50 protein-coding genes, 1 rRNA gene and 2 pseudogenes (1 of these 53 cut by a window edge) are annotated in these 54,362 nt (G+C 53.1%); 35 read left to right on the top strand and 18 right to left on the bottom strand.

Annotated features, from left to right (window positions below; all coding sequences use genetic code 11):
• Positions 1–79: ribosomal RNA gene (rrf, locus tag NBA72_RS14690) — 5S ribosomal RNA — on the top strand; the annotation flags it as partial.
• A 294-nt stretch (positions 80–373) separates the two neighbouring features.
• Here the strand turns inward: rrf and NBA72_RS14685 are convergent.
• Positions 374–811, bottom strand: a complete 438-nt coding sequence (locus NBA72_RS14685) for an acetyltransferase (RefSeq protein WP_000973248.1) — start codon at positions 809–811, stop codon at positions 374–376.
• Positions 812–967: 156 nt separating this feature from the next.
• On the opposite strand from NBA72_RS14685, the gene metA reads away from it, so the two are divergent.
• The 4 genes from metA (at position 968) to aceK (ending at position 6,956) form a co-directional block, all read left to right on the top strand.
• A complete protein-coding gene (gene metA, locus NBA72_RS14680) occupies positions 968–1,897 on the top strand; it encodes a homoserine O-acetyltransferase MetA (protein WP_001122767.1) in 930 nt (309 codons plus the stop codon).
• Between the two features lie 268 nt (positions 1,898–2,165).
• Positions 2,166–3,767 (top strand): malate synthase A, encoded by a 1,602-nt coding sequence (gene aceB, locus NBA72_RS14675; protein WP_042949397.1) that lies wholly within the window; start codon positions 2,166–2,168, stop codon positions 3,765–3,767.
• A gap of 31 nt (positions 3,768–3,798) precedes the next feature.
• Entirely contained in the window at positions 3,799–5,103 is a 1,305-nt protein-coding gene (gene aceA, locus NBA72_RS14670) for an isocitrate lyase (RefSeq protein ID WP_000857882.1), read from the top strand.
• A 101-nt stretch (positions 5,104–5,204) separates the two neighbouring features.
• The gene (aceK, locus tag NBA72_RS14665) at positions 5,205–6,956 is read left to right on the top strand and encodes a bifunctional isocitrate dehydrogenase kinase/phosphatase (RefSeq protein WP_001137266.1); all 1,752 of its coding nucleotides are present in this window, start codon (positions 5,205–5,207) and stop codon (positions 6,954–6,956) included.
• Here aceK and NBA72_RS14660 read toward each other — a convergent pair.
• Together NBA72_RS14660 and iclR are read right to left on the bottom strand one after the other, a co-directional pair.
• Positions 6,920–7,327, bottom strand: coding sequence for an ASCH domain-containing protein (locus NBA72_RS14660; RefSeq protein WP_010989091.1), 408 nt, complete (start codon positions 7,325–7,327; stop codon positions 6,920–6,922). The two genes, aceK and NBA72_RS14660, sit on opposite strands and share 37 nt — an antisense overlap.
• Before the next feature lie 10 nt (positions 7,328–7,337).
• Entirely contained in the window at positions 7,338–8,162 is an 825-nt protein-coding gene (gene iclR, locus NBA72_RS14655; RefSeq protein ID WP_000226434.1) for a glyoxylate bypass operon transcriptional repressor IclR, read from the bottom strand.
• A gap of 303 nt (positions 8,163–8,465) precedes the next feature.
• Between iclR and metH the strand changes: the two genes are divergently transcribed.
• Both metH and NBA72_RS14645 read left to right on the top strand, forming a co-directional pair.
• A complete protein-coding gene (gene metH, locus NBA72_RS14650) occupies positions 8,466–12,149 on the top strand; it encodes a methionine synthase (protein ID WP_079821446.1) in 3,684 nt (1,227 codons plus the stop codon).
• Positions 12,150–12,415: 266 nt separating this feature from the next.
• Positions 12,416–14,047, top strand: a complete 1,632-nt coding sequence (locus NBA72_RS14645; protein WP_000956811.1) for a Na/Pi cotransporter family protein — start codon at positions 12,416–12,418, stop codon at positions 14,045–14,047.
• Positions 14,048–14,122: 75 nt separating this feature from the next.
• Here NBA72_RS14645 and pepE read toward each other — a convergent pair whose 3' ends face one another.
• Positions 14,123–14,812: a dipeptidase PepE gene (pepE, locus tag NBA72_RS14640; RefSeq protein WP_000421776.1), complete on the bottom strand. Its 690-nt coding sequence runs from the start codon at positions 14,810–14,812 to the stop codon at positions 14,123–14,125.
• 71 nt (positions 14,813–14,883) lie between these two features.
• Here pepE and NBA72_RS14635 point away from each other — a divergent pair, with 71 nt between their 5' ends.
• The 3 genes from NBA72_RS14635 to rluF are packed head-to-tail and all read left to right on the top strand — an operon-like array spanning position 14,884 to position 16,475.
• Complete coding sequence (locus tag NBA72_RS14635) at positions 14,884–14,985, top strand: hypothetical protein (RefSeq protein WP_001541281.1); 102 nt, start codon at positions 14,884–14,886, stop codon at positions 14,983–14,985.
• 34 nt (positions 14,986–15,019) lie between these two features.
• Positions 15,020–15,559: a DUF2058 domain-containing protein gene (locus NBA72_RS14630; RefSeq protein WP_001096724.1), complete on the top strand. Its 540-nt coding sequence runs from the start codon at positions 15,020–15,022 to the stop codon at positions 15,557–15,559.
• A gap of 46 nt (positions 15,560–15,605) precedes the next feature.
• Positions 15,606–16,475, top strand: coding sequence for a 23S rRNA pseudouridine(2604) synthase RluF (gene rluF / locus NBA72_RS14625; protein WP_000954610.1), 870 nt, complete (start codon positions 15,606–15,608; stop codon positions 16,473–16,475).
• Here the strand turns inward: rluF and NBA72_RS14620 are convergent.
• The 5 genes from NBA72_RS14620 to NBA72_RS14600 form a co-directional block, all read right to left on the bottom strand.
• On the bottom strand, positions 16,472–16,744 hold the full coding sequence (locus NBA72_RS14620) for a DUF3811 domain-containing protein (RefSeq protein ID WP_001207628.1): 273 nt from the start codon (positions 16,742–16,744) through the stop codon (positions 16,472–16,474). The two genes, rluF and NBA72_RS14620, sit on opposite strands and share 4 nt — an antisense overlap.
• A 62-nt stretch (positions 16,745–16,806) precedes the next feature.
• On the bottom strand, positions 16,807–17,565 hold the full coding sequence (locus tag NBA72_RS14615) for a DeoR/GlpR family DNA-binding transcription regulator (RefSeq protein ID WP_042949386.1): 759 nt from the start codon (positions 17,563–17,565) through the stop codon (positions 16,807–16,809).
• On the bottom strand, positions 17,552–18,415 hold the full coding sequence (locus NBA72_RS14610; RefSeq protein WP_000924653.1) for a Cof-type HAD-IIB family hydrolase: 864 nt from the start codon (positions 18,413–18,415) through the stop codon (positions 17,552–17,554). The genes NBA72_RS14615 and NBA72_RS14610 overlap by 14 nt, the downstream gene beginning before the upstream one ends.
• A gap of 16 nt (positions 18,416–18,431) precedes the next feature.
• On the bottom strand, positions 18,432–19,271 hold the full coding sequence (locus NBA72_RS14605; RefSeq protein WP_000472332.1) for a hypothetical protein: 840 nt from the start codon (positions 19,269–19,271) through the stop codon (positions 18,432–18,434).
• Positions 19,272–19,294: 23 nt separating this feature from the next.
• Complete coding sequence (locus NBA72_RS14600; protein WP_000716849.1) at positions 19,295–20,884, bottom strand: PTS sugar transporter; 1,590 nt, start codon at positions 20,882–20,884, stop codon at positions 19,295–19,297.
• Between the two features lie 229 nt (positions 20,885–21,113).
• On the opposite strand from NBA72_RS14600, the gene NBA72_RS14595 reads away from it, so the two are divergent.
• A complete protein-coding gene (locus tag NBA72_RS14595; RefSeq protein ID WP_170318145.1) occupies positions 21,114–21,257 on the top strand; it encodes a hypothetical protein in 144 nt (47 codons plus the stop codon).
• A gap of 136 nt (positions 21,258–21,393) precedes the next feature.
• Here NBA72_RS14595 and NBA72_RS14590 read toward each other — a convergent pair whose 3' ends face one another.
• Complete coding sequence (locus NBA72_RS14590; RefSeq protein ID WP_001675416.1) at positions 21,394–21,681, bottom strand: DapH/DapD/GlmU-related protein; 288 nt, start codon at positions 21,679–21,681, stop codon at positions 21,394–21,396.
• A gap of 30 nt (positions 21,682–21,711) precedes the next feature.
• Positions 21,712–21,938: pseudogene (locus NBA72_RS14585) on the bottom strand (hypothetical protein); the annotation flags it as partial.
• 322 nt (positions 21,939–22,260) lie between these two features.
• Between NBA72_RS14585 and NBA72_RS14580 the strand changes: the two are divergent.
• Positions 22,261–22,608 (top strand): Mor transcription activator family protein, encoded by a 348-nt coding sequence (locus NBA72_RS14580; protein ID WP_001651225.1) that lies wholly within the window; start codon positions 22,261–22,263, stop codon positions 22,606–22,608.
• 130 nt (positions 22,609–22,738) lie between these two features.
• Here the strand turns inward: NBA72_RS14580 and lysC are convergent, their stop codons facing one another.
• Positions 22,739–24,088: a lysine-sensitive aspartokinase 3 gene (gene lysC / locus NBA72_RS14575; RefSeq protein ID WP_000136394.1), complete on the bottom strand. Its 1,350-nt coding sequence runs from the start codon at positions 24,086–24,088 to the stop codon at positions 22,739–22,741.
• 387 nt (positions 24,089–24,475) lie between these two features.
• Between lysC and pgi the strand changes: the two genes are divergently transcribed.
• From pgi to psiE, 6 genes are all read left to right on the top strand, one after another.
• Positions 24,476–26,125, top strand: a complete 1,650-nt coding sequence (pgi, locus tag NBA72_RS14570; RefSeq protein ID WP_000790028.1) for a glucose-6-phosphate isomerase — start codon at positions 24,476–24,478, stop codon at positions 26,123–26,125.
• A 442-nt stretch (positions 26,126–26,567) separates the two neighbouring features.
• Positions 26,568–26,810: an exopolysaccharide production protein YjbE gene (gene yjbE / locus NBA72_RS14565; protein ID WP_001541297.1), complete on the top strand. Its 243-nt coding sequence runs from the start codon at positions 26,568–26,570 to the stop codon at positions 26,808–26,810.
• A 63-nt stretch (positions 26,811–26,873) separates the two neighbouring features.
• Positions 26,874–27,512, top strand: coding sequence for a YjbF family lipoprotein (locus NBA72_RS14560; RefSeq protein ID WP_042949381.1), 639 nt, complete (start codon positions 26,874–26,876; stop codon positions 27,510–27,512).
• Complete coding sequence (locus tag NBA72_RS14555; RefSeq protein WP_042949379.1) at positions 27,509–28,246, top strand: capsule biosynthesis GfcC family protein; 738 nt, start codon at positions 27,509–27,511, stop codon at positions 28,244–28,246. The genes NBA72_RS14560 and NBA72_RS14555 overlap by 4 nt, the downstream gene beginning before the upstream one ends.
• Positions 28,246–30,342, top strand: coding sequence for a YjbH domain-containing protein (locus NBA72_RS14550; protein ID WP_000750805.1), 2,097 nt, complete (start codon positions 28,246–28,248; stop codon positions 30,340–30,342). Before NBA72_RS14555 ends, NBA72_RS14550 begins: the two co-directional genes overlap by 1 nt.
• 142 nt (positions 30,343–30,484) lie before the next feature.
• Complete coding sequence (psiE, locus tag NBA72_RS14545) at positions 30,485–30,895, top strand: phosphate-starvation-inducible protein PsiE (protein ID WP_000982752.1); 411 nt, start codon at positions 30,485–30,487, stop codon at positions 30,893–30,895.
• Between the two features lie 165 nt (positions 30,896–31,060).
• On the opposite strand, the gene malG is transcribed toward psiE, so the two are convergent.
• Positions 31,061–31,951 carry a maltose ABC transporter permease MalG gene (gene malG / locus NBA72_RS14540; protein ID WP_001252081.1) on the bottom strand — a complete coding sequence of 297 codons (891 nt, stop codon included), beginning with the start codon at positions 31,949–31,951 and terminating at the stop codon, positions 31,061–31,063.
• Positions 31,952–31,965: 14 nt separating this feature from the next.
• Complete coding sequence (gene malF / locus NBA72_RS14535) at positions 31,966–33,510, bottom strand: maltose ABC transporter permease MalF (RefSeq protein WP_000382573.1); 1,545 nt, start codon at positions 33,508–33,510, stop codon at positions 31,966–31,968.
• Positions 33,511–33,552: 42 nt separating this feature from the next.
• Here malF and NBA72_RS14530 point away from each other — a divergent pair.
• A pseudogene (locus NBA72_RS14530) lies at positions 33,553–33,693 on the top strand (hypothetical protein); the annotation flags it as partial.
• On the opposite strand, the gene malE reads toward NBA72_RS14530, so the two are convergent.
• Positions 33,642–34,832 carry a maltose/maltodextrin ABC transporter substrate-binding protein MalE gene (malE, locus tag NBA72_RS14525; RefSeq protein ID WP_000695415.1) on the bottom strand — a complete coding sequence of 397 codons (1,191 nt, stop codon included), beginning with the start codon at positions 34,830–34,832 and terminating at the stop codon, positions 33,642–33,644. The pseudogene NBA72_RS14530 and the gene malE sit on opposite strands and share 52 nt — an antisense overlap.
• Before the next feature lie 361 nt (positions 34,833–35,193).
• Between malE and malK the strand changes: the two genes are divergently transcribed.
• From malK to ubiA, 5 genes are all read left to right on the top strand, one after another.
• Positions 35,194–36,303, top strand: coding sequence for a maltose/maltodextrin ABC transporter ATP-binding protein MalK (gene malK / locus NBA72_RS14520; protein WP_000179176.1), 1,110 nt, complete (start codon positions 35,194–35,196; stop codon positions 36,301–36,303).
• Positions 36,304–36,391: 88 nt separating this feature from the next.
• Complete coding sequence (locus NBA72_RS14515; protein WP_000973642.1) at positions 36,392–37,750, top strand: maltoporin; 1,359 nt, start codon at positions 36,392–36,394, stop codon at positions 37,748–37,750.
• Between the two features lie 163 nt (positions 37,751–37,913).
• Positions 37,914–38,831, top strand: coding sequence for a maltose operon protein MalM (gene malM, locus NBA72_RS14510; protein ID WP_001749156.1), 918 nt, complete (start codon positions 37,914–37,916; stop codon positions 38,829–38,831).
• A gap of 180 nt (positions 38,832–39,011) precedes the next feature.
• Complete coding sequence (ubiC, locus tag NBA72_RS14505; protein ID WP_000019230.1) at positions 39,012–39,509, top strand: chorismate lyase; 498 nt, start codon at positions 39,012–39,014, stop codon at positions 39,507–39,509.
• A 13-nt stretch (positions 39,510–39,522) separates the two neighbouring features.
• Entirely contained in the window at positions 39,523–40,395 is an 873-nt protein-coding gene (gene ubiA / locus NBA72_RS14500; RefSeq protein WP_000455249.1) for a 4-hydroxybenzoate octaprenyltransferase, read from the top strand.
• A gap of 98 nt (positions 40,396–40,493) precedes the next feature.
• Here ubiA and plsB read toward each other — a convergent pair whose 3' ends face one another.
• Positions 40,494–42,914, bottom strand: a complete 2,421-nt coding sequence (gene plsB, locus NBA72_RS14495) for a glycerol-3-phosphate 1-O-acyltransferase PlsB (protein WP_000017360.1) — start codon at positions 42,912–42,914, stop codon at positions 40,494–40,496.
• Between the two features lie 170 nt (positions 42,915–43,084).
• On the opposite strand from plsB, the gene NBA72_RS14490 reads away from it, so the two are divergent.
• The 5 genes from NBA72_RS14490 (at position 43,085) to NBA72_RS14470 (ending at position 46,015) form a co-directional block, all read left to right on the top strand.
• Positions 43,085–43,453 carry a diacylglycerol kinase gene (locus NBA72_RS14490; protein WP_000002900.1) on the top strand — a complete coding sequence of 123 codons (369 nt, stop codon included), beginning with the start codon at positions 43,085–43,087 and terminating at the stop codon, positions 43,451–43,453.
• A 108-nt stretch (positions 43,454–43,561) separates the two neighbouring features.
• On the top strand, positions 43,562–44,170 hold the full coding sequence (gene lexA / locus NBA72_RS14485; RefSeq protein ID WP_000646079.1) for a transcriptional repressor LexA: 609 nt from the start codon (positions 43,562–43,564) through the stop codon (positions 44,168–44,170).
• A 178-nt stretch (positions 44,171–44,348) separates the two neighbouring features.
• Positions 44,349–45,674, top strand: a complete 1,326-nt coding sequence (gene dinF, locus NBA72_RS14480; RefSeq protein ID WP_001128113.1) for an MATE family efflux transporter DinF — start codon at positions 44,349–44,351, stop codon at positions 45,672–45,674.
• Entirely contained in the window at positions 45,671–45,784 is a 114-nt protein-coding gene (locus tag NBA72_RS14475; protein ID WP_001575282.1) for a hypothetical protein, read from the top strand. The genes dinF and NBA72_RS14475 overlap by 4 nt, the downstream gene beginning before the upstream one ends.
• 21 nt (positions 45,785–45,805) lie before the next feature.
• Positions 45,806–46,015: a CsbD family protein gene (locus tag NBA72_RS14470; protein ID WP_001030592.1), complete on the top strand. Its 210-nt coding sequence runs from the start codon at positions 45,806–45,808 to the stop codon at positions 46,013–46,015.
• Positions 46,016–46,114: 99 nt separating this feature from the next.
• Here NBA72_RS14470 and zur read toward each other — a convergent pair whose 3' ends face one another.
• A complete protein-coding gene (zur, locus tag NBA72_RS14465; protein ID WP_000416271.1) occupies positions 46,115–46,630 on the bottom strand; it encodes a zinc uptake transcriptional repressor Zur in 516 nt (171 codons plus the stop codon).
• Between the two features lie 246 nt (positions 46,631–46,876).
• On the opposite strand from zur, the gene NBA72_RS14460 reads away from it, so the two are divergent.
• From NBA72_RS14460 to pspG, 3 genes are all read left to right on the top strand, one after another.
• Positions 46,877–48,187, top strand: a complete 1,311-nt coding sequence (locus NBA72_RS14460) for a conjugal transfer protein TraF (RefSeq protein ID WP_042949363.1) — start codon at positions 46,877–46,879, stop codon at positions 48,185–48,187.
• A gap of 87 nt (positions 48,188–48,274) precedes the next feature.
• A complete protein-coding gene (gene dusA / locus NBA72_RS14455; RefSeq protein ID WP_001182234.1) occupies positions 48,275–49,273 on the top strand; it encodes a tRNA dihydrouridine(20/20a) synthase DusA in 999 nt (332 codons plus the stop codon).
• Between the two features lie 167 nt (positions 49,274–49,440).
• The gene (gene pspG / locus NBA72_RS14450) at positions 49,441–49,683 is read left to right on the top strand and encodes an envelope stress response protein PspG (RefSeq protein ID WP_042949359.1); all 243 of its coding nucleotides are present in this window, start codon (positions 49,441–49,443) and stop codon (positions 49,681–49,683) included.
• 174 nt (positions 49,684–49,857) lie between these two features.
• On the opposite strand, the gene NBA72_RS14445 is transcribed toward pspG, so the two are convergent.
• Positions 49,858–50,841: a quinone oxidoreductase gene (locus NBA72_RS14445; RefSeq protein ID WP_000235550.1), complete on the bottom strand. Its 984-nt coding sequence runs from the start codon at positions 50,839–50,841 to the stop codon at positions 49,858–49,860.
• Positions 50,842–50,905: 64 nt separating this feature from the next.
• Here NBA72_RS14445 and dnaB point away from each other — a divergent pair, with 64 nt between their 5' ends.
• The 3 genes from dnaB to tyrB form a co-directional block, all read left to right on the top strand.
• Positions 50,906–52,321, top strand: a complete 1,416-nt coding sequence (gene dnaB, locus NBA72_RS14440; RefSeq protein ID WP_042949357.1) for a replicative DNA helicase — start codon at positions 50,906–50,908, stop codon at positions 52,319–52,321.
• Between the two features lie 31 nt (positions 52,322–52,352).
• On the top strand, positions 52,353–53,432 hold the full coding sequence (gene alr / locus NBA72_RS14435; RefSeq protein WP_001147297.1) for an alanine racemase: 1,080 nt from the start codon (positions 52,353–52,355) through the stop codon (positions 53,430–53,432).
• Positions 53,433–53,617: 185 nt separating this feature from the next.
• Positions 53,618–54,362 carry the 5' portion of an aromatic amino acid transaminase gene (tyrB, locus tag NBA72_RS14430; RefSeq protein WP_000486909.1) on the top strand. The gene runs 449 nt beyond the window's last position, so only the first 745 of its 1,194 coding nucleotides appear in the window; it begins with the start codon at positions 53,618–53,620; its stop codon lies beyond the right edge, outside the window.

Genomic DNA, 54,362 nt, shown 5'->3' with positions numbered 1-54,362 from the left:
TGCCGAACTCAGAAGTGAAACGCCGTAGCGCCGATGGTAGTGTGGGGTCTCCCCATGCGAGAGTAGGGAACTGCCAGGCATCAAATAAAACGAAGGGCCCTGTCGGAAGACAGGGCCTTTTGTTTTATCTGTGGTCTGTCGGTGAGCACTCGTTGCGCAGCAACGGCCCGTAGGGCGGCGGGCAGGACGCCCGCCATAAACTGCCAGGCATCAGACAAGTGAAGAAGCCCGTCCGTCTGGACGGGCTTCTTTGCGTGTGTGGTAACTGTAAAAATGTAGGCCTGATAAGCGCAGCGCCATCAGGCAACCGGCACCGCCGGATGGCAGTTTCGCCTTATCCGGCCTGTATGCACTTATCAGGCAGCACCGCTACTCACGGATAAATTAAATTCAACAATGGATACGGTTTCCCAAGATCGTCAACCTCCGAACGTCCCGTCACCTTAAATCCCATTTTCTTATAAAATCCAACAGCTTGTGTATTTTGCTCGTTAACATTGGTTGTCAACCCCGGCGCCAGTGTTAACGCATGTTCAACTAATCTCTTACCGATACCCTGACCACGCACGTCCGGATCGACAAACAGCGCATCCATATGTTCGCCGGTAAGCAGCATAAATCCTACCGGCTCATCCTGATCGGTCACGGCAACCCATAGTGGCGCTTCTGGCAGAAAATCGCTCACCAGCTCTTCCAGTTCGGCCCGATAAGCGTTTGACAGAAAATCGTGCGTGGCATCGACTGAGCGACGCCAGATCGCAATCAGTTTTTCCCCTTCCTCATGCCTTGAACGGCGAATGTTAATCATCATCTTCACTCCTTTTTTGCTTACTTCTATTCTAATGCAAATGCTGTCGTGAAACTTTCTCACCTTGAACTTGCAGACTCGACATTCGCCTGATTTCTGAGTATCTTCAGCTATCTGGATGTCTAAACGTTTAAACGTATGTCGTGAGGTTATCAGGTTATGCCGATTCGCGTGCTGGACGAGCTACCCGCCGTCAATTTTTTACGTGAGGAGAATGTCTTCGTCATGACGACTTCTCGCGCATCAGGTCAGGAAATTCGCCCGCTAAAGGTACTTATCCTTAACCTGATGCCGAAGAAGATTGAAACGGAAAATCAGTTTCTGCGCTTGCTATCGAACTCGCCATTGCAGGTCGATATTCAACTGCTGCGGATAGATGCCCGCGAGTCGAGGAACACGCCAGCCGAGCATCTGAACAACTTTTACTGTAACTTCGACGATATCTGCGATCAGAACTTTGATGGGCTTATCGTGACCGGAGCGCCGCTGGGTCTGGTGGAGTTTAATGACGTGGCTTACTGGCCGCAGATTAGGCAGGTGCTGGAATGGGCGAAAGATCACGTTACTTCGACGCTATTTGTCTGTTGGGCCGTTCAGGCCGCACTCAATATTCTTTATGGTATCCCTAAGCAGACCCGTACAGATAAACTTTCCGGCGTCTATGAACATCACATCCTTCATCCACATGCTCTGTTGACGCGTGGTTTTGATGATTCGTTTCTTGCGCCGCACTCACGCTATGCCGATTTCCCGGCGGCGCTAATACGGGATTATACGGATCTTGAAATTCTGGCGGAAACAGAAGAGGGGGATGCGTACCTGTTTGCCAGCAAAGATAAACGTATTGCGTTTGTCACCGGTCATCCTGAATATGACGCTCATACGTTAGCGGGTGAATATTTTCGTGACGTTGAGGCCGGGTTAAATCCGGAGGTTCCGTACAACTATTTCCCAAAAAACGATCCGCAAAACATACCGCGCGCAACCTGGCGCAGCCACGGTAATTTACTGTTTACTAACTGGCTCAACTATTATGTCTACCAGATTACGCCATATGATCTGCGTCACATGAATCCAACCCTGGATTAATCTTCTGCTTCTGACGATCCTAAAGCGTTTCAGCATGTTGAATCAGGCACCTTCGGGTGCCTTTTTTATTTCCGAAACGCACCTCATCATGTAATTAAATTTAATTTATATTGTTATCAATAGGTTAATACATAATTAAATTAAAAATGGAAATTGTTTTTGATTTTGAAATTTAATTGAGTAGTCTTAGTTGTGTTGAACGAAAAGCGCACAGTGATCCTTCGTTCGCATTGGGGATGTATCTGGATCAACAACGAGGAGCTGCATGATGAATCCACAGGCAACCACAACTGATGAATTAACCTTTACCAGGCCGCAAGGCGAGCTGGAAAAGCAAGTCCTGACCGCTGAAGCAGTCGAGTTTTTGACGGAGTTAGTCACCCGTTTTACGCCAAAACGCAATAAACTCCTGGCTGCACGTATCCAGCAACAGCAGGATATTGATAACGGTAAGTTGCCTGATTTTATTTCGGAAACCACTTCCATTAGAGAAAGTAATTGGCAGATTCGTGGTATTCCGGCGGATTTACAGGATCGCCGAGTAGAAATTACCGGGCCGGTTGAACGTAAAATGGTGATTAATGCCCTGAACGCAAATGTGAAAGTGTTTATGGCGGATTTTGAAGACTCGCTGGCGCCGGACTGGAATAAAGTTATTGATGGTCAAATCAACCTGCGTGATGCGGTGAACGGCACCATTAGCTATACCAACGAAGCCGGAAAAATCTATCAGCTCAAGCCCGATCCGGCCGTATTGATTTGTCGTGTACGTGGTCTACATCTGCCAGAAAAACATGTTACCTGGCGGGGGGAAGCCATTCCCGGCAGCCTGTTTGATTTTGCTCTGTACTTTTTCCACAACTATAAAGCGCTGCTCGCTAAAGGTAGCGGCCCGTATTTTTACCTGCCGAAAACGCAAGCCTGGCAGGAGGCAGCCTGGTGGAGCGAAGTCTTCAGCTACGCCGAAGACCGCTTCAATCTGCCGCGCGGTACGATCAAAGCGACCCTGTTGATTGAAACGCTGCCTGCTGTTTTCCAGATGGATGAGATTCTTCATGCGTTGCGTGATCATATCGTCGGTCTCAACTGTGGTCGCTGGGATTATATTTTCAGCTATATCAAAACGTTGAAAAATCACCCGGATCGCGTCCTGCCGGACAGGCAGGTGGTAACGATGGACAAACCGTTTCTGAGCGCCTACTCGCGCCTGCTGATCAAAACCTGTCACAAGCGCGGCGCGTTCGCGATGGGCGGTATGGCGGCGTTTATCCCGAGCAAAGACGTTGAACGCAACAATCAGGTCCTTGCCAAAGTGAAAGCGGATAAAGCGCTGGAAGCGAACAACGGCCACGACGGCACGTGGATTGCGCATCCTGGGTTGGCGGATACCGCAATGGCCGTCTTTAACGAGGTACTGGGCGAGCACAAAAATCAGCTGTTCATTACCCGTGATGAAGATGCGCCGATTACCGCTGAACAGTTACTGGAGCCATGTGAAGGCGAACGCACAGAAGCGGGAATGCGCGCCAATATTCGCGTGGCAGTGCAGTACATTGAAGCGTGGATCTCCGGCAATGGCTGTGTACCGATTTACGGTCTGATGGAGGATGCCGCGACGGCGGAAATCTCACGAACCTCTATCTGGCAGTGGATTCACCATGAGAAAACACTGAACAATGGAAAACCCGTAACGAAAGCGCTTTTCCGCGAAATGTTGGCGGAAGAGATGCGGGTAATCCAGGACGAACTGGGCGAGCACCGCTACAGCAGCGGGCGCTTCGACGATGCCGCACGTCTGATGGAGCAAATCACCACCTCAGATGACTTAATCGACTTCCTCACCCTGCCGGGCTATCGCTTACTGGCTTAATTCACCACATAACAATATGGAGCATCTGCACATGAAAACCCGTACTCAACAAATCGAAGAATTACAGAAAGAGTGGACACAACCGCGCTGGGAAGGCATCACCCGCCCGTACAGCGCGGAGGAGGTGGTGAAATTACGCGGCTCGGTTAACCCGGAGTGCACGCTGGCGCAGCTCGGCGCCGCGAAAATGTGGCGGCTGTTGCACGGTGAAGCGAAAAAAGGCTATATCAACAGCCTTGGCGCGCTGACTGGCGGTCAGGCGTTGCAGCAGGCGAAAGCCGGTATTGAGGCGATTTATCTTTCAGGCTGGCAGGTGGCGGCAGATGCCAACCTGGCATCCAGCATGTATCCGGATCAATCGTTGTACCCGGCAAACTCTGTTCCGGCGGTAGTGGATCGGATCAACAACACTTTTCGTCGTGCAGATCAGATCCAGTGGGCATCCGGTATTGAACCCAACGATCCGCGCTATGTGGATTACTTCCTGCCGATCGTTGCTGATGCGGAAGCCGGTTTTGGCGGCGTTCTGAATGCCTTCGAACTGATGAAATCGATGATTGAAGCCGGTGCAGCGGCCGTTCACTTCGAAGATCAGCTGGCGTCGGTGAAGAAATGCGGCCATATGGGCGGTAAGGTGCTGGTCCCCACGCAGGAGGCGATTCAGAAACTGGTTGCTGCGCGTCTGGCCGCTGATGTGATGGGCGTCCCGACGCTGGTGATTGCGCGTACCGATGCGGATGCGGCAGATCTGATCACCTCCGACTGCGATCCCTATGACAGCGGTTTTATTACCGGCGAACGCACCAGCGAAGGTTTTTACCGCACCCATGCGGGCATTGAGCAGGCGATCAGCCGCGGTCTGGCGTATGCCCCGTATGCCGATCTGGTATGGTGCGAAACTTCTACGCCGGATCTCGAACTGGCGCGTCGTTTTGCCGATGCTATCCACGCGAAGTATCCGGGCAAACTGCTGGCCTATAACTGTTCACCATCCTTCAACTGGCAGAAGAATCTGGACGACAAGACCATTGCCAGCTTCCAGCAGCAGTTGTCGGACATGGGTTACAAATACCAGTTTATTACCCTGGCGGGCATCCACAGCATGTGGTTCAACATGTTCGACCTGGCGCATGCATACGCGCAGGGCGAGGGCATGAAACACTATGTTGAGAAGGTTCAACAACCCGAGTTCGCTGCGGCGAAAGATGGCTACACCTTTGTTTCCCACCAGCAGGAAGTGGGTACTGGTTACTTCGACAAAGTCACCACCATTATTCAGGGCGGCGCGTCATCCGTTACCGCGTTAACGGGTTCCACCGAAGAATCGCAGTTTTGATTGATGCCCGGTGGCGCTGCGCTTACCGGGCCTACAGATAGCGTAGGCCGGATAAGCGAACGCGCCATCCGGCATGACGTGGTGCCGGATGAGGGAAAAAAATGCCGCGTGGCCTGGAATTACTGATTGCTCAAACCATCCTGCAAGGCTTTGACGCGCAGTATGGTCGATTTCTGGAAGTGACTTCCGGCGCGCAGCAGCGTTTTGAACAGGCCGACTGGCACGCCGTCCAGCAGGCGATGAAAAGCCGTATCCACCTCTATGATCATCATGTGGGTCTGGTGGTGGAGCAACTGCGCTGTATTACCGATGGCAAAAGTACCGACGCGGATTTCCTTTTACGCGTTAAAGAGCATTACACCCGTTTGTTGCCGGATTACCCTCGCTTCGAGATTGCGGAGAGCTTTTTTAATTCCGTCTATTGCCGGTTATTTGACCACCGCTCGTTAACACCCGAGCGGTTGTTTATTTTCAGTTCGCAACCGGAGCGTCGCTTCCGTACTATCCCGCGCCCGCTGGCCAAAGACTTCTTTCCCGATCACGGTTGGGAGCCGCTGTTGATGCGCATACTCAGTGATTTACCGCTGCGTCTGCCCTGGCAGAATAAAAGCCGGGATATCCGCTATATTATCGCGCACCTGACTGAAACACTGGGCGAGGACGCGCTACCTCGCTGCCATGTCCAGGTGGCGAATGAGTTGTTTTACCGTAATAAAGCGGCCTGGCTGGTAGGTAAATTAACCACACCTGACGGTACGCTGCCGTTTTTATTGCCGATTCATCGTACTGATGAGGGGGAACTGTTTGTCGATACCTGCCTGACCACCACGGCAGAAGCGAGCATTGTGTTTGGTTTTGCCCGCTCTTATTTTATGGTGTATGCGCCGCTGCCTGCCGCGCTGGTTGAGTGGTTGCGTGAAATCCTGCCGGGTAAAACCACTGCCGAACTGTATATGGCGATTGGCTGCCAGAAACATGCGAAAACCGAAAGCTACCGCGAATATTTGTGTTATCTGGCTGAAAGCGATGAGAAATTCATTGAGGCGCCTGGCATCCGCGGCATGGTGATGCTGGTGTTTACCCTGCCAGGTTTCGACCGGGTATTTAAAATCATTAAAGACAAATTCGCCCCGCAGAAAGAGATGTCTGCCGCCCATGTGCGTGCCTGTTATCAACTGGTAAAAGAGCATGATCGCGTCGGTCGTATGGCGGATACCCAGGAGTTTGAGAATTTCGTACTGGATAAACGGCAAATCGATCCGGCGCTGATGGCGCTGTTACGGCAAGAAGCGCCAGAGAAGATTACCGATCTTGGGGAACATATCGTCATTCGCCATCTCTATATTGAACGTCGCATGGTGCCGCTCAATATCTGGCTGGAACAGGTAGAAGGCCAGCAGTTGCGCGATGCGATAGAAGAATATGGTAATGCGATTCGCCAGCTTGCCGCCGCTAATATTTTCCCCGGCGATATGTTGTTTAAAAACTTTGGCGTTACCCGTCATGGTCGCGTGGTGTTCTATGACTACGATGAAATTTGCTACATGACGGAAGTGAATTTCCGCGATATTCCGCCAGCGCGTTATCCGGAAGACGAACTGGCCAGCGAACCCTGGTATAGCGTCTCGCCAGGTGATGTTTTCCCGGAGGAGTTTCGCCACTGGCTGTGTGCCGATCCGCGTATCGGGCCATTGTTTGAAGAGATGCATGCCGACCTGTTTCGCGCCGATTACTGGCGCGCGCTACAGACGCGTATTAAAGAAGGGCATGTAGAAGATGTATATGCCTATCGACGTAGACAGCGCTTTAGCGTGCGTTACGGCGCGATCTCAAGTACGGCGAACTCTTCGTAAACAAGTTCCATCTCCGGCGACCAATTACCCTCGCGCTCAAAAAAGGCCCGGTGTGCCGCTTGCCAGTACGCCAGGCTAAGATCGCCTTCGCCTTCCAGTGCGGCGAGATCGGCGCTCATCTCGTTAAAACGGATCAGCCTGAGCGCCAGCGTGCGTATGACGCACACGGCGTCGCCTGTGCCGTTGAGCACAATGTGATATGACCCGGGCGTGACAGGGGGCTGCTCTTTCTGATAGCTAACCAGCGAGCTACAGGTGCCACGCTTTTTACCGGCGACCACTAGCGCCGCCAGCTCGTCGGCCAGCGCCGGCGAATCACCGAAAGACCAACAGAAGGCCTGTGGGTACTTCTCCTGCCAGTATAATTTCAGGCTGCTCATTTCAGCGAGTTCCACCATAGGCCAGCGTCACCTCTTTCGCCGCTTTAATCACCATGGCGCCAAGTTCGGTGACGCGATCGTCGGTAATGCGTGAGCAGGGGCCGGAAATAGAGAGGGCCGCAAACGGTTCGCGGTGTTCGTCATAAATACACGAGGCCACGCAGCGCAGACCGAGCGCATGTTCTTCGTCGTCAAAGGAATAGCCGCGCTTGCGTGTTTGGGCGAGGTCATCTTTCAGATGCAGCGGCGACACCAGCGTCGCATGGGTATAAGCGTGCAACCCCTTGCGGTGCAGCAGACTGGTAACCTGTTCCTCACTGAGCTGTGATAAAAACGCCTTGCCCGCGCCAGAGGCGTGCATGGGCAGCTTGCCGCCAATAGGGGCGGACATGCGCATCAATTGTGTGCACTGCACCTGGTCGATAATAATGGCCTGATGGTCGCTCTGGTCGAGTACGGCAAGGTTTACCGTTTCGCCGGAGTCCTCCATCAGCTTGCGCAAAATCGGATGGACAATCGCCAGCAGATTACGGCTCTGTAAGAAGCTGCTACCGACGATAAACGCGTGTGCGCCTACGGCCCAGTGGCCCAGCTCACCAACCTGGCGGACAAAACCCTGCTGCTGCATGGTGGTGAGTAGACGGTGAGTCGTGGAATTAGGCAAACCCGCCTGTTGCGCCAGTTCGGTCAGCGCGACGCTGCCGTTAGACTCGGCAATCCACTCCAGCAGCTTCAGACCGCGAGTTAAAGACTGAACCTGCCCGGTTACGGGTGCAGTGGTAGCGGCAGGTTTTCTCCCGCGTTTCGCGGGAACAGGGGCAACCATGGCAGACTCCTTTTTCTGTATCGTGGAAATCATTTTCGTTTTATTCAATTATAATGCAAGAGTTCCTGAACTGATCGGATGAGTGACATCACAGGATGCCCGATGGCGCTGCGCTTATCAGGCCTACGCTTTGGGAGCCGCCAAAGTAATTTGTAGGCTGATAAGGCGCTTGCGCCGCCATCCGGCAAAGCGACAGAAGTGGGTGGCAAGCTGAACATGTCTCATGTTGCCCGTTGTTCTCTTTTCCGCCAGCACGCTTTGTGCCAGTATGGCTCGTTACGTGGAGCGTTGTCGGGAGCGAGTGTGAGCAGCAAAGTTGAACAACTGCGTGCGCAGTTAAATGAACGTATTCTGGTGCTGGACGGCGGTATGGGCACCATGATCCAGAGCTATCGTCTACATGAAGAAGATTTCCGCGGGGAGCGCTTTGCCGACTGGCCCTGCGACCTGAAAGGCAACAATGACCTGCTGGTACTCAGCAAGCCGGAGGTGATCGCCGCTATCCACAACGCCTACTTTGAGGCTGGCGCGGATATCATCGAAACCAACACCTTTAACTCGACAACCATTGCGATGGCGGATTACCGGATGGAATCCCTGTCGGCGGAAATTAACTATGCGGCGGCCAAACTGGCGCGCGCCTGCGCCGATGAATGGACGGCGCGAACACCAGAAAAACCACGCTTTGTTGCGGGCGTGCTTGGTCCAACTAACCGCACGGCCTCCATTTCGCCGGACGTCAACGACCCGGCGTTTCGTAATATCACCTTCGATCAGCTGGTGGCGGCCTACCGTGAATCCACCAAAGCGCTGGTGGAAGGCGGGGCGGACCTGATCCTGATTGAAACCGTCTTCGACACCCTCAACGCCAAAGCGGCGGTGTTTGCGGTGAAAGAAGAGTTTGAAGCGCTGGGCGTTGATCTGCCGATCATGATTTCCGGCACCATCACCGACGCCTCTGGCCGTACGCTTTCCGGCCAGACGACCGAAGCCTTTTATAACTCGCTGCGCCACGCCGAGGCGCTCACTTTTGGCCTTAACTGCGCGCTGGGGCCAGATGAACTGCGCCAGTACGTCCAGGAACTGTCGCGGATTGCCGAATGCTACGTCACCGCGCACCCGAACGCCGGCCTGCCGAACGCTTTCGGCGAGTACGACCTCGACGCCGACACCATGGCGAAACAGATTCGCGAATGGGCGGAAGCGGGCTTCCTGAATATCGTTGGCGGCTGCTGTGGCACTACGCCGGAGCATATCGCCGCCATGAGCCGCGCCGTTGCCGGTTTGCCGCCGCGCCAGCTGCCGGATATCCCGGTCGCCTGCCGCCTTTCCGGCCTGGAGCCGCTGAACATTGGCGACGACAGCCTGTTTGTGAACGTCGGCGAACGTACTAACGTCACCGGCTCGGCCAAATTTAAGCGCCTGATCAAAGAAGAGAAATACAGCGAAGCGCTGGATGTCGCCCGTCAGCAGGTAGAAAGCGGTGCGCAGATTATTGATATCAATATGGATGAGGGGATGCTCGACGCCGAAGCGGCGATGGTGCGTTTCCTCAGCCTGATTGCCGGTGAGCCGGATATTGCCCGTGTACCAATCATGATCGACTCCTCCAAATGGGAGGTTATCGAAAAAGGGCTGAAGTGCATTCAGGGTAAAGGCATCGTCAACTCTATTTCGATGAAAGAGGGCGTGGAAGCTTTTATTCATCATGCGAAGTTGCTACGTCGCTATGGCGCCGCAGTGGTGGTGATGGCTTTTGATGAGCAGGGGCAGGCCGATACCCGTGAGCGTAAAATCGAAATTTGCCGCCGAGCCTACAAAATTCTCACCGAAGAGGTGGGTTTCCCGCCGGAAGACATCATCTTCGACCCGAATATCTTCGCCGTGGCGACCGGTATTGAAGAGCACAACAACTACGCGCAGGACTTTATCGGCGCTTGTGAAGACATCAAACGCGAGCTGCCGCACGCGCTGATCTCCGGCGGCGTGTCTAACGTGTCCTTCTCGTTCCGCGGCAACGACCCGGTACGTGAAGCTATCCACGCGGTATTCCTCTACTACGCCATCCGCAACGGCATGGACATGGGCATCGTCAACGCTGGACAGCTGGCTATCTACGACGACCTGCCCGCCGAGCTGCGCGATGCGGTTGAAGATGTCATTCTTAACCGTCGCGATGACGGCACCGAGCGTTTGCTGGATTTGGCGGAGAAATACCGCGGCAGCAAAACCGACGAAGCTGCCAACGCCCAGCAGGCGGAATGGCGTAGCTGGGACGTGAAAAAGCGTCTCGAATACTCGCTGGTGAAAGGCATTACCGAATTTATCGAACAGGATACCGAAGAAGCCCGCCAGCAGGCCGCCCGTCCGATTGAGGTGATTGAAGGGCCGCTGATGGACGGCATGAACGTGGTCGGCGACCTGTTCGGCGAAGGGAAAATGTTCCTGCCGCAGGTGGTGAAATCCGCCCGCGTGATGAAACAAGCGGTGGCCTACCTGGAGCCGTTTATTGAAGCCAGCAAAGAAAAAGGCTCCAGCAACGGCAAGATGGTGATTGCCACCGTGAAGGGCGATGTGCACGACATTGGCAAGAACATTGTTGGCGTGGTGCTGCAATGCAACAACTACGAAATCGTCGATCTTGGCGTGATGGTGCCAGCGGAGAAAATCCTCAGAACGGCGCGTGAAGTGAATGCCGATCTGATCGGTCTTTCCGGGCTGATTACCCCGTCGCTGGACGAAATGGTCAACGTGGCGAAAGAGATGGAGCGTCAGGGCTTTACTATCCCGCTACTGATCGGCGGCGCAACCACTTCGAAAGCGCACACCGCGGTGAAAATCGAGCAGAACTACAGCGGTCCGACGGTCTACGTGCAGAATGCTTCGCGTACCGTGGGCGTGGTGGCGGCGCTACTCTCCGACACCCAGCGCGATGACTTTGTCGCCCGTACCCGCAAAGAGTACGAAACCGTGCGTATTCAGCACGCCCGCAAAAAACCGCGCACGCCGCCGGTCACGCTGGAAGCGGCGCGCGATAATGATCTGGCGTTCGATTGGGAACGCTACACCCCGCCGGTAGCCCACCGTCTGGGCGTGCAGGAGGTGGAAGCCAGCATCGAAACTCTGCGCAACTACATCGACTGGACGCCGTTCTTTATGACCTGGTCGCTGGCCGGCAAATACCCGCGCATTCTGGAAGATGAGGTGGTGGGCGTTGAGGCGCAGCGTCTGTTTAAAGACGCCAATGATATGCTGGATAAACTGAGCGCCGAGAAACTGTTGAATCCGCGTGGCGTGGTGGGCCTGTTCCCGGCGAACCGCATCGGCGATGACATCGAAATCTATCGCGATGAAACCCGTACTCATGTTCTGACGGTCAGCCACCACCTGCGCCAGCAGACCGAGAAAGTCGGTTTTGCCAACTACTGTCTGGCGGATTTTGTCGCGCCGAAACTGAGCGGCAAAGCGGATTACATCGGTGCTTTCGCGGTGACCGGCGGTCTGGAGGAGGATGCGCTGGCGGACGCCTTCGAAGCGCAACACGACGACTATAACAAGATCATGGTGAAAGCGATTGCCGACCGTCTGGCGGAAGCGTTTGCCGAGTATCTGCATGAGCGTGTACGTAAGGTTTACTGGGGATATGCGCCGAACGAGAGCCTGAGTAACGACGAATTAATCCGCGAAAACTACCAGGGGATTCGCCCGGCGCCGGGTTATCCTGCCTGCCCGGAACATACCGAAAAAGGCACTATCTGGCAGCTACTGGATGTCGAAAAACACACCGGGATGAAGCTCACCGAATCTTTCGCCATGTGGCCTGGCGCGTCGGTCTCCGGCTGGTACTTCAGCCATCCTGAGAGCAAATACTTCGCGGTAGCGCAGATCCAACGCGATCAGGTGACAGATTATGCTTTCCGTAAAGGAATGAGCGTTGAGGACGTTGAGCGGTGGCTGGCGCCGAACCTGGGTTACGATGCGGACTGATTCATAAAATCGTCACTTTTCCTTACAACATACAAGGCACTCATTGGGTGCCTTGTCTCTTTCTTACAATTAAACCCTTATACTGAAGGAAGGCTCTACGCTGAATTTGCCGGATGGCGGCGTAAACGCCTTATCCAGCATACCGTATTACGTATGGTAAGCCCGGTGGCGTGCAACGCCAGCAGGCCTTAACGCTGTGCGCCATCAGGCAATTTATCGCAAGTGAGCTTCAGGAAAACGTATAACGATAAGGAGAACCTGACGCCGTGTTAACTTTGCTCCATCTACTTTCTGCCGTTGCGCTGTTGGTATGGGGAACACATATCGTTCGTACTGGCGTAATGCGCGTGTTTGGCGCGCGTCTACGCACTGTCCTCAGCCGCAGCGTGGAAAAGAAACCGCTCGCCTTTTGTGCGGGTATCGGTGTTACCGCGCTGGTACAAAGCAGTAACGCCACCACTTTATTGGTAACGTCGTTTGTCGCCCAGGATCTTGTCGCCCTGACGCCAGCTCTGGTGATTGTGCTGGGCGCTGATGTGGGTACTGCGCTAATGGCGCGTATTCTCACCTTTGATTTGTCGTGGCTGTCGCCGCTGCTGATTTTTATCGGCGTGATTTTCTTTTTAGGACGTAAGCAGTCCCGTGCCGGGCAGCTTGGTCGCGTCGGTATCGGGCTTGGCCTGATTCTACTGGCGCTGGAGCTGATTGTGCAGGCAGTGACGCCGATCACTCAGGCTAATGGCGTGCAGGTCATTTTCGCGTCGCTGACGGGCGACATTATGCTGGATGCGCTGATTGGCGCGATGTTCGCTATTATCAGTTATTCCAGCCTGGCGGCGGTGTTGCTGACGGCGACCCTGACGGCGGCGGGGATTATATCGTTCCCGGTGGCGTTGTGCCTGGTCATCGGCGCCAATCTGGGATCGGGCTTGTTGGCGATGCTCAACAACAGCGCCGCCAATGCTGCCGCGCGTCGCGTAGCGCTCGGCAGCCTATTGTTCAAATTGATCGGCAGCCTGGTCATCCTGCCGTTTGTCCATCCGCTGGCGAATCTGATGGATGAGCTATCGCTACCGAAGTCAGAGCTGGTGATCTATTTCCACGTTTTCTATAACCTGGTGCGCTGCCTGGCGATGGTGCCATTTGCCGAGCTGATGGCGCGTTTTTGTAAACGGATTATTCGTGATGAGCCTGAACTGGATACCCATCTGAAGCCGAAACATCTGGATGTCAGCGCGCTGGATACGCCAACGCTGGCGCTGGCTAATGCTGCCCGTGAGGTGCTGCGCATTGGCGATGCGATGGAACAGATGATGGAAGGGCTAAAAAAGGTCATGCACGGCGAGCCGCGTGAAGAGAAAGCGCTGCGCAAGCTGGCGGATGACGTTAACGTGCTCTATACCGCGATTAAGCTTTATCTGGCGCGAATGCCGAAAGACGAGCTGGCGGCGGAGGAGTCCCGCCGGTGGGCGGAGATTATTGAGATGGCCCTGAACCTCGAACAGGCGTCGGATATTATCGAGCGAATGGGCAGTGAGATTGCCGACAAGTCGCTGGCGGCGCGTCGGGCATTTTCAGAAGAAGGATTGAAAGAGCTGGATGCGCTTTACGATCAACTGCTCAGTAATCTGCAACTGGCGATGTCGGTCTTTTTCTCCGGCGATGTCACCAGCGCCCGTCGGTTGCGCCGCAGTAAACATCGCTTCCGTATACTTAATCGCCGATACTCACATGCGCATGTCGACCGCCTGCACCAGCAGAACGTGCAAAGCATTGAAACCAGCTCGCTTCATTTAGGGCTGCTGGGCGATATGAAGCGTCTTAACTCACTGTTCTGTTCGGTCGCCTATAGCGTACTGGAACAGCCGGATCAGGACGAGGAACGCGGCGAGTATTAAGTGAAATGCCGGATGGCGGGGCCTACGGAGAACATGCGTGTAGGCCCGCCATTCGGCATTCAATGTGGCCAGGGATTAAAAGCGATGACCCGCTTCCAGCGCCACGGCCTCTTCGCCCGCTTTAAACACCCAGGTGGTATTCGGGCCGCCGAGAACCGCCTGGCCGTTGCTCACCTGAATCCAGTTACCTTCCGGCAAACCAATCACTGTCAGTTCCGGCGCGACCACCAGCAGTTCGCGAATACGCTGCTCGCGGGTCTCGCCCTTATGACCTTCCGGCAAGGCGTTAGTGAAGTGAGGATTAATTTGCAGCGGGAACAGATCCAGCGCGTCGAAACCGTTTGGATCGACGATCGGCATATCGTTGGTCGTGCGGATAGTCGGGCAGGCAAGGTTGGCGCCTGCGCTCCAGCCGATATACAGCGCGCCGCGTTTTACCCTGTCCGCCATCGGCGCCAACAGCCCGCGTTCACGCGATTCTTTCAGTAGCTGGAAGGTATTTCCGCCACCGACAATAATGATTTCCGCTTTCTCAATCGCCGCAAGCGGATCGGCGACACGATGAATCCCTGTGACGTTTATCCCTAATGGCGCAAGCACCTCTGCGGTTTTATCCGTGTACTCGTCCCATGTTTGCGTGACGCCGGCAAACGGAATAAACACGGCTGAACGTCGACCGTTCAACTGATTCGCTATCAGCGGCAGAGCGTGTTCCAGCCAGGCTTTACCCGGCAGCGTCGAGTTACTTAATAAAAGCAGTTCCATTACTTCTCCACCTCATCAGGAAATGTCAAAACGTAATAATGCTACCATTATCCATTTAATGTCTTACTGATATGGCTCATGATGTTACGCGTGTCACAGGCAAAGCGCGGTCGCTAAAAGTGACGACAGGCCAGATCTGCCATCTGGTATCGCCTGAAAAATTACAGGTATAATCCGCAAAATTATTTAACACGTTTAGAGACGAAAATGGCAAAACTGACCTTACAAGAGCAACTGCTACAAGCGGGATTAGTGACCAGCAAAAAAATGGCCAAAGTCCAACGCACGGCTAAAAAATCACGCGTTCAGGCTCGTGAGGCCAGAGAGGCGGTGGAAGAAAATAAAAAGGCGCAACTTGAGCGTGATAAACAACTCAGTGAACAGCAAAAACAAGCGGTTTTAGCGAAAGAGTTTAAAGCTCAGGTTAAGCAACTTATTGAAATGAATAGAATCAATGTATCTAAAGGCGATATTGGTTTTAACTTCACCGATAATAACGTCATCAAAAAAATAGACGTGGATAAACTCACTCAGACGCAACTGATTAATGGGCGTCTCGCGATTGCGCGTTTGGTTATCAATAACAGCGGTGAATGTGAATATGCGATTATTCCCGCGAGCGTCGCCGATAAAATCGCACAACGAGATGCGGACAGTATTGTCGTAAACAGTGCGCTGAGTCAGGAAGAGCAGGACGAAGATGATCCGTATGCCGATTTTAAAGTTCCCGACGATTTGATGTGGTAAGTCACATTCCCGACGTTTATGTAGAAAAATTTCTCAGAGAGTAAATATGCTGACCGACACATCTACCCGGCTTAATAAATATATCAGTGAAAGCGGCATCTGTTCGCGTCGCGAGGCGGACCGTTTTATCGAACAGGGCAATGTCTTTATCAACGGCAAACGCGCCGCCATTGGCGATCAGGTAGTCGCAGGGGATATTGTTAAAGTAAATGGTCGGTTGATTGAGCCGCGAGAAGCGGATGATTTAGTGCTGATTGCGCTGAATAAACCGGTTGGCATTGTCAGTACCACTGAAGACGGCGAACGCGACAATATTGTCGATTTTGTGAACCACAGCAAACGTATCTTCCCGATTGGTCGTCTGGATAAAGACTCGCAGGGGCTGATATTTCTGACTAACCACGGCGATCTGGTCAATAAGATTCTGCGTGCCGGTAACGATCACGAAAAAGAGTATCTGGTGACGGTGGATAAACCGATTACCGACGAGTTTATACGCGGTATGGGCGCTGGCGTGCCGATTCTGGGTACCGTCACCAAAAAATGTAAGGTGAAAAAAGAGGCGCCGTTTGTCTTTCGCATTACCCTGGTGCAGGGATTAAACCGTCAGATCCGTCGTATGTGTGAATACTTTGGTTATGAAGTGACGAAACTGGAGCGTACGCGCATTATGAACGTCAGCCTGAGCGGGATTCCGCTGGGCGAGTGGCGCGATCTGACGGACGATGAGCTGATCGATCTGTTTAAGTTGATTGAGCGTTCCTCTTCCGAAGCCAAACCAAAGGCCAAAGCGAAGCCGAAGACCACGGGTATTAAGCGACCGGTCGTTGCGATCGAAAAAAGCAATGAGAAAGCGCGCCCGGCATCAAGCGGTAAGCGCTTTACCTCGCCGGGACGAAAGAAGAAAGGACGTTAACGTCTGCCGCGCGTCGGCGTATTCGCCGACCAGGAGAATGACGCTTCCGTATCGGGTTTATACGCCTGCTTTTTCTTCAACTGGCGGGCTTTTTTTGCTTCAGCCTCACGCAGCGCCATCAGCTTATCGATGTACTCCTTTTTTACGCTGTTGGTCTCAGAATTGGTCAGCGGACGACCGTGTGCAATACGGGCGCGGTCCAGCAACGTTTTCAGTTCGCGCTGTTCGCGCTCGGTCATCTCTTTTTGGGTAATGCGGGGGAGTGCCATACGGGTGCCCTCAGTTAGCCGGTGCATTTAGTCTACGGCAATACGCAACGGGCGGATAGCGCTCAGTCAGCAATCCGCAGCTTTCCGGCGAAATCCTGTGGCGTATAACCCGTTGACGTAAATCCTTTATCCGTGATGATGTTATCGATTTCTTTTACGCTTGCGATGCACATCACACCGTCCTGACCAAATTTGGTATGGTCGGCGAGAATCACTGATTTTTTGCTCATCGCAATCATGGCTTTGGCAACGTAGGCTTCTTCAAAGCTCTTCACCAACACGCCATGCTGGGGAGAAATGCCGCCAGCGCCAATAAAACAGATATCCGCGTGAATTGCGTTAATCTGCTGACACACCGAGACACCGAGGTTGGCGCGAAAATGGTAATCATATTCGCCGCCTAATACATACACGCGGGCCTGCAGGTTATGCTCTTTAATTTTATCGGCAATCAGGGATGAATTGGTAATCACGGAAAAAGCGAGAGGCGGTAATTGCTCGGCCAGAATAAGGTTAGTTGTACAGGAGTCAATAAACAATGTATCCCGTTCACTGACCATTTCGGCGGCAAGTTTGCCAATCGCTATTTTCTCTTCGCGATGCGCCTCTATTCTTGCGCTAAACGCATCCTCCTGGACAACTTGCTTTTTGACTGCGCCCCCATGAATCTTAGTGATTTTGCCTTCTGATTCCAGTAAGGAGAGATCGCGACGAATGGTTTCCGAGGTGACGTTGAGCATTTCCGATAATTTAATAACGGTGACTTCACCGAATTTGTTTAATTCATCAAGAATATGTTTTCGTCTTTTAATTGGATTCATTATCTTTCGCCGCCGTCAACCTTTGGCGCATGGTAACTGGATGCGTAAGGCAACGCAACCACTCCAACGCATGGACGATACCCTCCTCATCATTTGTGGCAGTCACATAGCCGGCCTGCCGCTTTACTGCATCCGGCGCGTTGCCCATTGCGATGCTGATTCCGGCGGCGGCAAACATGCTGACATCATTCTGCTGATCGCCAATCGCGACCACCTTGTCAGAAGATATATTTAAATAATGAATTAATTGTTCTATTATGCACCCTTTATTTACATCGGATCTTTGAATATCAATATAATTTTCTCCCGTGACAACCGCATAATATCCACAAGGCAGGTGATTATTCACTTCTGTACACAGAGTATCTATCTCCGAAGATGCGGCAACAAGTGTAATTTTATATATATTGCGACGATTAAAGATATTTTCTGCAGTTTCAGTTATAAGCTGTAACCCAAATAAGCGGGCTTCATATGTTGTCCAGGGCGCAATTAGTCTATCGTCACGATGGTAAATTGCTTCGGCACTAAAAAAATGGTGGTGATAGCGGGAAAGAGAAATATGCTGGTCAATATTCCACAGGTCTGTGGCGGTCAGCGGGGCAGCATGAATAATGCGCTGCTCCGCCATCTCCAGAAGGTGTCCGCAGTTAAAACCGGCGCACCAGCTAAACAACCTATCAACCTGTTGTTGGCGTAGCAGGCGTACCATTGAGGAGACCGGTCTGGCGGAACATGCCGCCAGTAGACCACCGTTCTGGCGGAACGCAATCAGCGCCTGGCGCGTGCGCGGGCTGATTGTTTTCTGCGAGGTGAGTAATGTTCCATCCAGATCGGTGATCAACAACATCTCTCGTTCCCTGATATCAATGAACAATAAAAGGCGTAACGGCTTCTTTGGCGGCGTTGCACACCATGTTGTCGATAGCCGTACCGACCACCAAAATATTGACTCCGGTATCTTTAAACGCTTTCGCGTTGGCGAGGTTAATCCCGCCTTCCGCCAGCGTCGGAACATCCACCGCGCCGACCAACGCCCGCAGGCGATCTTTAATCATCTGCGGGATATCGCCTGCCGCTACGCCTTCATAGCTCATGCCGGTCATCAGACCAATCATATCCACGCCGATATCCTGCATCCGCTTCGCCACGCTGGCGACCTCTTCCGGCGTGCGTGCAGGAATACCGAAAGTATGCAGATCGTCAGGATGGCCAATATAGGCATCGACGGTCAGACCATATTGATGGGCGAGATTAACGATGTCCTGCAGATCGTCCCAGTCGGATTTATGCGTATGTAAACCGTCGGCTCCAGCGCGGGCAATCTCCAGAATTTCCGTTTCGCTGAGCGGCACCGGTAAGGTTTCGGTAAAACCGCCGGCGATACCAACGGTGATAAAAATATCGTCCGGGACCACATTACGCACACCGTGTACGGCCTCAGCCATCTGGCTATTGGTGATTTCGTGACGAATCTGCTCCGCCGCGTGCATGTTGCTCACGCCTTTGTGTCCACGCGCCAGCGCCAACGCAGGGTGGTTCGGCTCCAGAAGCTTAACGCCAGCCTCACACACGGCTTTCGCCAGGCGCGCATCGTCGCCAGTTATTCCTGTGCTGAGGATAGTTTGCCCACCGTGAAGCGTGATGGCTTCTTTCACTTTCTGTAACGCTTTGGCACGTTTTTTATTCATATCGCCTTTAAACATGGTGTACCTCTGGTGTTGGTGCATTAATTAACGGCTGTCGTTGTTGATTCGCTCTGTACGACAGGTTTGAAACGGTTAGCAATAATGGTGGTAAGGCAGGTCATCGCCATTGTGGCAATCATTACGATGGCCATCTGGAGCGCATTGCTGGATAAGAACGGTGAGGCGAAAGCCGGAACATAGGCCACGCCTTTGACGTTAAAAAAGCCCAGCATCATGCCGCCCATTCCGGCCCAAAAAATGGCGGAGCCAAAAACAATTTTGTTGGCGAACATGAAGGGATAGGCGGATTCAACAAAGGTGCCAAAACCCAGGTTAATGAGCAGGCCCGGCGTAGCAACGGCAGCTTCGCTTTTTTCACGCGGGGCGATCACATTGGCAAGGTTAATACCTGCGGCCACCATCACCAGACCGACCATATCGACCGCGCCGAGGAAGCTGACGCCGGATTTTTCCATCTCCAGCAGCACCAACGGCAGGATTACCGCGTGATAGACGCCGCCGAGAATGGCAGGCCAGATAACCAGACCAGCCAGCAGCCCGGCAAGAATTGGGCTGAATGCCAGCGTGCTTTCGATAGCCAGTTTGATGTAATTACCCGCAGATAGCGCCAGCGGACTCAGCAGATAGTGCATGATTAACCCAGCGGCAAGGCCCGATATCCCACCGGCGACGATGTTGACGGTAGTCATTGGGAAGCGCCAGTTCAGGCACAGCTCGAACAGCCAACGGACGAAAATCCCCGCCATTACACCACCGATAATGCCGCCGATCAGTCCGCCCTCTACGGAAAGCACGCCAGCGACGACCCCGGCCACAATTGAAACTTCATCCAGTTCGGAAATCTGTTTTGCCGCCAGTACCGCGACTAACACTGGCAGACCTTTTAATAAGATTTCAAAGATATCGTTAAGTTTTTCCAGTCCTGGTATGTGGCTCAGGGCGAGTACAATCGCCATGGCGATAAAGCCTGGTAGAGCAGGGATCATGATGCTACGAATGTTAAAACGTTTGAGCAGGCTTTTTCCGGAACCGCTCTGTGAGGGCGAAGCGCTACCCAACTGTGGTTTGTACTTGATACCCCAATGTTTACACAGCGACGCCACGAAGGAGACGGCGCGGGTACGGCTGGTGGTGCCGGTTGTTCCCGAGGTCGCGACCACATTTGCCCCCTTTGCCGCCACCAGCGCCATGGAGGTTCCCCCGGTGCCGACAATCGGTGTTTTCATCTCAACGGCGGCGGCAAAAACGGCCTGGTTCGCCTTTACCGGATCGGCGCTCATTACCACGATCCCATCGATCTCACCGCGGCGGATCATCTCAGCGATTTGGCGATCGCTTTCTACTACCGAGGTGTTTACCTCCGAAAGTTTGCCCTGAAATATGCGCTGTGGTTTTTGTTGGTTTTCTGTGGTTAATGCATAAACCGATGCCGGGGTATCCGGTTTGGCGACGTCCATCGAGGCTTCTGCCGCGATAAACTGTACGGCGGCCACATTCACGCCCGCAGCCTCACACTGCTGATAAATCTCCTGGAGTAACTTCTCTGGCTCGGCGCCACCCAGGTTGTAGAGGTTGCCTCCACTGCTTCCAATAATCGCAATTTTTTTCATAGCGGCCTCAAATAGGGTAAGGGGGTTATCTGTGTTGTAGTGTAATCATAATTCCAACTAAAACAAAATAAAGCAACAATGAAAAAGTGGTTTTATACCAAACGATCTCAATTTTTAAAGGTAACTTATTAAAGTATAACGATTAATTTATGTTTTTGCTTTATGTTGTTTTGTGTGGTTTTGTGACGAAGTTCAAAATGAGGAGGGCATAAATAGGGGAAAGCTGCCCATGTTGATGGGACGAGTAGGGTGTTGCGGATTCCTGAGCAGTATTCCACCGGCAGTGCCTGGCGCGGAACCGCTGGATGACGCGCCTGCGTCGCCATCCGGCAACGTATCGCCCGATGGCGCTTACGCTACCGGGCCTTACTAAACGCTCTATCAGAATAGTGATGTGGACATCAGGTCAGAGAATGAACTTAACAATCATTCACAAAAGAAATGTTTTATTTTTAGTCTATTAACCAGACGAGAAAAGCCTATAAAATATTGCAATCTTAAGATTTAGATTAATCCCATTTTTTGTGATTTATTACTGGGATTACTTCTGATGTTTTTTTTGTAATATATATGCTATTTGCTGGAATGCTCTTATTTACAAATGACATTGCTCCAATAGTAACATTATCACCGATAGTAATAGAGCCTATAATGCAGGTGTTGGCTCCTATATCTACATTATTGCCAATAATAATGAAATCATCTTCTTTTAAACCTTGCTTGTTCCCTACTGTTGTATTTTGCTTAAGCGATAAATTACAACCGATACGAGCCTTTTTCGTGATGACGATCCCCATGTGATGCGGAATATCCAAACCATAGCCGATTACTGCTCCCAGCTCTATATCAATTCCAAATTTGGAATTTAGTTTGCGATTAATCCATAATCCAGTTTTTTTCTGTTTTTTTGAACCATAGATATACATCTCATTTGCCAGACGCCACCAAAATAAAAAATTACGACGGCGATTGTTATTGGCCTGCATAAGTAATCGACATAATGAAAATTCATTCCTGCGAATAATCTCATGCCGCCAGTATTCCCGTAATCCACTTCCTTTTTTAGATATGGAAAATAATAAGCAATGTAAGAGTTTGATTTTTTCTTCCTCCAATGAAGAAAGCTAGCTTGTTAAATAAATGTTATTATCGCAGGAGGTTCACGTATCAATTGGTAAAAATACTATAAGATGGTTTTTTATAATACTTCATTTGCTATGTAAACTGAACATTCTTTTAATTTATAATTAAATGTCGTTGATAGTAAATATTTATATATATTTTGAATATATTGATAGGTAGTTATTGCACCGTTTTTTACGCTTCCCTTTTTGGTGCCGTCACGGGGAGCATGGTGCTGGATATGGAGATAAAATATGATTCAGAAATCAAAAGAAATGGTTCGGCTTCCGGAGATTATTAACGATCTGGCGTTTCATGCGTCGCAGGTACTTATTGAAAGCATGAATATTGATAGCGCGTCAGCCGAAAATGCCGGTCAGGAAATTGCTGACAGAATGATGCGCAACTGGGGCGGGCAAAGCATTTATTTCCCCAAAGGTATCTCTGGTCGGGCTTCGGAACGGGATTATCAGATTTACAGCGAGTGCGATGGGCGTAATTATGCGGAGCTGGCCAAAAAGTACAATTTGACACTGCAGTGGATCTATAAAATCGTTAAGCGGGTCCACACGGAAAAACAGCACCAGCGGCGTATGCTGTAAGCGATATCGGGTATGGCGTATAGCGACAAGCGCTATACGCCGGGAGCTGCGACAGGCCGGATAAGGCGCTTGCGTCGCCATCGGGCAGCGTATTGCCTGATAGCGCTCACCCGCTGTCGTGTCAGGGCGATTATTCAAATAAGTTCTGATGTAGCTTTTGCACCACTTTCTCGGCATCGTCTCCCGGCACGAGGAAGCACAGATTGTGGCTGGAGGCGCCGTAACAAATCATGCGAATGTTGAACGGTTCCAGGACGCCAAACACTTCTTTACCAACACCGCAGGCTTTTGACAGGTTGTTGCCAATCAGCGCGACCAGCGCCAGTCCTTCTTCGACTTCGACCCGACACAGCGCGGAAAGCTCCATCAATAAGGATTGGGTCAGTAACGTATCGCCCGTGGAGGTGGAGCCGGTAGTATCCAGCGTCAGCGCGACGCTCACCTCCGAAGTGGTAATCAGATCTACCGAAATATTATGCCGCGCCAGAATGCCGAACACCTCTGCCAGGAAACCTCGCGAGTGCAGCATATTCAGGCTGTGCAGCGTCAATAGCGTTTGATTGCGGCGCAGCGCCAGCGCGCGGAACAGCGGCGGGTTTTGGGTTTTATTGCACACCAGCGTACCGCCCGCTTGCGGATCTTTACTGGAGCCAACGAAGACCGGGATATCGCTGCGCACGGCCGGGAGTAAGGTGGCTGGATGCAGTACTTTTGCGCCGAAGGTTGCCATCTCCGCCGCTTCTTCAAAGTCGATTTCATCAATTCGCTGCGCGACGGGCACCACGCGCGGGTCGGTGGTGTAAATACCGGGCACATCTGTCCAGATATCAACCCGCGCGGCATGGAGCGCTTCAGCCAGCAACGCTGCCGTATAGTCGCTGCCGCCGCGGCCTAATGTCGTGGTGCGGCCTTTGCTTTCACTGCCGATAAAACCCTGAGTAATGACCAACGTTTCGCTCAGGCGCGGGAGCAACTGCTGCGCGGCCAGTTCCGCAAGCGCTGCGACGTCCGGTTCCGCACGACCAAAGCGATCGCTGGTACGCATCACTTTGCGCACGTCGAACCAGTGGGCCTGTACGTCGCGTTCACGCAGGATCTCAACAAATAGCAGGGTAGACATCAGCTCGCCGTGGCTGACCAGTTCATCGGTCAGGGCTGCCGATGTCGCCAGCGATGCCGCCTCCGCCAGAATAGTGATGTTTTCCAGCAGGCGTTCAATCTCTTCGCGAATGACATTCGGATGACGCAGACGATCAAGGATATCGAACTGGATTTTACGGATGGCGTCGAGCGTAGCGAAACGTTCGCCAGGCTCCATCCCTTCGGCCAGCGCCACCAGCAGATTAGTGATGCCGGCAGACGCGGAAAGCACGACTAAACGAACATTGGCATCGGAAAGTACGATATCCGCGCTACGGTTCATGGCGTCAAAATCAGCGACGCTGGTACCGCCAAATTTGGAAACAACGATCTCTGTCATATCAACCTCGTGTCAGGAAATGAAAAACGCGACCATGGCACAAAGGCAGAACAGAAACCGGTGCAGGCGCAAATGCAAGTAACGTATTTATAAATAAAAGTTGTGGCCTGGACTGTCAACGTTGGGATTATGCGGATTTTTTATGCTGAGTTTAGGCTCAGTAACAGCGCTTATAACCCCGATACCCGTTTGTAGTATGTTGGCTTATCTATGCGCCCGGCGACTCACCCACTTGCCGCCTTTCTGCACCTCGAATTATTTAGGGTATATACTTTTTATCCTCATTCGACAGTGCCTGGGGCAACGGCACTAAAACAATCACACTTTTCTGTGACTGGCGTTACAATCGATCCCAGTCACAATTCTCAAATCAGAAGAGTATTGCTAATGAAAAACATCAATCCAACGCAGACTTCTGCCTGGCAGGCGCTCCAGAAACACTACGATGAAATGAAAGACGTTACGATCGCTGAGCTTTTCGCGAACGATAGCGACCGTTTCGCTAAATTTTCCGCGACGTTTGACGATCTGATGCTGGTGGATTTCTCCAAAAACCGCATCACCGAAGAGACGCTGGCAAAATTACAGGATCTGGCGAAAGAGACCGATTTGGCCGGCGCGATTAAATCCATGTTCTCCGGCGAGAAGATCAACCGCACCGAAGACCGCGCCGTGCTGCACGTGGCGCTGCGTAACCGTAGCAATACGCCGATCATTGTGGACGGCAAAGATGTGATGCCGGAAGTGAACGCCGTGCTTGAGAAAATGAAAACTTTCTCGCAAGCGATTATCTCCGGTCAGTGGAAAGGCTACACCGGTAAGGCCATCACCGACGTGGTGAACATCGGTATCGGCGGTTCCGACCTCGGCCCGTTCATGGTGACCGAAGCGCTGCGTCCGTATAAAAACCATCTGAACATGCACTTCGTCTCTAACGTCGATGGCACGCACATCGCTGAAGTGCTGAAGAAAGTGAACCCTGAAACCACGCTGTTCCTGGTCGCGTCGAAAACTTTCACCACCCAGGAAACCATGACCAACGCCCACAGCGCGCGCGACTGGTTCCTGAAAACTGCAGGCGATGAAAAACACGTGGCGAAACACTTTGCTGCGCTCTCCACCAACGCCAAAGCGGTCGGCGAATTTGGTATCGACACGGCCAATATGTTCGAGTTCTGGGACTGGGTCGGCGGTCGTTACTCGCTGTGGTCTGCCATCGGGCTGTCCATTATTCTGTCCGTCGGTTTCGACAACTTTGTCGAGCTGCTTTCCGGCGCGCACGCGATGGACAAGCATTTCTCCACCACTCCGGCGGAGAAAAACCTACCCATTCTGCTGGCGTTGATTGGCATCTGGTACAACAATTTCTTCGGCGCGGAAACCGAAGCCATTCTGCCGTACGACCAGTATATGCACCGTTTCGCCGCCTACTTCCAGCAGGGCAACATGGAATCCAACGGTAAATACGTTGACCGTAACGGCAACGCCGTGGATTACCAGACAGGCCCAATTATCTGGGGCGAACCAGGCACCAACGGTCAGCACGCGTTTTATCAATTGATTCACCAGGGTACTAAAATGGTGCCGTGTGACTTTATTGCCCCGGCTATCACCCATAACCCGCTATCCGATCATCATCAGAAGCTGCTGTCTAACTTCTTCGCGCAGACCGAAGCGCTGGCGTTTGGTAAATCCCGCGAGGTGGTTGAGCAGGAATATCGCGATCAGGGTAAAGATCCGGCGCAGCTTGAACACGTTGTGCCATTCAAAGTGTTTGAAGGCAACCGCCCGACCAACTCTATCCTTCTGCGCGAAATTACGCCGTTCAGCCTGGGTGCGCTGATTGCGTTGTATGAGCATAAAATCTTTACGCAGGGCGTCATCCTGAACATCTTTACTTTCGACCAGTGGGGCGTTGAGTTGGGTAAACAGTTGGCTAACCGTATTCTGCCGGAGCTGGGCGATGATAAAGCTATTTCGTCCCATGATAGCTCTACCAACGGTCTGATTAACCGTTATAAAGCCTGGCGCGCCTGATGGCGCTGCGCTTATCCGGTCTACGTAATGCATAGCGTCTGTGGGCCGGATAAGGCGTTTCACCGCCATCCGGCAAAAAGAGAATAAGATAATAAAAAGGCCGATATTCATATCGGCTTTTTTATAAGATAATTCCGCTTGTCCGTCTTTATCCCCACAATTTTATATTGAGCTTAATCCTAAAATAAGCAATAACCAGAAAATCACTCTGCGTTATTTTCAGATTATACGGATGCCGATGTCTTTTAGTTTAATTTTAACTTATTGATTTTATTTGTTTGTTAATTAAATAATGTAGGCGTTACTTCTTTAAAGTTTAATTATCCTAAAACTTCGCTGTTATTTCTCCCGGACATAATCCGCCTGCTTTGGTTGTGTATACTCGGTAGCGCCCGAAATTCTTTTGGGTAAATCTCCATTCATTCAATGAAGGGAAATTATGATGAAAAAAGTACTGTATGGCATTTTTGCCATAACCGCGCTTGCGGCGACATCTGTCTCGGCAGCCCCCGTTCAGGTGGGTGAAGCGGCAGGGTCGGCAGCGACGTCGGTATCGGCGGGAAGCTCCTCCGCTACCAGCGTTAGCACCGTAAGTTCGGCGGTGGGCGTCGCGTTAGCGGCAACCGGCGGCGGCGATGGTTCCAATACCGGAACCACGACCACCACGACCACCAGTACCCAGTAGTATCGGTACGTTTAACCATAACCACACTCCGGTGTGGTTATTTTGCCCCTCTGGAGAAGCGTCGTGAAGCGACTCGCACTTATCCTGATTTGCCTGCTATTACAGGCGTGTTCGGCCACCACTAAAGGCCTGGGCGATTCACTGTGGGACAGTTTGTTCGGTACGCCAGGCGTACAGCTAACGGATGACGATATTCAAAACATACCTTATGCCAGCCAGTACATGCAGCTTAACGGCGGTCCTCAACTGTTTGTGGTGCTCGCTTTCTCGGAAAACGGGCAGCAGAAATGGGTGACGCAGGATGGCGCGACGATCGTGACGCAGCATGGCCGTCTGGTCAAAACTCTGCTCAGCGGCGACAACCTGATCGATGTGAATAATCTGGCGACCGACCCGCTGGCGAAACCAGGACAGATTATCGATGGTGCGACCTGGACTCGCACCCTGGGCTGGACCGAACATCGCCAGGTGCGTTACGCCACCGCCCGTTCCGTTTTTACATGGCGAGGGACCGATAGCGTTAGCGTCGGCAGTGAAGAGACCGCCGTGCGGGTGCTGGATGAAGAAGTGACGACCGATCAAACGCGCTGGCGTAATCGCTACTGGATTGATAGCGAAGGCCAAATTCGCCAGACGGAACAGTATCTGGGCGCGAATTACTTTCCGGTGAAAACCACGCTGATTAAGGCGGCAAAATCATGATGAAAAGGACGATAAGCGCGCTGGCGCTGGCCTTTATCGCGTCATCCGCCTTTGCCAGCGGCACTGTTACCGTTTTTACCCAGGGTAATAGCGAGCCTAAAACGCTGACAGACGCTGAACATCTGCTCGATTTAGTCGGACAGCCGCGCCTGGCAACGAGCTGGTGGCCTGCGGCGGTGATAGGCGAAGAACAGGCGACCGTGACGGCGCGTCAACAGCAGCAGGAACTTCTCGGGCGACTGGCGGCGCTCAGCGCTGAGGAAGATGGCGATGCGGCGGCGGCGATAAACACACTGCGCCGACAGATTCAGGCGGTGAAGGTGACGGGCAGACAATTCGTGAATCTTGATCCTGACGTAGTTCGGGTGAGCGAACGTGGTAACCCGCCGCTGCAAGGTCACTACACGCTCTGGGTCGGGCCGCAACCCACGCAGGTGACGCTCTTTGGCTTGATTAGCCAGCCGGGCAGCCAGCCGTTCGTCCCTGGGCGGGACGTCGCCAGTTATCTCGAGGGTCAGCGCTTACTCAGCGGCGCGGATCGTAGCTATGCCTGGGTGGTTTACCCTGATGGACGCAGCCAAAAAGCGCCGGTGGCTTACTGGAATAAACGTCATATCGAGCCAATGCCCGGCAGCATCATTTTTGTCGGTTTTGCCGATTCCCTTTGGCGCGGCACGCCGGAGGCGATAAATGCCGACATTCTTCATACCCTGACGCAGCGGATACCGGAATAATGAAAAAAACACATCTGCTCAGCGTGCTGGCGCTGGGTATTAGCGCGGCCTGCCATGCCGAAACATATCCAGCCCCTGTTGGGCCTTCACAATCTGACTTTGGCGGCGTGGGCCTGCTGCAAACGCCGACAGCGCGTATGGCGCGTGAAGGGGAGATGAGTCTGAACTATCGCGATAACGATCAGTACCGCTACTACTCGGCTTCGGTTCAGCTTTTCCCGTGGCTGGAAACCACGTTGCGCTATACCGATGTCCGTACGAAAAAGTACAGCAGCGTGGAATCATTCTCCGGCGACCAGACTTACAAAGATAAAGCGTTTGATGTGAAACTGCGGTTGTGGGAAGAGAGTTACTGGATGCCGCAGGTGGCGGTTGGCGCGCGCGATATCGGCGGGACGGGGCTGTTTGATGCGGAATATATTGTAGCGAGTAAGGCCTGGGGGCCATTTGATTTTTCATTAGGTCTCGGCTGGGGCTATCTTGGCACCAGCGGCAATGTGTCTAATCCTTTCTGTTCGTATAGTGATAAATTCTGTTCGCGTGATAACAGCTATAAAGAGGCCGGTTCCGTCGACGGTAGCGATATGTTTCACGGCCCGGCTTCGCTGTTTGGCGGCGTGGAATACCAGACCCCGTGGCAACCGCTACGCCTGAAGCTGGAGTATGAAGGCAATAACTATCAGCAGGATTTTGCGGGGAAACTGGAACAGAAGAGCAAGTTTAACGTCGGCGCCATTTACCGCGTCACCGATTGGGCCGACGTTAACCTCAGCTACGAGCGCGGCAACACCTTTATGTTTGGCGTTACGCTGCGCACCAATTTCAACGATTTACGTCCCGCGTATCATGACAATTCACGCCCGCAATACCGACCACAGCCGCAGGATGCCATCCTGCAACATTCGGTAGTGGCTAATCAATTAACGTTATTGAAATATAATGCCGGTCTGGCGGACCCGAAAATCCAGGTCAAAGGCGATACGCTATACGTTACCGGTGAACAGGTGAAGTACCGCGACTCCCGTGAAGGGATCGTGCGCGCTAACCGGATCGTCATGAACGATCTGCCGGAGGGGATCCGCACGATCCGCGTGACGGAAAACCGCCTTAATCTGCCGCAGGTCACCACTGAAACCGATGTCGCCAGCCTGAAACGCCATCTGGAAGGCGAACCGCTGGGACATGAAACCCCGCTGGCGCAAAAACGCGTGGAGCCGATCGTGCCAGAGAGTACTGAACAGGGCTGGTATATCGACAAGTCGCGCGTTGATTTTCATCTTGATCCCGTGCTGAATCAGTCGGTAGGCGGCCCGGAAAACTTCTATATGTATCAGTTGGGCGTAATGGGAACTGCGGATCTGTGGGTCACGGATCATTTGCTCACCACGGGCAGCGTGTTTGCCAATATCGCCAACAACTACGACAAATTTAACTACACCAATCCGCCGAAGGACTCGCATCTGCCGCGGGTGCGCACGCATGTCCGTGAGTATGTGCAGAATGATGTTTATGTGAATAACCTACAGGCCAACTACTTCCAGTATTTTGGCAATGGTTTCTATGGGCAGGTCTATGGCGGTTATCTGGAGACCATGTTTGGCGGTGCCGGGGCGGAAGTCCTGTATCGCCCGGTAGACAGCAATTGGGCGTTTGGTCTGGATGCCAACTACGTGAAACAGCGTGACTGGCGTAGCGCGCAGGATATGATGAAGTTTACCGATTACAGCGTGAAGACCGGACATTTGACCGCATACTGGACGCCGTCGTTCGCCCAGGATGTGCTGGTGAAAGCCAGCGTTGGTCAGTATCTGGCGGGCGATAAAGGCGGTACGCTGGAGATCGCCAAACGCTTCGATAGCGGCGTCGTTGTCGGCGGTTACGCGACGATTACCGATGCGTCGCCGGATGAATATGGGGAAGGGGATTTTACCAAAGGCGTATATGTTTCCGTGCCGCTGGATCTCTTCTCGTCCGGCCCAACCCGAAGTCGTGCGGCAATTGGCTGGACGCCGCTGACGCGTGACGGTGGTCAACAGCTTGGCCGTAAGTTTGGCCTGTATGATATGACCAGTGACAGGAGCGTAAATTTCCGTTAATACTCAGGCCGGATAAGGCGTTTACGGCGCTATCCGGCAAATTATCTTATTGAACAAAATATAAACATAAATAAAAAATATAGATGCTCGTCACATTTGTGCGTTATACAGAAACCTCGCCGCAGAGAAAGAGGGGGCTGTTATGATGCCATTATCGCGCTCACGTCTTGAGTTTATCGCCACGATTTTACAAAACGTACTAAATTTGGGGCTGCTTACCCTCGGTCTGATCCTGGTCGTTTTTCTCGGTAAAGAAACGGTGCATCTGGCGGATGCATTATTCGTGCCTGAGCAAGCCAGCAAATATGAACTGGTGGAAGGGCTGGTGATCTACTTTCTTTATTTCGAATTTATTGCGCTGATTGTGAAGTACTTTAAGTCTGGCCTTCACTTTCCGCTGCGCTATTTCGTGTACATTGGGATCACGGCGATTGTGCGTCTGATCATTGTCGATCATAAAACGCCAATGGATGTATTACTCTATTCGGCGGCGATCCTCCTGTTGGTTATCACGTTGTGGTTATGTAATTCGAACCGACTACGGCGAGAATAGGCGTCGCCACACCGTAACGGACGTACGGCGTGGCAATAAATCAGCCGCTGTCTATAACGCATAAAAAAAGCGCTCCGAAGAGCGCCAAAATACGACCATAAGTGGGGATAACATAAGTTGAGGGCAGTGGCATTGCCCGTTGCCGGGCAGGTACTTCGATAAAACTTAACCTTTCACCCCCCCAGCCGTCAGGCCGTTGACCAGCCAACGTTGCGCCAACAGGAACACCAGAGTGATAGGAATAGCGGAAAGGACGGCGGCGGCGGCAAAGTCGCCCCACAGGTAGTTTTGCGGGTTGAGATATTGCTGCATACCCACGGCCAGCGTATAGCTGTCCACATCGCGCAGTAACAGCGAGGCGACCGGAACTTCGGTAATCGCCGCGATGAACGACAGAATAAACACCACCGCCAGAATCGGTACGGAAAGCGGCAGCAGCACCAGGCGAAACGCCTGCCACGGGGTTGCGCCATCCAGCGCGGCGGCCTCTTCCAGCGAGCTGTCGATAGTTTCGAAGTAGCCTTTAATCGTCCAGACATGCAGCGCGATGCCGCCAAGATAGGCGAAGATCACGCCGCCATGCGTATTCAGACCGATAAATGGAATGTATTGTCCCAGGCGGTCAAATAACGCATACAGCGCCACCAGAGACAAAACCGCCGGAAACATCTGGAAAATCAGCATCCCTTTGAGCAGTGTTGCTTTACCTGGAAAACGCATTCGTGCGAAAGCGTAGGCGCAGGTGGTGGAGAGCGCCACGATGCCGATGGCGGTAATACCGGCGATTTTCACCGAGTTCCACAGCCACAGCAGGACCGGGAAGGGCGGCGGCGTTACCCGACCATCCGCGTGTTCCACGCTGAAACCCAGCGCCAGCCGCCAGTGTTCCCAGGAGATTTTGTCCGGGATCAGGCTTCCGGTGGCGAAGTTCCCTTCACGTAGCGAGATAGCGATGACCATCAGCAGCGGGAACATAATCGCCGCGATGAAAATCAGCAGCCCCAGGTGCGTGATGAAGAGACGCAGTTTCTGAGATTTGGGTTGGACCATAGCCATTGTTATTATCTCCCTTAATCAAACTTCATACGCGTGGCTTTCAGGTTCACTATTGCCAGCGCGCCTACCAGCAGGAAGATCAGCGTGGCAATGGCCGCCGCCAGACCGAAGTCCTGACCGCCGCCGCCTTCAAAGGCGATACGGTAGGTGTAGCTGACGAGCAGATCGGTATAACCGGCAGGCGTGGTGGTGCCGAGACGGTCTGGCCCGCCGTTGGTCAACAGTTGAATCAGGACAAAGTTATTAAAGTTAAAGGCGAAGCTGGCGATCATCAGCGGCGTTAGCGGCTTAATCAGCAGCGGTAAGGTGATCTTAAAGAAATTCTGAAATGGACCGGCGCCGTCCATTGCGGAGGCTTCGTACAGGTCATCCGGAATCGCTTTCAGCAGCCCCATACACAGGATCATCATGTAGGGATAGCCCAGCCAGGTATTCACGATAATCACCATTGCCCGCGCGGTGTTGGGGTCGCTGAACCAGGCAGGTTTAATGCCGAACAGCGCGCTCAGCATCATATTGATTTCGCCAAAGCTTTGGTTGAATAACCCTTTGAAAATCAAAATTGAAATAAACGACGGTACGGCGTAGGGCAGAATCAGCAGGACGCGGTAGATAGCTTTACCTTTCAGCGCTTCCCACTGTACGAGGCAGGCCAATACCATCCCAACCGCCACGGTTAACACCACAGTGAGGACCGAAAAGACCACGGTCCAGACGAAGATAGCGAAAAAAGGCTTCTGGATCCCTTCGTCGGTAAAGACGCGCGTAAAGTTTTTCGCGCCGATAGTAACGGTATAACCAGGACTGAGTTTTTCATCACCCCAGCTTCCGTCGGCGTTGATCGACTGATAATAACCGCTATCGTTATTTGGCCGGTATTTTACGCCGCTCTGGTTATTGGTAAGCAGGCCGTCATCAGCCAGTGTGTACAGCGGACGGGTACCGGAAAACTGACGCAGCGAGCTCATAATCACTTTACTTTCATCCGGCAGGACGGCGGTTATCTGGTTCAACGCCAGACGGTTCTGGGTGATTATCCGCAGATTGGCGCGTTCGCCGCCCGGCAGGGCATCGGTCTCTTTCAGCTGTAATTTTTGTTCGCCGCCGAAGGAAAATGCGTCAGACAGGTAATGTTTGCCCGTTTCTCCGTCGGTGAGGGCCAGTTGCCACTCGTCGCCGGTCGGGTAAAGACCGAAGTTATAGGTTTTTCCTGCCTGATAAGAACGGTCCATCAGCACTTGCTGGGCGCGTTCAAAGGTGAGCTGGTTGGTGCTGCTATAGTTAGTAAAGGCGATGGCGATGGTGCACACCAGCGGGAATAGCACAAACAGCCCCATGCCGGCGAGGCCAGGGTAAACGTAGCGCCAGGCATAGGTTTTACGATTTGCGAAAATATACAGGCCAGCAGAGCTTAAAATCAGCGTCATGATGGCGAACAGATACTCCCCTTGTACGTACATTAAAACTACAAGGTAACCCACCAGCAGGCCCAGCAGACCAATTACTGACCATTTAAGCTGGTCGCTTTGCCACCAGTGTTTCTTTTTAATGACATCCATGGGGGTTTTCCTCTACAGCGTTGAAACTTCCTGGCCGGAGATGTGCCTGATGGCGCTGCGCTTATCAGGCCTACGGTGTGTTGTAGGCCGGATAAGGCATTTATGCCGCCATCCGGCACAGGCTCGCGGCATTACTTAGTGATACGGCTTTGTGCATCTTTCAGCGCGGCATCCACGGTTTGACGGCCGCTGGCGGCGTTGATCACAGCCGTACGTACCGCATACCAGAAGGCGGACATCTGCGGAATATTCGGCATAATCTCGCCTTTCTGGGCGTTATCCATGGTGGCGGCGATACGGGGGTCTTTCGCTAACTGCTCCTGGAAAGATTTCAGCGCCACGGCGCCCAGCGGTTTATCTTTGTTCACCGCTTCCAGACCCTGATCGGTCAGCAGGTAGTTTTCGAGGAACTCTTTCGCCAGCTCCTTGTTCGGGCTGGCAGCGTTAATCCCCGCGCTCAGCACGCCGACGAACGGTTTCGAGGGTTTACCTTTGAAGGTCGGCAGCAGGGTGACACCGTAGTTGACTTTGCTCTTGTCGATGTTCGACCATGCCCACGGACCGTTGATGGTCATTGCCGTTTCGCCTTTATTGAAGGCTGCTTCGGCGATGGAGTAATCGGTATCGGCGCTCATATTTTTGTTCTTGATCATATCGATCAGGAAAGTCAGGCCCGCTTTCGCGCCGGCGTTGTCGACGCCAACGTCTTTCACGTCATACTTGCCGTTTTCAAATTTGAACGCGTAACCGCCGTCAGCGGCGATCAAAGGCCAGGTGAAATACGGCTCTTGCAGGTTGAACATTATCGCCGACTTCCCTTTCGCTTTTAGCTCTTTATCCAGCGCCGGGATCTCTTCCCAGGTTTTCGGCGGGTTCGGGACGAGGTCTTTGTTATAAATCAGGGAGAGGGCTTCAACGGCGATGGGGTAGGCGATCAGCTTGCCGTTATAACGTACCGCATCCCAGGTGAACGGATAGAGTTTGTCCTGAAACGCTTTATCCGGAGTGACCTCCGCCAGCAGACCAGACTGCGCGTAGCCGCCAAAACGGTCGTGCGCCCAGAAGATAATGTCAGGACCGTCGCCGGTGGCTGCCACCTGCGGGAATTTCTCTTCCAGCTTATCCGGGTGCTCAACGGTCACTTTAATGCCGGTGTCTTGCTCAAATTTTTTACCGACCTCGGCCAGACCGTTATAGCCCTTGTCGCCGTTGATCCAGATAACCAGTTTACCTTCTTCAATTTTGGCGAGAGCCGGGGCGGAAATCATCATCGTCGTAAGTGCGGATAATGCGAGGATGCCTACGCCAGTTTTAATCTTCATATCTCCCATCCTTTTTGGTGATGTACACAGAGGTGGTTTAACGGTCTCTAGTTTCTTTATACGACAACCTCTTTCCATCCTCCCCGCCCCTACGCCCCACCCCGGCTTTATGTGATCTGTGTTACATAAATGTGAGTAATGCGTGCTGGCGCACATAAAAACACGCCGATTTTTGCGGGCGGCATCACGAAATTCCTTTTCTGTCCGCGCCCGTGGTCTCAGGCGCTGTGTCCTCATCCTCCCGCCTCCTCCCCCATAAAAAAGCCGGGGGGTGGAGGATTTACCCCAGTCAGGGATCGCGCATAGTCAGGCCATCATGAATGTTGCTGTCAATGACAGGTTGTAACGAAGGGAGAAGGGCATGGCGAGCGTACAGCTACGAAATGTAACGAAAGCCTGGGGTGACGTGGTGGTATCGAAAGATATTAACCTCGATATCCATGACGGGGAGTTCGTGGTGTTTGTCGGACCGTCAGGCTGTGGTAAATCGACCTTGCTGCGTATGATCGCCGGGCTTGAAACCATCACCAGTGGCGACCTGTTTATCGGGGAAACCCGTATGAATGATATTCCGCCTGCCGAGCGCGGCGTGGGCATGGTATTCCAGTCTTATGCGCTCTATCCCCATCTCTCCGTTGCAGAAAACATGTCTTTCGGCCTCAAGCTGGCGGGCGCCAAAAAAGAGGTAATGAATCAACGCGTCAATCAGGTGGCGGAAGTGCTGCAACTGGCGCATCTGCTGGAACGTAAGCCAAAAGCGCTTTCCGGCGGTCAGCGTCAGCGCGTAGCGATTGGCCGCACGCTGGTAGCGGAGCCGCGTGTGTTTTTGCTGGACGAACCGCTCTCTAACCTGGACGCCGCGCTGCGCGTGCAGATGCGTATTGAAATTTCTCGCCTGCATAAACGTCTGGGCCGCACGATGATTTACGTCACCCACGATCAGGTCGAGGCGATGACCCTGGCCGACAAAATCGTGGTGCTGGACGCCGGTCGCGTCGCTCAGGTCGGTAAGCCGCTGGAGCTGTACCACTATCCGGCGGACCGCTTTGTCGCGGGCTTCATCGGCTCGCCGAAGATGAACTTCCTGCCGGTGAAAGTGACCGCCACCGCGATTGAACAAGTCCAGGTCGAACTGCCGAATCGCCAGCAAATCTGGCTGCCGGTCGAAAGTCGCGGCGTGCAGGTCGGCGCCAATATGTCTTTAGGCATTCGGCCGGAACACCTGCTGCCGAGCGATATCGCCGATGTCACCCTGGAAGGCGAAGTCCAGGTGGTCGAGCAGTTAGGGCACGAAACACAAATTCATATCCAGATCCCCGCCATCCGTCAAAACCTGGTTTATCGCCAGAATGACGTGGTGTTGGTAGAAGAGGGCGCCACATTCGCTATCGGCCTGCCGCCAGAGCGCTGTCATCTGTTCCGCGAGGATGGCAGCGCATGTCGTCGTCTGCATCAAGAGCCGGGTGTTTAAGGCCTCCATAAAAAAACGAAACGCAAAACCATTCGCAGTTTTAGAAGGTGGCAGCGTTTAAAGAAAAGCAATGATCTCAGGAGATAGAATGATGATTACTCTGCGCAAACTCCCACTGGCAGTTGCTGTCGCAGCGGGCGTAATGTCCGCTCAGGCAATGGCTGTCGATTTCCACGGTTACGCCCGTTCCGGTATTGGCTGGACGGGAAGCGGCGGCGAACAACAATGTTTCCAGGCAACAGGTGCCCAAAGTAAATACCGTCTCGGTAACGAATGTGAAACCTATGCGGAACTGAAACTGGGCCAGGAAGTGTGGAAAGAGGGCGATAAGAGCTTCTATTTCGACACCAACGTCGCTTATTCGGTTAACCAGCAGAACGACTGGGAATCGACCGATCCCGCCTTCCGCGAAGCGAACGTGCAGGGTAAAAACCTGATTGAATGGCTGCCGGGCTCTACCATCTGGGCCGGTAAGCGCTTCTATCAGCGTCATGACGTACACATGATCGACTTCTACTACTGGGATATTTCAGGTCCTGGCGCGGGTATCGAAAATATCGATCTGGGCTTCGGTAAGCTTTCACTGGCGGCGACCCGCTCTACTGAAGCGGGCGGCTCTTACACCTTCAGCAGCCAGAATATTTATGATGAAGTGAAAGATACCGCTAACGACGTCTTTGACGTACGTCTGGCTGGTCTGCAAACGAACCCGGACGGCGTACTGGAGCTGGGCGTTGATTACGGTCGCGCCAATACGACCGATGGTTATAAGCTGGCTGATGGGGCATCGAAAGACGGCTGGATGTTCACCGCCGAACACACGCAAAGCATGTTGAAAGGCTATAACAAGTTTGTCGTGCAATATGCCACCGATGCCATGACCACGCAGGGTAAAGGCCAGGCGCGTGGTTCCGACGGTTCTTCATCTTTCACTGAAGAATTGCCTGATGGAACCAAAATTAATTATGCCAATAAGGTCATCAATAATAATGGCGATATGTGGCGTATTTTGGATCATGGCGCCATCTCGCTTGGTGATAAATGGGATTTGATGTACGTCGGTATGTACCAGAATATCGATTGGGATAATAACCTGGGTACTGAGTGGTGGACCGTGGGTGTACGTCCAATGTACAAGTGGACGCCAATCATGAGCACCCTGCTGGAAGTCGGCTACGACAACGTGAAATCTCAGCAGACCGGCGATCGTAACAATCAATATAAAATCACCCTGGCGCAACAGTGGCAGGCGGGCGACAGCATCTGGTCGCGTCCGGCTATCCGTATTTTCGCCACCTACGCGAAATGGGATGAGAAATGGGGCTATATCAAAGACGGCGATAACATTTCCCGTTATGCCGCAGCGACTAACTCCGGCATTTCCACCAACAGCCGTGGCGATAGCGATGAGTGGACCTTCGGCGCCCAGATGGAAATCTGGTGGTAATACGATGGTCATCTGACGTAACGAGGGGCGCAAGCCCCTCTGAAACATCAGGTCTGATGATGCTTGTAAGCCGAATAAGGCGCCAGCCGCCATTCGGCGATATGTTTGGGTTGGCGCGCTATTGCCTGGCTACCGCTGAACCCGCCTTATTGAGGTGAGAATAATGAAAATGAAGAAAAGTTTCGTCGCCCTCTGTTTAACCGCAGGGCTGTTCGCCAGCGTGCCGGGTATCAGCCTGGCGGAAGTGAACTATGTACCGCAAAATACCAGCGCCGCGCCCGCTATTCCTGCTGCTGCGCTACAGCAATTAACCTGGACGCCTGTAGATCAGTCAAAAACGCAGTCTACCCAACTGGCGACGGGCGGCCAGCGCCTTGACGTCGCCGGCATTACCGGCCCGGTCGCCGCTTATAGCGTTCCGGCGAATATCGGCGAGCTGACATTAACTCTGACCAGCGAGGTCAATAAGCAAGCCAGCGTTTTTGCGCCAAACGTGTTGATTCTTGACCAAAATATGACGCCTTCGGCGTTCTTCCCCAGCAGTTACTTTACTTATCAGCAGCCGGGCGTCATGAGCGCAGACCGGCTGGAAGGCGTGATGCGCCTGACGCCTGCGTTGGGGCAGCAGAAACTCTATGTTCTGGTGTTTACGACCGAAAAAGATCTTCAGCAAACTACTACGCTGCTCGATCCGGCAAAAGCCTATGCCAAAGGCGTCGGTAACTCTATCCCGGATATTCCCGATCCAGTTGCTCGCCATACCACTGATGGCGTAGTGAAACTGAAGGTGAAAACCAACAGTAGCTCCAGCGTATTGGTCGGGCCGTTGTTTGGCTCGTCCGGTACCGGGCCGGTAACGGTAGGCAATACCGCCGCGCCGGTCGCTGCGCCAGCGCCAGTCGCGCCGAAGAAAAGCGAACCGATGTTGAACGATACGGAAAGCTACTTTAATAAAGCGATTAAGGATGCCGTAGCGAAAGGCGACGTCGATAAAGCGCTGAAACTGCTTGATGAGGCCGAACGTCTGGGATCGACATCTGCCCGTTCCACCTTTATCAGCAGTGTAAAAGGCAAGGGGTAATTGTTTCCCCACAGTGCTGATTTTGCAGCAACTGGTGCGTCTCCTGGCGCACCTTTTTTTGTCATTTCATGCGAATTGTTATTTTTTTGTTGCGCAACAGATCACTTAATTGTGATTGCGCCCCCCGTAATGTCTTTTCTGAGATACAATGACTTTAGGTTATGAATCGGAGAGTAAGGCATGTCACACCCTGCGTTAACGCGACTGCGTGCGCTGCGCTATTTTGATGCGATTCCTGCGCTTGAACCCCATTTGCTGGACTGGCTGTTGCTGGAAGATTCTATGACTAAACGTTTTGAGCAGCAGGGAAAGCGGGTAAGCGTGACGCTGATTCGGGAAGCGTTTGTCGGCCAAAGTGAGGTCGAGGAAGCATCAGGTTTACTGCCATCAGAATCCCGCTACTGGTTACGTGAGATACTGCTTTGCGCTGACGGCGAGCCCTGGCTTGCCGGACGTACCGTGGTACCGGAATCCACGCTATGCGGACCTGAACAGGTCTTACAACATCTGGGTAAAACCCCGCTTGGACGTTATCTATTTACATCATCGACACTGACCCGCGATTTTATTGAAATTGGACGCGATGCAACGCTGTGGGGGCGCCGCTCTCGACTGCGGTTGAGCGGAAAACCGCTGTTGCTTACCGAGCTTTTTTTACCTGCATCGCCGCTGTACTGAGAGGAAGATAAAGATGGAGTGGAGTCTGACGCAGAGTAAGCTGCTGGCGTTTCACCGTTTGATGCGTACAGATAAGCCTATTGGCGCGTTGCTGCTGCTCTGGCCGACGCTTTGGGCGCTATGGGTGGCGACGCCGGGTATGCCTCAGCTGTGGATTTTGGCAGTTTTTGTCGCTGGCGTGTGGTTAATGCGCGCGGCGGGCTGCGTGGTGAATGATTATGCCGATCGTAAATTTGACGGACATGTAAAACGTACGGTCAACCGACCTTTACCCAGCGGCGCCGTGACAGAGAAAGAAGCGCGCAACCTGTTTGTGGTGCTGGTGCTGCTGGCGTTTCTGTTGGTGCTGACGCTGAACGCCATGACGATTCTGCTTTCCGTGGCGGCGCTGGCGTTGGCCTGGGTTTATCCCTTTATGAAACGCTATACCCACCTGCCGCAGGTCGTGCTGGGGGCCGCTTTCGGCTGGTCAATCCCCATGGCGTTCGCCGCGGTGAGCGAATCCCTGCCGTTGAGCTGCTGGCTGATGTTCCTCGCCAATATTCTCTGGGCAGTGGCTTACGATACGCAATATGCGATGGTCGACAGAGATGATGATATCAAGATAGGCATTAAATCGACGGCGATCTTGTTTGGTCGTTATGACACATTGATTATCGGGATTCTGCAGCTTGGCGTCATGGCGTTAATGGCGCTGATCGGCTGGTTGAATGGTCTGGGATGGGGATATTACTGGGCTGTGCTGGTGGCGGGCGCGCTGTTTGTCTACCAGCAAAAACTGATTGCGAACCGTGAGCGTGAAGCCTGCTTTAAAGCCTTTATGAACAATAACTACGTTGGCCTGGTGCTATTTTTAGGGCTGGCGATGAGTTACTGGCACTTCTGATGTCATGCCGGGCGGACCCGGCCTACAAAGCCAAAATTTTCAATACGTCATATCAGTTGCCCGATAAGCTTACGCCATCGGGCATTTCAGGCACTGGCTTACTCGCCCTGCGTCGCGCTTTCAATCGTCAGACGGACATCAGAGGTAATCAGATCGGCAAGCATCTGATATATCTTCATCGTTTCTGCCGGTTCGGCATCGCCCGTATCACTGATATAACCCTCATCCCGTAGCGTCAACACGAGTGAACTGAACACCGCTTTGTCGAAAAACTCCGGCGCGTTAATACCGTGCAGGACAGACAGACGTTGCGCCACGGTACGGCTTTCTTTCTCCAGCGTACTGCGGTTGATGGACGGATTGGCGCTCAACAGCCAGAACGTAATGGCATAACGCTGTAGCGTTTCACGCGCGCCTGCCGCCAGCAGCTGCAGCGTACGGGAATGCGTCGGGTTGATATGCAGTTCATCATCCTGCAGGGTAATTAGCCCCTGACGCTGCATTTCACTGGCCAGAGCGTCAATGACCGAGGCTAACTCCTCGCGCTCCCAGCGCAGGAACAGCTCCGCTTTTAACATCGGATAGAGCGCTTCAACATGCTGCTGCAACGCATCACGCGAAATGCGACGATGCTGGGTGATAATCGCCGCCATCAGCGAAGGCATAATCAACATATGCGCGATATTGTTACGATAATAGGTCATCAACACCGCCTGCTCGCGCGGCAGGATGATGATATCGCCAATGGTGTCTTTCTCGACCTCAAACTTATTCATCTGCAGCGCGTGAGCGATGAGCTCGCCAGCGCTGGCGGCAGGAACGGTTGAGTCTGTGGAATAAGGAACATTGCGCATCAGATCTAGATAGCAATCAAGCTGCTCGGTGAGCTGCTCGCGGGTGAGCGAGCGCTGACGCGACGCTAACAGCGCGGTACAACACAGGTTCATCGCGTTTGCCGCGCCAGCGTTGTTAATACGCACCATCAGATCGGCGGCGATACTATTTACCGTCGGCGTCAGCCAGGCTGGGCGTATGGCCTCTATAGGGTCGATAGATTCGCGCCACTCCGGCACATGCTGGTTCAGGTACGTCATGAGCGGCATCGGTTCGCCAAAGTTAACGTAGCCCTGACCCAGATTGCGCAGCTTGCTCAAGCCTTTCAGCATCTGCGGCAGGCTCTCTTTCTCTTTTGTCGCGCCGCGCAGTTCTTTCGCATAGGTGCCCACTTCCATGACGTGCTCATAGCCGATGTAAATAGGCACTAACGTAATTGGACGGGTACCGCCGCGCAGCATCGCCTGGATAGTCATCGACAGGGTGCCGGTTTTCGGGTCTAACAAACGTCCGGTACGCGAACGTCCTCCTTCGACAAAATACTCAACCGAGTAACCGCGGCTGAACAGCTCGCCCAGGTATTCGCGAAAGACGGTGGAATAGAGTTTATTCCCCTTAAAGGTGCGACGAATAAAGAACGCGCCCAGACGACGGAAAATCGGGCCAGCGGGCCAGAAATTAAGGTTAATACCGGCGGCAATGTGCGGCGGAACCAGCCCCTGATGGTACAGCACATAAGAAAGGAGCAAATAGTCCATATGGCTGCGGTGACAGGGCACATAGACGATTTCATGCCCGTCGTGCGCCAGTTGGCGTACGCGCTCGGCGTTATGCACGTTAATCCCCTGGTACAGTCGGTTCCAGGTAAACCCCAAAATCCTGTCGGTCAAACGAATCATCTCGTAAGAGAAGTTCGCCGCGATCTCTTCCATCAGCGCAATGGCGTTTTGCTGCGCTTTTTCATGAGAGATTTTTTTACTGCGCGCTTCGTCTTCTACCGCGCGGGCGATCGCTTTCGAGGCCAGCAGTTTGTTAAACAGATCCTGACGGGCGGGCAGGCGTGGGCCAACCGCCGCCAGGCGCTGGCGGGCAAAGTGCATACGCGCCACGCGAGCCAGCTTCTGCGCGATGATTTTATCGGTGCCGTGTTCATCAGCCATGCGACGCAATGAGACGGACGGCGAGAATCGGACAAAGCTATCGCGACCCAGCCAGGAGATGGCAAAGAATTTCTGTACGCCGTTCAGCATACGTAAAGGCGGGTTATCTTCTCCCTTTTCACGACCCGGCGCGCGGCCAAACATCACGGAAACGGGCACCATCTGCACGTCCAAAGCCGGATTACTCCGATGCAGATCGAGATAATCGTGAAAAAGTTTCACCGACTCTTCTTTTGGCGTGTAATAGGTAAAGACACGCGGTCCGCCGTGAATAAATACATAGCGTGGCAGCAGCGCGCCGTCGATCTCCAGCGGCTCCAGCGGATCCGGGAGATCGTGCGCCAGACATTGCGCCCGCAGCGTCAGTAAGTCCGCTTTTGAGTTGTATGGCAAGACATACATAATGGGGCGAGAAGTATCGAGCCCCAATTCCTGGGCGGGTTCCGCCGGAATAGACTTGCTTTTTACCAGTATGCTTAATGGTAAATTCAGTAATTTGTAGTAAATTCGTGGCCAGCCGGACATAAACGATGTAAAGCCTCTGGTTAATAATGCAAATGCGGTGCAAGGATATCAGAAAGTTTAGCGAATTTCTGTTGTATCCCGTCATACTTCGCGCTGCGTTACGGCAGTCCGAATCGTGCAGGGCAACCGTATAATGTCATTGACGTTAATAATGTAAAAAGGTTCTTTTGATGGCCAATAATACCACTGGATTCACCAGAATTATCAAAGCGGCAGGATATTCCTGGAAAGGATTTCGCGCCGCATGGACTCACGAAGCAGCGTTTCGCCAGGAAAGTATCGCGGTATTGCTGGGCGTCATCATCGCCTGCTGGCTGGATGTGGATGCGATTACCCGTGTGTTATTGATAGGTTCCGTTTTACTTATCATGATTGTTGAAATCCTCAACAGCGCTATTGAAGCGGTCGTGGACCGCATCGGTTCTGAATACCATGAGCTTTCCGGCCGTGCGAAAGATATGGGATCGGCTGCGGTGCTACTGTCTATTTTCGTTGCCCTGATGACCTGGGGCATCCTGTTATGGTCACATTTTCGATAAAGGTTCCAAATTTTATAAATCTCTTGTTTTTTGCGCCGTTTGTGGTTCCAAAATCACCTTTAACTGTATATACTCACAGCATGACTGTATATACACCCAGGGGGCGGAATGAAAGCGTTAACGGCCAGGCAACAAGAGGTGTTTGATCTCATCCGGGATCACATCAGCCAGACAGGTATGCCACCGACGCGTGCGGAAATCGCGCAGCGTTTGGGGTTCCGTTCCCCAAACGCGGCGGAAGAACACCTTAAGGCGCTGGCGCGCAAAGGGGTGCTTGAAATCGTTTCCGGCGCATCGCGAGGTATCCGTCTGTTACAGGAAGAAGAGGACGGATTACCGCTTGTCGGGCGTGTCGCGGCGGGTGAACCGCTTCTGGCGCAGCAGCATATTGAAGGCCATTACCAGGTCGATCCTTCACTGTTCAAACCCAGCGCCGATTTCCTGCTGCGCGTAAGCGGTATGTCGATGAAAGACATCGGTATTATGGATGGGGATTTGCTGGCGGTACATAAAACGCAGGACGTCCGTAATGGCCAGGTGGTTGTCGCTCGCATTGACGATGAAGTGACAGTAAAACGCCTGAAAAAGCAGGGCAATAAAGTGGAGCTGCTGCCGGAAAACAGCGAGTTTACACCGATAGTGGTGGATCTGCGCGAACAAAGCTTTACGATTGAAGGGCTGGCGGTAGGCGTCATTCGCAACGGGGAATGGTTGTAATCTCTTTTTAATCTCCTTGTAAGCCGTCATCCGGCAATCGTGCAGCCTGATGGCGCTGCGCTTATCAGGCCTACGGGAATGCAGTTCCTGAGATGATTAATTTGTAGGCCGGATAAGGCGTTACGTCGCCATCCGGCAATGCGCTCGTTTCCTTTAACTCCTTGTCAGGCTTTTCTCCATGCCGCTTTTTACCTCCTCTGATAAAGCTCTCTGGCGTCTCGCGCTGCCGATGATTTTTTCTAACATCACCGTCCCCTTACTGGGGCTGGTCGATACGGCGGTGATTGGTCATCTGGACAGCCCGGTTTTCCTTGGCGGCGTGGCGGTGGGCGCGACTGCCACCAGCTTTCTTTTCATGCTGCTGCTATTTCTACGTATGAGCACCACCGGACTAACGGCGCAGGCATTTGGCGCCAAAAATCCGCAGGCGTTAGCCCGGGCGCTCATTCAACCGTTATTGCTGGCGCTGGGCGCTGGCGTGATGATTGTGCTATTTCGCACGCCGCTTATCGAGCTGGCTTTACATATTGTCGGCGGGAACGACGCTGTCCTGGTGCAGGCGAGACGCTTCCTTGAAATTCGTTGGCTAAGCGCTCCCGCGTCACTGGCGAATCTGGTGCTGCTCGGGTGGCTGTTAGGCGTTCAGTATGCGCGGGCGCCGGTTATCTTGTTGGTCGTGGGCAATATCCTCAACATCGCGCTCGACCTGTGGCTGGTGATGGGGCTTCATATGAACGTGCAGGGCGCCGCCCTGGCGACGGTCATCGCAGAATATGCCACGTTACTGATCGGCCTCATGATGGTACGTAAAGTTCTCCATCTCCGCGGTGTGTCGCTGGATATGCTAAAACAGGCCTGGCGCGGCAACGTGCGCCGCCTTTTGGCGCTCAATCGCGATATTATGCTGCGCTCATTGCTCCTTCAGCTTTGTTTTGGCGCAATCACGGTGTCAGGCGCGCGGCTGGGCAGCGATATTATCGCGGTAAATGCAGTCCTGATGACCTTACTCACCTTTACGGCCTATGCGCTGGACGGTTTTGCTTATGCGGTGGAGGCGCACTCCGGTCAGGCTTACGGCGCGCGTGACGGTAGCAAGCTACTGGACGTCTGGCGAGCGGCGTGTCGTCAGTCAGGAATTGTGGCCTTGTTGTTTTCCACAGTCTATGCCCTGGCAGGCGAACATATTGTCGCGTTACTGACCTCATTACCGCAAATACAGCTACTGGCGGATCGGTATCTTATCTGGCAGGTGGTATTACCGCTGGTGGGCGTATGGTGCTATCTGCTCGACGGTATGTTTATTGGCGCGACGCGCGCCGCCGAAATGCGCAATAGCATGGCAGTCGCCGCGGGAGGATTCGCGCTGACGCTCTTCGCCCTGCCGGTATTAGGAAATCATGGTTTATGGCTGGCATTAACCGTGTTCCTGGCGCTTCGCGGTCTGTCGTTGAGCCTTATCTGGCGTCGTCACTGGCGCGAGGGTACATGGTTTGCCAGATCGTGACGGTTAAAAATTCTGAATATAAAACCGAAGGCCGAATTCCTGCCTACAATTATTATCACGTCCAGCAGAAATTGCAGTGCATTTGGGCGAATAACACCTGCTATTCTTAACCGAATGATGAGGACAAGATGATGAATAAAGACGAAGCCGGCGGTAACTGGAAACAGTTTAAAGGTAAAATGAAAGAACAATGGGGCAAACTGACCGATGACGATATGACCGTTATCGAAGGTAAACGCGACCAACTGGTAGGTAAAATCCAGGAGCGTTACGGTTACCAGAAAGATCAGGCGGAAAAAGAGGTTGTTGACTGGGAAACCCGTAACAACTATCGCTGGTAATATGTTTTCCCCTACCAGGAGTACATGGATGTGCTTCCCCCTGTTTGCTTATGAATGCGGGCGTGCCCCTCTCTACTGCCGCCCCTTTTTCCGTTCAGGCTAACGCGGTTTTTTCTTCACCAGCACCGAGTGATCGTGACCACAGTCGCCCGGATGGCGACACGCTTCCACTTCTACGCACGCAGGGCACAGACCGTGCGCCTCAATAACGTTATGTCGTAGCGCAAAGCCCATTTTAGCCGCCAGCGTATGCATGATGTCTTCCACGCCCTCGGCACACTCTTCCTTCACCACGCCACAACGATCGCAGATAAACATGGCCGAGCTGTGCGTCGGCTGGTCGAACAGGTGGCAAACCACATAACTATTGGTGGATTCCACTTTATGGACAAAACCCTGTTCGAGCAAAAAATCCAGCGCGCGGTAGATGGTGGGCGGTTTGGCCTGTGGTTCCGTTTCGCGCAGCAAATCGAGCAAATCGTATGCGCTGATTGCACCCTGCTGCAGACTCATCAGGCGCAGCACTTCGAGGCGCTGAGGCGTCAGGCGCACGTTGCGCTGCGCGCAGAGTTTTTCAGCTTGCGCCAGTAACTCTTGCGTTGTGGTCTTTTCCATGTAGCACCTCGAATGGCATGAAAGTCTAATCCGTTACTTTACCACGAGCTGCTTAAAACTCTGAAATTACCCCGCGACAATATATCGCCTGCTAAGCTTTTCCGCGCCAGTATTCTCATCTATACCTAATGAGGGTCGATATTATAACAACAGGATTTAACATCACTATTTCACAGCAATAGTTCGCCTCTGTCCGGTAAAGCGTGGCGGAGGGATTACTTCACCTGATAATAAGATGGGCTAACTGTGAACAAAAACGTCAAACTTTCACTGATTGCTATCGCGGTCTCGCTTTTTATGGCAAAGCAGGCGAGCGCCGCCAATACCTGGACGGAAGCGCGTAATGACGCAATGGGCGGGACGGGCGTTGCGTCCGCGAATTATGGCAGCGGAGTACTGTTAAATCCGGCGTTACTGGCAAAAGCCAAACCGGAAGACAATATCACTGTTGTCCTTCCTGCGGTCGGCGTCCAGATTACGGATAAAGACAATCTCCAGGATGAAATTGACGATATCAGCGATAAAGTGGATTACTACGATGAGGTCGTCGATAACCTTACGCTGGGGCAAATTCTGCTCAATCCGCGAGGCGTGCTGAATCAATTTCAGGGCGCCGCGCGCGACCTGGCCGATGAGCTGGAATATCTCAACGGAAAAACCGCCCGCGCCAATGCCGGCGCCGGGTTGGCGGTAAGTATTCCAGGGCAAACGCTTTCCGTGGCGTTTATCGCCAAAGGTTATGCGCATGGGCGCGTGAGTTCGTCCATTGATCAGAACGATATTCAGTATCTGCGCGATATCCAGCATGATGAACGTGTCGCGCTTCGTGAAGCAGGACGCGCTGCTTTGCTGGGGTCTGACGAAATTACAAAGCATTTAAACTCTACCGCGTCGGGGCGGGTAGCGATTGTATCTGACTACGGTATTGCGCTGGCGAAGCAGTTTGTGGTGGGCGAGGTGCCTGTTTCCATTGGCGTTACGCCAAAACTGCAAAAAACCTGGCTCTATAACTACACCACCTCAATTTATAACTACGACAGTAGCGACTGGAATAGCAGCCGTTATCGCAATGACGATACGGGTTTTAACATTGATGCGGGGCTTGCTGCCGATATCGGTGAAAACTGGACGCTGGGGCTGAGCGGGCAAAATCTGGTATCTCGCGATATCGATACGAAAGATATTTACATCACTAATGGTATGACGGGAGAAACCACCAACTACAAAGATACATACCAAATCCGCCCCCTGGTTACCGCGGGCGTCGCATGGCATAACGATTTGCTGACCGTAAGCGCCGATGGCGATCTGACGGAAACGAAAGGCTTTAAGAGCGAAGACAATTCACGGTACGTGGGTGTCGGCGCTGAAGTTCGACCGTTGTCATGGCTGGCGGTGCGCGCAGGGTATCGTGCGGATGTGAAAAATAACGATAGCAATGTGGTTACCGGCGGTCTTGGCTTTGCGCCCTTTAACCGTGTGCATCTCGATTTAATGGGACTGTACGGCGAAGATGAAACCTGGGGGGCAGGCGCGCAGCTTACAATGACATTCTGAGGTGCTTTCACCGGAGGCGCTACGCCTCCGGTTTAGCGTTATGCTATAGTAACGCCCCTTTTTTAACCGGATGCTTATTTATTCGCCATGCAGCCTGAAACCCAGTCCTCCGCTTTACCTGCTTATCGCTTCTCCATCGCGCCTATGCTCGACTGGACGGACAGACATTGCCGCTATTTCCTGCGTTTGCTGTCTCGCCAGACGCTGCTCTACACCGAAATGGTGACCACGGGCGCGATTATTCACGGTAAGGGTGACTATCTGGCTTATAGCGAAGAAGAGCATCCGGTCGCTCTACAGCTTGGTGGAAGCGATCCGGCTCAGCTTGCGCATTGTGCAAAGCTGGCGGAAGCGCGTGGCTACGATGAAATTAACCTCAACGTGGGGTGCCCTTCCGATCGCGTGCAAAATGGTATGTTTGGCGCCTGTTTGATGGGCAATGCGCAACTGGTCGCCGATTGTGTTAAAGCCATGCGTGATGTCGTCTCGATTCCGGTGACGGTAAAAACCCGCATTGGTATTGACGATCAGGACAGTTATGCGTTCCTGTGTGATTTCATTAATACGGTTTCCGGTCAGGGCGAATGCGAGATGTTTATTATCCATGCGCGCAAAGCCTGGCTTTCTGGCTTAAGCCCGAAAGAAAATCGTGAGATCCCGCCGCTGGATTACCCGCGCGTCTATCAGCTAAAGCGGGATTTTCCGCACCTGACCATGTCCATTAACGGCGGCATCAAATCTCTGGAAGAGGCGAAGGAGCACCTGCGCCATATGGATGGCGTCATGGTTGGCCGCGAAGCTTATCAGAATCCGGGTATACTGGCCGCGGTGGATCGGGAGATTTTCGGCGCCGATACCACCGATGCCGACCCGGTTACGGTGGTTCGCGCGATGTATCCCTATATTGAGCGTGAATTGAGCCAAGGAGCGTATCTGGGGCATATCACTCGCCATATGCTGGGGTTGTTCCAGGGCATCCCCGGCGCGCGGCAGTGGCGTCGCTATCTGAGCGAAAACGCCCATAAAGCTGGCGCGGATGTTGCTGTACTGGAGCAGGCGCTAAAACTGGTAGCAGACAAGCGTTAAAAGTTCGCCAAAAATTAGTCAATCTCACCACGCTCTGTGCAGTCTTGCAGGGCGTTTTCTTTATATATCAAAAACATAAATATTGGCATGATTTTTGTAATAGCTTACCTGACCAAACCCGGTAAGCGCCGTGCCGCCGGGCAATGCCATCTTTATGGGGAGCGACTATGCTGGAACTACTTTTTATGCTTGGCTTTTTTCTGATGTTAATGGTGACGGGCGTCTCCTTGCTGGGCATTCTGGCCGCGCTGGTTGTAGCGACTGCCGTCATGTTCCTGGGTGGAATGTTCGCCCTGATGATCAAGCTGTTACCGTGGCTACTGCTGGCGGTGGCTGTGGTGTGGGTGATCAAAGCAGTAAAAACGCCAAAAATCCCACAGTATCAGCGCAATAACCGTCGGTTTTACTAAGGTATTGAGCGGTTCGTCACAACCTGGAACTTTGCCCTCACAGGCAAATAGGAATCGATTATTAAATCTGTCATGATTGCGCAGGTAACGAATTCATCGCGCTGTACCCTACATACAGCCGAACAAAAAAAGAAAGGGCTTCCCGGGTGGAAGCCCAATTTCTTTGCAGAGCTATTACGGAATCAGCAGGCTTGAGCCCTGTGTGGCCCGGCTTTCCAGCACTTCATGCGCGCGACGGGCATCTTTTAACGCATAGCGTTGATTTTCAGCCACATCGACTTTAATCACGCCGCTGGCGATCAATGAGAACAATTCATTGCTGGCTTCGGTCAGTTCTTCACGCGTCGTAATATACCCCTGTAGTGAAGGTCGCGTGGCATACAGGGAACCTTTCTGATTCAGAATACCTAAATTCACGCCGGTGACGGGGCCGGACGCATTGCCGAAACTGACCATCAGTCCCCGACGTTGCAGGCAGTCCAGTGAGGCCTCCCAGGTATCTTTCCCCACGGAGTCATAGACCACGCGGACTTTTTTGCCGCCGGTGATCTCTTTTACCCGTTCGACAATACTCTCCTCACGGTAATTAATTACCTGCCAGGCACCGGCGTCCAGCGCCCGCTGCGCTTTTTGCGCGCTACCGACGGTACCGATAAGCTTCGCGCCCAGCGCTTTCGCCCACTGGCAGGCGATCAGACCGACGCCGCCCGCAGCGGCATGAAACAGGAAGGGTTCGTCGGGTTTCACTTCATAGGTTTTGCGCAACAGGTAAAAAACGGTCAACCCCTTGAGAAAAGAGGCTGCCGCCTGTTCGAAGGAAATGGCGTCAGGTAAAATCGCGGCTTTATCTGCGGGGACGTTATGGACGGAACTGTAAGCGCCGAGCGTTGACTGCGCGTAGACGACGCGATCGCCCACGCGAATGTGCTCCACGCCGTTGCCGACTTTACTGACCACACCCGCAGCTTCGGTTCCCAGGCCCGCAGGCAACGACGGGGGCGGATAGAGTCCGCTACGGATATAGGTGTCGATGAAGTTGATACCAATGGCTTTGTTCTCAACCTGGATTTCGTGTTCCGCCGGTTCCGCTGGCGTAAACTCCACGGTCTGAAGCACTTCCGGACCACCATGCTTGTGAAATTCAATACGCGTTGCCATGCTTCCTCCAAAAGAAATGTGGTAATCTTTCGACCCAATCACTATCTCGGTAACTCCATTCACTATGGCAGGAAATAAACCCTTCAACAAACCACAGACTGATGCCCGCGACCGCGATCCGCAGGTTGCCGGGATAAAAGTGCCGCCGCACTCGATTGAAGCGGAACAGTCGGTGTTGGGCGGTTTAATGCTGGATAACGAGCGCTGGGACGATGTGGCCGAGCGCGTGGTGGCGGAAGATTTCTATACCCGCCCGCATCGCCATATCTTTACAGAGATGGGGCGCTTGCAGGAAAGCGGCAGTCCTATCGACCTGATTACGCTCGCGGAATCGCTGGAGCGGCAGGGCCAACTGGACAGCGTCGGCGGTTTCGCCTATCTGGCGGAGTTGTCTAAAAACACGCCAAGCGCGGCGAACATCAGTGCTTATGCGGACATTGTGCGCGAACGCGCCGTGGTCCGCGATATGATCGCGGCGGCGCATGAAATTGCGGACGCCGGTTACGATCCACAGGGGCGCAATAGCGACGAACTGCTGGATCTGGCGGAGTCGCGCGTCTTCCAGATCGCGGAAAACCGGGCCAACAAAGACGAAGGTCCGAAAAGCATCGACCAGATTCTTGACGCCACCGTGGCGCGTATTGAGCAGTTGTTCCAGCAACCGCACGATGGCGTTACAGGCGTGGATACCGGCTATCAGGATCTCAATAAAAAGACGGCAGGGTTACAGCGTTCGGATTTGATTATCGTCGCGGCGCGCCCCTCCATGGGTAAAACCACTTTTGCGATGAACCTCTGCGAAAATGCGGCGATGTTGCAGGATAAACCGGTACTGATCTTCAGCCTGGAGATGCCCGGCGAACAGATCATGATGCGTATGCTGGCCTCGCTGTCCCGCGTCGATCAGACACGTATTCGTACCGGTCAACTTGATGATGAAGACTGGGCGCGAATCTCCGGCACGATGGGCATTCTGCTGGAGAAACGCAATATGTATATTGACGACTCCTCAGGTCTTACGCCGACAGAAGTCCGTTCGCGCGCGCGGCGTATTTTCCGCGAACATGGCGGGTTAAGTCTGATTATGATCGACTACCTGCAATTGATGCGTGTGCCGTCGCTTTCTGATAACCGTACTCTGGAAATCGCCGAAATTTCTCGCTCGTTGAAAGCGCTGGCGAAGGAACTCCAGGTGCCGGTCGTGGCGCTATCGCAGCTTAACCGCTCCCTGGAACAACGCGCGGATAAACGTCCGGTGAACTCCGACCTGCGTGAATCCGGCTCTATTGAACAGGATGCCGACTTAATTATGTTTATCTACCGTGATGAGGTTTATCACGAGAACAGCGACTTAAAAGGCATTGCTGAAATTATTATTGGTAAGCAACGTAACGGTCCTATCGGTACGGTTCGTCTGACGTTCAATGGTCAGTGGTCGCGCTTCGATAACTATGCGGGACCGCAATACGATGATGAGTAACTCTCCGTCATTCTTTTAACAAGGAATTCAAATGCAAGCGGCAACAGTCGTCATTAACCGCCGCGCTCTGCGACACAACCTGCAACGTCTGCGTGAACTGGCGCCTGCCAGTAAGCTGGTTGCGGTGGTGAAAGCGAACGCTTATGGACACGGTCTTCTGGAGACCGCGCGAACGCTCCCTGATGCTGACGCTTTTGGCGTGGCGCGTCTTGAAGAGGCTCTACGTCTGCGAGCGGGCGGGATCACGCAGCCTATCCTGCTGCTGGAGGGTTTTTTCGACGCCGCCGATCTGCCGACCATTTCCGCGCAATGTCTGCATACCGCCGTACATAATCAAGAGCAGCTTGCCGCCCTGGAGGCGGTGGAGCTGGCGGAGCCGGTAACGGTCTGGATGAAACTGGATACCGGTATGCATCGTCTCGGCGTGCGTCCCGAAGAGGCGGAGGCGTTCTACCAGCGTCTGACGCACTGTAAAAATGTACGCCAGCCGGTGAATATCGTCAGCCATTTTGCCCGTGCGGATGAGCCGGAATGCGGCGCTACCGAACATCAGCTCGACATTTTTAATGCCTTCTGTCAGGGTAAACCCGGTCAGCGCTCTATTGCCGCGTCTGGCGGTATCCTGCTGTGGCCGCAGTCTCACTTTGACTGGGCGCGTCCGGGCATCATTTTGTATGGCGTATCGCCGCTGGAGCACAAACCCTGGGGGCCGGATTTTGGTTTTCAGCCGGTGATGTCCTTAACCTCCAGTTTGATCGCGGTGCGTGACCACAAAGCGGGCGAACCGGTGGGCTACGGCGGGACATGGGTGAGTGAGCGCGACACGCGCCTGGGCGTGGTGGCGATGGGGTATGGCGATGGCTACCCACGAGCGGCGCCTTCCGGTACGCCAGTACTGGTCAATGGTCGTGAAGTCCCGATTGTCGGGCGGGTGGCGATGGATATGATTTGCGTGGATTTGGGGCCAAACGCGCAGGATAACGCGGGCGATCCGGTGGTCTTATGGGGTGAAGGTCTGCCGGTTGAACGTATCGCTGAAATGACAAAAGTAAGTGCTTACGAACTTATCACGCGCCTGACCTCAAGGGTGGCGATGAAGTATATTGATTAAATACGCGGCGGGCCGGGTGGCGCTTGCGCTTATCCGGCTTGTATCGCGCATTGGCTGTAGGCCGGATAAGACGTTCACGCCGTCATCCGGTAATATGCGCATCCACCACAACATCCTCTCGATCTTCTCGTCCTTCCGGTTTATTGTGTTATTTCCTACCCTCTGTAAACCTGGAGAACCATCGCGTGTTTCAAAAAGTTGACGCCTATGCCGGCGATCCGATTCTTTCACTGATGGAGCGTTTTAAGGACGACTCCCGTCACGACAAAGTGAATCTGAGCATTGGCCTGTATTACAACGAAGACGGGATTATCCCACAGCTTAAAACGGTGGCCGAAGCCGAAGCCCGGCTTAACGCGCAGCCGCATGGCGCTTCGCTGTACCTGCCGATGGAAGGACTCAATACTTATCGCCATACTATCGCGCCTTTGCTCTTTGGCGCCGATCACCCGGTTCTTCAGCAACAGCGCGTGGCCACTATCCAGACATTAGGCGGCTCCGGCGCGCTGAAAGTAGGCGCGGATTTCCTTAAGCGTTATTTCCCCGACGCAGGCGTATGGGTGAGCGACCCCACCTGGGAAAACCATATTGCGATATTTGCCGGGGCAGGATTCGAAGTGAGTACTTACCCTTGGTATGACGACGCGACTAACGGCATCCGTTTTAACGATCTGCTGGCCACGCTGAATACGTTACCTGCGCGCAGTATCGTGCTGCTGCACCCCTGTTGTCACAACCCGACCGGGGCGGATTTAACGCCTTCGCAATGGGATGCGGTGATTGAAATAGTGAAAGCGCGCGATCTGATTCCGTTCCTTGATATTGCCTATCAGGGGTTTGGCGCAGGCATGGACGAGGATGCTTACGCTATTCGCGCCATTGCCAGCGCCGGGTTACCTGCGTTAGTCAGTAATTCTTTTTCGAAGATTT

Origin of the sequence: Salmonella sp. NW1250 (assembly GCF_051812965.1) — a bacterium.
Taxonomy (GTDB): Bacteria; Pseudomonadota; Gammaproteobacteria; order Enterobacterales; family Enterobacteriaceae; genus Salmonella; species Salmonella enterica.
Note: the sequence above shows the minus strand (reverse complement) of the source record. Positions and strands in the feature narration are given on the sequence as shown.

Coding starts and splice junctions, on each gene's coding strand:
- plsB (WP_000017360.1), bottom strand. CDS start 42,914: ATGTCCGGCTGGCCACGAATTTACTACAAATTACTGAATTTACCATTA.
- aceK (WP_001137266.1), top strand. CDS start 5,205: ATGCCGCGTGGCCTGGAATTACTGATTGCTCAAACCATCCTGCAAGGC.
- NBA72_RS14590 (WP_001675416.1), bottom strand. CDS start 21,681: ATGGGGATCGTCATCACGAAAAAGGCTCGTATCGGTTGTAATTTATCG.
- ubiA (WP_000455249.1), top strand. CDS start 39,523: ATGGAGTGGAGTCTGACGCAGAGTAAGCTGCTGGCGTTTCACCGTTTG.
- NBA72_RS14580 (WP_001651225.1), top strand. CDS start 22,261: ATGATTCAGAAATCAAAAGAAATGGTTCGGCTTCCGGAGATTATTAAC.
- pepE (WP_000421776.1), bottom strand. CDS start 14,812: ATGGAACTGCTTTTATTAAGTAACTCGACGCTGCCGGGTAAAGCCTGG.
- alr (WP_001147297.1), top strand. CDS start 52,353: ATGCAAGCGGCAACAGTCGTCATTAACCGCCGCGCTCTGCGACACAAC.
- metA (WP_001122767.1), top strand. CDS start 968: ATGCCGATTCGCGTGCTGGACGAGCTACCCGCCGTCAATTTTTTACGT.
- malM (WP_001749156.1), top strand. CDS start 37,914: ATGAAAATGAAGAAAAGTTTCGTCGCCCTCTGTTTAACCGCAGGGCTG.
- aceA (WP_000857882.1), top strand. CDS start 3,799: ATGAAAACCCGTACTCAACAAATCGAAGAATTACAGAAAGAGTGGACA.
- pspG (WP_042949359.1), top strand. CDS start 49,441: ATGCTGGAACTACTTTTTATGCTTGGCTTTTTTCTGATGTTAATGGTG.
- dinF (WP_001128113.1), top strand. CDS start 44,349: ATGCCGCTTTTTACCTCCTCTGATAAAGCTCTCTGGCGTCTCGCGCTG.
- lysC (WP_000136394.1), bottom strand. CDS start 24,088: ATGACAGAGATCGTTGTTTCCAAATTTGGCGGTACCAGCGTCGCTGAT.
- zur (WP_000416271.1), bottom strand. CDS start 46,630: ATGGAAAAGACCACAACGCAAGAGTTACTGGCGCAAGCTGAAAAACTC.
- NBA72_RS14550 (WP_000750805.1), top strand. CDS start 28,246: ATGAAAAAAACACATCTGCTCAGCGTGCTGGCGCTGGGTATTAGCGCG.
- NBA72_RS14600 (WP_000716849.1), bottom strand. CDS start 20,884: ATGAAAAAAATTGCGATTATTGGAAGCAGTGGAGGCAACCTCTACAAC.
- NBA72_RS14615 (WP_042949386.1), bottom strand. CDS start 17,565: ATGAATCCAATTAAAAGACGAAAACATATTCTTGATGAATTAAACAAA.
- malG (WP_001252081.1), bottom strand. CDS start 31,951: ATGGCTATGGTCCAACCCAAATCTCAGAAACTGCGTCTCTTCATCACG.
- NBA72_RS14620 (WP_001207628.1), bottom strand. CDS start 16,744: ATGGCACTCCCCCGCATTACCCAAAAAGAGATGACCGAGCGCGAACAG.
- NBA72_RS14605 (WP_000472332.1), bottom strand. CDS start 19,271: ATGTTTAAAGGCGATATGAATAAAAAACGTGCCAAAGCGTTACAGAAA.
- malF (WP_000382573.1), bottom strand. CDS start 33,510: ATGGATGTCATTAAAAAGAAACACTGGTGGCAAAGCGACCAGCTTAAA.
- yjbE (WP_001541297.1), top strand. CDS start 26,568: ATGAAAAAAGTACTGTATGGCATTTTTGCCATAACCGCGCTTGCGGCG.
- dnaB (WP_042949357.1), top strand. CDS start 50,906: ATGGCAGGAAATAAACCCTTCAACAAACCACAGACTGATGCCCGCGAC.
- malK (WP_000179176.1), top strand. CDS start 35,194: ATGGCGAGCGTACAGCTACGAAATGTAACGAAAGCCTGGGGTGACGTG.
- NBA72_RS14445 (WP_000235550.1), bottom strand. CDS start 50,841: ATGGCAACGCGTATTGAATTTCACAAGCATGGTGGTCCGGAAGTGCTT.
- NBA72_RS14610 (WP_000924653.1), bottom strand. CDS start 18,415: ATGTTGTTGATCACCGATCTGGATGGAACATTACTCACCTCGCAGAAA.
- NBA72_RS14555 (WP_042949379.1), top strand. CDS start 27,509: ATGATGAAAAGGACGATAAGCGCGCTGGCGCTGGCCTTTATCGCGTCA.
- NBA72_RS14470 (WP_001030592.1), top strand. CDS start 45,806: ATGAATAAAGACGAAGCCGGCGGTAACTGGAAACAGTTTAAAGGTAAA.
- ubiC (WP_000019230.1), top strand. CDS start 39,012: ATGTCACACCCTGCGTTAACGCGACTGCGTGCGCTGCGCTATTTTGAT.
- aceB (WP_042949397.1), top strand. CDS start 2,166: ATGAATCCACAGGCAACCACAACTGATGAATTAACCTTTACCAGGCCG.
- lexA (WP_000646079.1), top strand. CDS start 43,562: ATGAAAGCGTTAACGGCCAGGCAACAAGAGGTGTTTGATCTCATCCGG.
- NBA72_RS14595 (WP_170318145.1), top strand. CDS start 21,114: ATGTTGATGGGACGAGTAGGGTGTTGCGGATTCCTGAGCAGTATTCCA.
- NBA72_RS14635 (WP_001541281.1), top strand. CDS start 14,884: ATGGCTCATGATGTTACGCGTGTCACAGGCAAAGCGCGGTCGCTAAAA.
- psiE (WP_000982752.1), top strand. CDS start 30,485: ATGATGCCATTATCGCGCTCACGTCTTGAGTTTATCGCCACGATTTTA.
- malE (WP_000695415.1), bottom strand. CDS start 34,832: ATGAAGATTAAAACTGGCGTAGGCATCCTCGCATTATCCGCACTTACG.
- rluF (WP_000954610.1), top strand. CDS start 15,606: ATGCTGACCGACACATCTACCCGGCTTAATAAATATATCAGTGAAAGC.
- NBA72_RS14685 (WP_000973248.1), bottom strand. CDS start 811: ATGATGATTAACATTCGCCGTTCAAGGCATGAGGAAGGGGAAAAACTG.
- NBA72_RS14515 (WP_000973642.1), top strand. CDS start 36,392: ATGATGATTACTCTGCGCAAACTCCCACTGGCAGTTGCTGTCGCAGCG.
- NBA72_RS14630 (WP_001096724.1), top strand. CDS start 15,020: ATGGCAAAACTGACCTTACAAGAGCAACTGCTACAAGCGGGATTAGTG.
- NBA72_RS14490 (WP_000002900.1), top strand. CDS start 43,085: ATGGCCAATAATACCACTGGATTCACCAGAATTATCAAAGCGGCAGGA.
- pgi (WP_000790028.1), top strand. CDS start 24,476: ATGAAAAACATCAATCCAACGCAGACTTCTGCCTGGCAGGCGCTCCAG.
- dusA (WP_001182234.1), top strand. CDS start 48,275: ATGCAGCCTGAAACCCAGTCCTCCGCTTTACCTGCTTATCGCTTCTCC.
- iclR (WP_000226434.1), bottom strand. CDS start 8,162: ATGGTTGCCCCTGTTCCCGCGAAACGCGGGAGAAAACCTGCCGCTACC.